This is a genomic window from Micromonospora sp. CPCC 206060 (genome assembly GCF_036906895.1).
In the GTDB taxonomy this organism is placed as follows: Bacteria; Actinomycetota; Actinomycetes; order Mycobacteriales; family Micromonosporaceae; genus Micromonospora.
In genome coordinates this window covers 1-57,671 of the sequence record NZ_JBAKHU010000029.1, presented here as the reverse complement: position 1 = coordinate 57,671, position 57,671 = coordinate 1, and the positions used below count along the sequence as shown (strand labels likewise).

The 57,671-nt window shown below is 71.7% G+C and carries 45 protein-coding genes and 1 pseudogene (1 of these 46 running past the window's edge); 13 read left to right on the top strand and 33 right to left on the bottom strand.

The window, feature by feature from the left end; translation table 11 throughout:
• Positions 1–866 carry the 3' portion of a glucose-1-phosphate adenylyltransferase gene (gene glgC / locus V6U90_RS18975; protein ID WP_334438146.1) on the top strand. Its footprint begins 367 nt before the window's first position, so the window shows 866 of its 1,233 coding nt (coding positions 368–1,233); its start codon lies off the left edge, out of view; the stop codon is at positions 864–866.
• 181 nt (positions 867–1,047) lie between these two features.
• Positions 1,048–2,691, top strand: coding sequence for a phosphoglucomutase (alpha-D-glucose-1,6-bisphosphate-dependent) (pgm, locus tag V6U90_RS18970; protein ID WP_334438143.1), 1,644 nt, complete (start codon positions 1,048–1,050; stop codon positions 2,689–2,691).
• Positions 2,692–2,804: 113 nt separating this feature from the next.
• On the opposite strand, the gene V6U90_RS18965 is transcribed toward pgm, so the two are convergent.
• The 16 genes from V6U90_RS18965 to V6U90_RS18890 all read right to left on the bottom strand — a co-directional run bounded on the left by V6U90_RS18965 (position 2,805) and on the right by V6U90_RS18890 (position 23,341).
• Positions 2,805–3,734, bottom strand: coding sequence for an NAD(+)/NADH kinase (locus tag V6U90_RS18965; protein WP_334438140.1), 930 nt, complete (start codon positions 3,732–3,734; stop codon positions 2,805–2,807).
• A gap of 162 nt (positions 3,735–3,896) precedes the next feature.
• Positions 3,897–6,998, bottom strand: a complete 3,102-nt coding sequence (locus tag V6U90_RS18960) for a M14 family metallopeptidase (RefSeq protein WP_334438137.1) — start codon at positions 6,996–6,998, stop codon at positions 3,897–3,899.
• Between the two features lie 24 nt (positions 6,999–7,022).
• On the bottom strand, positions 7,023–7,838 hold the full coding sequence (locus V6U90_RS18955; RefSeq protein ID WP_334438134.1) for a cytochrome c oxidase assembly protein: 816 nt from the start codon (positions 7,836–7,838) through the stop codon (positions 7,023–7,025).
• Positions 7,835–8,359, bottom strand: coding sequence for a DUF2243 domain-containing protein (locus tag V6U90_RS18950; protein ID WP_334438132.1), 525 nt, complete (start codon positions 8,357–8,359; stop codon positions 7,835–7,837). Before V6U90_RS18950 ends, V6U90_RS18955 begins: the two co-directional genes overlap by 4 nt.
• A gap of 65 nt (positions 8,360–8,424) precedes the next feature.
• A complete protein-coding gene (locus V6U90_RS18945; RefSeq protein ID WP_334438129.1) occupies positions 8,425–10,296 on the bottom strand; it encodes a polysaccharide biosynthesis protein in 1,872 nt (623 codons plus the stop codon).
• A 168-nt stretch (positions 10,297–10,464) separates the two neighbouring features.
• On the bottom strand, positions 10,465–11,712 hold the full coding sequence (locus tag V6U90_RS18940; protein ID WP_334438126.1) for a glycosyltransferase family 4 protein: 1,248 nt from the start codon (positions 11,710–11,712) through the stop codon (positions 10,465–10,467).
• Positions 11,713–11,845: 133 nt separating this feature from the next.
• A complete protein-coding gene (locus tag V6U90_RS18935; protein WP_334438123.1) occupies positions 11,846–13,072 on the bottom strand; it encodes a glycosyltransferase family 4 protein in 1,227 nt (408 codons plus the stop codon).
• Positions 13,065–13,991, bottom strand: coding sequence for a D-glucuronyl C5-epimerase family protein (locus V6U90_RS18930; RefSeq protein ID WP_334438120.1), 927 nt, complete (start codon positions 13,989–13,991; stop codon positions 13,065–13,067). Before V6U90_RS18930 ends, V6U90_RS18935 begins: the two co-directional genes overlap by 8 nt.
• Positions 13,988–15,184 (bottom strand): glycosyltransferase family 4 protein, encoded by a 1,197-nt coding sequence (locus V6U90_RS18925; protein WP_334438117.1) that lies wholly within the window; start codon positions 15,182–15,184, stop codon positions 13,988–13,990. Before V6U90_RS18925 ends, V6U90_RS18930 begins: the two co-directional genes overlap by 4 nt.
• Positions 15,181–17,856 carry an O-antigen ligase family protein gene (locus tag V6U90_RS18920; RefSeq protein WP_334438114.1) on the bottom strand — a complete coding sequence of 892 codons (2,676 nt, stop codon included), beginning with the start codon at positions 17,854–17,856 and terminating at the stop codon, positions 15,181–15,183. The genes V6U90_RS18925 and V6U90_RS18920 overlap by 4 nt, the downstream gene beginning before the upstream one ends.
• Positions 17,853–18,500 (bottom strand): acetyltransferase, encoded by a 648-nt coding sequence (locus V6U90_RS18915; protein ID WP_334438111.1) that lies wholly within the window; start codon positions 18,498–18,500, stop codon positions 17,853–17,855. Before V6U90_RS18915 ends, V6U90_RS18920 begins: the two co-directional genes overlap by 4 nt.
• On the bottom strand, positions 18,497–19,225 hold the full coding sequence (locus tag V6U90_RS18910) for a sugar transferase (RefSeq protein ID WP_334438108.1): 729 nt from the start codon (positions 19,223–19,225) through the stop codon (positions 18,497–18,499). The genes V6U90_RS18915 and V6U90_RS18910 overlap by 4 nt, the downstream gene beginning before the upstream one ends.
• A 134-nt stretch (positions 19,226–19,359) precedes the next feature.
• Positions 19,360–20,001 (bottom strand): GNAT family N-acetyltransferase, encoded by a 642-nt coding sequence (locus V6U90_RS18905; protein ID WP_334438106.1) that lies wholly within the window; start codon positions 19,999–20,001, stop codon positions 19,360–19,362.
• A gap of 15 nt (positions 20,002–20,016) precedes the next feature.
• Positions 20,017–21,135, bottom strand: a complete 1,119-nt coding sequence (locus V6U90_RS18900; protein WP_334438104.1) for a hypothetical protein — start codon at positions 21,133–21,135, stop codon at positions 20,017–20,019.
• Positions 21,136–21,164: 29 nt separating this feature from the next.
• Positions 21,165–22,214, bottom strand: coding sequence for a lipid II:glycine glycyltransferase FemX (locus V6U90_RS18895; RefSeq protein ID WP_334438103.1), 1,050 nt, complete (start codon positions 22,212–22,214; stop codon positions 21,165–21,167).
• A complete protein-coding gene (locus tag V6U90_RS18890) occupies positions 22,211–23,341 on the bottom strand; it encodes an aminotransferase class I/II-fold pyridoxal phosphate-dependent enzyme (RefSeq protein WP_334438101.1) in 1,131 nt (376 codons plus the stop codon). The genes V6U90_RS18895 and V6U90_RS18890 overlap by 4 nt, the downstream gene beginning before the upstream one ends.
• A gap of 333 nt (positions 23,342–23,674) precedes the next feature.
• On the opposite strand from V6U90_RS18890, the gene V6U90_RS18885 reads away from it, so the two are divergent.
• The gene (locus tag V6U90_RS18885) at positions 23,675–24,628 is read left to right on the top strand and encodes a DUF389 domain-containing protein (protein WP_334438099.1); all 954 of its coding nucleotides are present in this window, start codon (positions 23,675–23,677) and stop codon (positions 24,626–24,628) included.
• Between the two features lie 73 nt (positions 24,629–24,701).
• Here the strand turns inward: V6U90_RS18885 and V6U90_RS18880 are convergent, their stop codons facing one another.
• Together V6U90_RS18880 and V6U90_RS18875 are read right to left on the bottom strand one after the other, a co-directional pair.
• Positions 24,702–25,082 (bottom strand): hypothetical protein, encoded by a 381-nt coding sequence (locus tag V6U90_RS18880; protein WP_334438189.1) that lies wholly within the window; start codon positions 25,080–25,082, stop codon positions 24,702–24,704.
• A gap of 316 nt (positions 25,083–25,398) precedes the next feature.
• Positions 25,399–27,816 carry a Tex family protein gene (locus tag V6U90_RS18875; protein ID WP_334438097.1) on the bottom strand — a complete coding sequence of 806 codons (2,418 nt, stop codon included), beginning with the start codon at positions 27,814–27,816 and terminating at the stop codon, positions 25,399–25,401.
• Positions 27,817–28,016: 200 nt separating this feature from the next.
• Here V6U90_RS18875 and V6U90_RS18870 point away from each other — a divergent pair, with 200 nt between their 5' ends.
• The 3 genes from V6U90_RS18870 to V6U90_RS18860 all read left to right on the top strand — a co-directional run bounded on the left by V6U90_RS18870 (position 28,017) and on the right by V6U90_RS18860 (position 31,330).
• The gene (locus tag V6U90_RS18870) at positions 28,017–29,528 is read left to right on the top strand and encodes a deoxyguanosinetriphosphate triphosphohydrolase family protein (protein WP_334438095.1); all 1,512 of its coding nucleotides are present in this window, start codon (positions 28,017–28,019) and stop codon (positions 29,526–29,528) included.
• A gap of 201 nt (positions 29,529–29,729) precedes the next feature.
• Positions 29,730–30,656 carry a methionyl-tRNA formyltransferase gene (locus V6U90_RS18865; RefSeq protein ID WP_334438092.1) on the top strand — a complete coding sequence of 309 codons (927 nt, stop codon included), beginning with the start codon at positions 29,730–29,732 and terminating at the stop codon, positions 30,654–30,656.
• On the top strand, positions 30,653–31,330 hold the full coding sequence (locus V6U90_RS18860; RefSeq protein ID WP_334438089.1) for a PIG-L deacetylase family protein: 678 nt from the start codon (positions 30,653–30,655) through the stop codon (positions 31,328–31,330). Before V6U90_RS18865 ends, V6U90_RS18860 begins: the two co-directional genes overlap by 4 nt.
• A 32-nt stretch (positions 31,331–31,362) precedes the next feature.
• On the opposite strand, the gene V6U90_RS18855 is transcribed toward V6U90_RS18860, so the two are convergent.
• From V6U90_RS18855 to V6U90_RS18835, 5 genes are all read right to left on the bottom strand, one after another.
• Positions 31,363–32,502 (bottom strand): MBL fold metallo-hydrolase, encoded by a 1,140-nt coding sequence (locus tag V6U90_RS18855; protein ID WP_334438088.1) that lies wholly within the window; start codon positions 32,500–32,502, stop codon positions 31,363–31,365.
• 129 nt (positions 32,503–32,631) lie between these two features.
• A complete protein-coding gene (locus V6U90_RS18850) occupies positions 32,632–33,558 on the bottom strand; it encodes a serine hydrolase (RefSeq protein WP_334438086.1) in 927 nt (308 codons plus the stop codon).
• 31 nt (positions 33,559–33,589) lie between these two features.
• Positions 33,590–34,774: a zinc-dependent alcohol dehydrogenase gene (locus tag V6U90_RS18845; protein ID WP_334438083.1), complete on the bottom strand. Its 1,185-nt coding sequence runs from the start codon at positions 34,772–34,774 to the stop codon at positions 33,590–33,592.
• Between the two features lie 76 nt (positions 34,775–34,850).
• On the bottom strand, positions 34,851–36,029 hold the full coding sequence (locus V6U90_RS18840; protein WP_334438080.1) for a sensor histidine kinase: 1,179 nt from the start codon (positions 36,027–36,029) through the stop codon (positions 34,851–34,853).
• Between the two features lie 22 nt (positions 36,030–36,051).
• Positions 36,052–36,708, bottom strand: coding sequence for a response regulator transcription factor (locus V6U90_RS18835; RefSeq protein ID WP_334438078.1), 657 nt, complete (start codon positions 36,706–36,708; stop codon positions 36,052–36,054).
• Between the two features lie 137 nt (positions 36,709–36,845).
• Here V6U90_RS18835 and V6U90_RS18830 point away from each other — a divergent pair, with 137 nt between their 5' ends.
• The 4 genes from V6U90_RS18830 to V6U90_RS18815 are packed head-to-tail and all read left to right on the top strand — an operon-like array spanning position 36,846 to position 40,483.
• Positions 36,846–37,388, top strand: coding sequence for a hypothetical protein (locus tag V6U90_RS18830; RefSeq protein WP_334438075.1), 543 nt, complete (start codon positions 36,846–36,848; stop codon positions 37,386–37,388).
• A complete protein-coding gene (locus V6U90_RS18825; protein WP_334438072.1) occupies positions 37,385–38,539 on the top strand; it encodes a peptidoglycan-binding protein in 1,155 nt (384 codons plus the stop codon). The genes V6U90_RS18830 and V6U90_RS18825 overlap by 4 nt, the downstream gene beginning before the upstream one ends.
• Positions 38,532–39,248 (top strand): ABC transporter ATP-binding protein, encoded by a 717-nt coding sequence (locus tag V6U90_RS18820; RefSeq protein ID WP_334438069.1) that lies wholly within the window; start codon positions 38,532–38,534, stop codon positions 39,246–39,248. The genes V6U90_RS18825 and V6U90_RS18820 overlap by 8 nt, the downstream gene beginning before the upstream one ends.
• A gap of 59 nt (positions 39,249–39,307) precedes the next feature.
• Entirely contained in the window at positions 39,308–40,483 is a 1,176-nt protein-coding gene (locus tag V6U90_RS18815) for an ABC transporter permease (RefSeq protein WP_334438187.1), read from the top strand.
• A gap of 92 nt (positions 40,484–40,575) precedes the next feature.
• Here the strand turns inward: V6U90_RS18815 and V6U90_RS18810 are convergent, their stop codons facing one another.
• The 4 genes from V6U90_RS18810 to V6U90_RS18795 form a co-directional block, all read right to left on the bottom strand.
• Positions 40,576–42,333 (bottom strand): hypothetical protein, encoded by a 1,758-nt coding sequence (locus V6U90_RS18810; protein WP_334438066.1) that lies wholly within the window; start codon positions 42,331–42,333, stop codon positions 40,576–40,578.
• A 425-nt stretch (positions 42,334–42,758) separates the two neighbouring features.
• Positions 42,759–43,520: a succinate dehydrogenase/fumarate reductase iron-sulfur subunit gene (locus V6U90_RS18805; RefSeq protein WP_334438063.1), complete on the bottom strand. Its 762-nt coding sequence runs from the start codon at positions 43,518–43,520 to the stop codon at positions 42,759–42,761.
• Positions 43,517–45,454 (bottom strand): fumarate reductase/succinate dehydrogenase flavoprotein subunit, encoded by a 1,938-nt coding sequence (locus V6U90_RS18800; RefSeq protein ID WP_334438060.1) that lies wholly within the window; start codon positions 45,452–45,454, stop codon positions 43,517–43,519. The genes V6U90_RS18805 and V6U90_RS18800 overlap by 4 nt, the downstream gene beginning before the upstream one ends.
• A gap of 2 nt (positions 45,455–45,456) precedes the next feature.
• Positions 45,457–46,143 carry a succinate dehydrogenase cytochrome b subunit gene (locus tag V6U90_RS18795; RefSeq protein WP_334438058.1) on the bottom strand — a complete coding sequence of 229 codons (687 nt, stop codon included), beginning with the start codon at positions 46,141–46,143 and terminating at the stop codon, positions 45,457–45,459.
• Between the two features lie 77 nt (positions 46,144–46,220).
• Here V6U90_RS18795 and V6U90_RS18790 point away from each other — a divergent pair, with 77 nt between their 5' ends.
• The gene (locus tag V6U90_RS18790; RefSeq protein WP_334438056.1) at positions 46,221–47,150 is read left to right on the top strand and encodes a LysR family transcriptional regulator; all 930 of its coding nucleotides are present in this window, start codon (positions 46,221–46,223) and stop codon (positions 47,148–47,150) included.
• Positions 47,151–47,477: 327 nt separating this feature from the next.
• On the opposite strand, the gene hrpA is transcribed toward V6U90_RS18790, so the two are convergent.
• Complete coding sequence (gene hrpA / locus V6U90_RS18785) at positions 47,478–51,551, bottom strand: ATP-dependent RNA helicase HrpA (RefSeq protein WP_334438053.1); 4,074 nt, start codon at positions 51,549–51,551, stop codon at positions 47,478–47,480.
• A gap of 207 nt (positions 51,552–51,758) precedes the next feature.
• On the opposite strand from hrpA, the gene V6U90_RS18780 reads away from it, so the two are divergent.
• Together V6U90_RS18780 and V6U90_RS18775 are read left to right on the top strand one after the other, a co-directional pair.
• Positions 51,759–52,142: a cytidine deaminase gene (locus tag V6U90_RS18780; protein WP_334438051.1), complete on the top strand. Its 384-nt coding sequence runs from the start codon at positions 51,759–51,761 to the stop codon at positions 52,140–52,142.
• Positions 52,139–52,375: pseudogene (locus tag V6U90_RS18775) on the top strand (prolyl aminopeptidase); the annotation flags it as partial. The gene V6U90_RS18780 and the pseudogene V6U90_RS18775, both read left to right, overlap by 4 nt.
• Positions 52,376–52,377: 2 nt before the next feature.
• On the opposite strand, the gene V6U90_RS18770 reads toward V6U90_RS18775, so the two are convergent.
• The 5 genes from V6U90_RS18770 to V6U90_RS18750 all read right to left on the bottom strand — a co-directional run bounded on the left by V6U90_RS18770 (position 52,378) and on the right by V6U90_RS18750 (position 57,559).
• Positions 52,378–52,737 carry a YciI family protein gene (locus tag V6U90_RS18770; protein WP_334438049.1) on the bottom strand — a complete coding sequence of 120 codons (360 nt, stop codon included), beginning with the start codon at positions 52,735–52,737 and terminating at the stop codon, positions 52,378–52,380.
• A gap of 156 nt (positions 52,738–52,893) precedes the next feature.
• Positions 52,894–53,799, bottom strand: a complete 906-nt coding sequence (locus V6U90_RS18765; protein ID WP_334438046.1) for an endonuclease domain-containing protein — start codon at positions 53,797–53,799, stop codon at positions 52,894–52,896.
• 217 nt (positions 53,800–54,016) lie between these two features.
• Positions 54,017–54,202 (bottom strand): hypothetical protein, encoded by a 186-nt coding sequence (locus tag V6U90_RS18760; RefSeq protein ID WP_334438043.1) that lies wholly within the window; start codon positions 54,200–54,202, stop codon positions 54,017–54,019.
• Between the two features lie 68 nt (positions 54,203–54,270).
• A complete protein-coding gene (locus V6U90_RS18755; protein ID WP_334438040.1) occupies positions 54,271–54,915 on the bottom strand; it encodes a hypothetical protein in 645 nt (214 codons plus the stop codon).
• A gap of 142 nt (positions 54,916–55,057) precedes the next feature.
• A complete protein-coding gene (locus tag V6U90_RS18750; RefSeq protein ID WP_334438037.1) occupies positions 55,058–57,559 on the bottom strand; it encodes a DEAD/DEAH box helicase in 2,502 nt (833 codons plus the stop codon).
• Positions 57,560–57,671 lie beyond the last annotated feature (112 nt).

Genomic DNA, 57,671 nt, shown 5'->3' with positions numbered 1-57,671 from the left:
GGGCCGACCACATCTACCGGATGGATCCCCGGCAGATGGTGCAGGACCACATCGACTCCGGGGCCGGGGTGACCGTGGCCGGCATCCGGCAGCCGCTCTCCTCCGCCGACCAGTTCGGCGTGATCGAGGTGGCCGAGGACGGCCGGCGGATCCGGGCGTTCCGCGAGAAGCCCACCGACGCGGTCGGGCTGCCGGACGCCCCGGACCAGGTCTACGCCTCGATGGGCAACTACGTCTTCACCACCAAGCTGCTCTGCGAGGCGGTGGAGCGGGACGCGGCCGACAAGACCAGCAAGCACGACATGGGCGGCAGCATCATCCCGATGCTGGTCGAGCGGGGCGAGGCGAACGTCTACGACTTCCGCGACAACGACGTGCCGGGCAGCACCGACCGGGACCGGGGCTACTGGCGGGACGTGGGGACGCTCGACTCGTTCTACGACGCGCACATGGACCTGATCGCCATCCACCCGGTCTTCAACCTCTACAACTTCGAGTGGCCCATCTACACCGACCAGCCGCCCTGGCCGCCGGCCAAGTTCGTGCACGGCTGGCAGGAGCGGGTCGGGCGGGCGGTGGGCTCGCTGGTCTCACCCGGCTCGGTGATCTCCGGATCGTTGGTGGAGAACTCGGTGGTCGCGCCGAAGGTCAAGGTGCACTCCTGGGCGCACGTCGAGGGCTCGGTGCTGATGGAGGGGGTGGACATCGGCCGGCATGCGGTGATCCGCAACGCCATCCTGGACAAGAACGTGCTCGTGCCGGAGGGGGCGGAGATCGGTGTGGACCTGGAGAAGGACCGGCAGCGGTACCACGTCTCCGACAACGGCATTGTGGTGATCGGCAAGGGCCAGCGGATCGAGCTGTAGCCCACCGTCGGGCATGTCCCGGTCCCCGCCGGGAAGAACGCTCGGTCACTGTTGGGAAGAACGCTCGGTCACTGTTGGGAAGAATGCTCGGTCACTGTCGGGAAGAATGCTCCCCGTCCCCGCCGGGAAGAACAGCCCCACGCTTTGTCACACCGTGTCCTGGTCCCGAGGAGGTCCCGACGTGTCGCACACCCGTGCCGGTCAGCCCGCCGAGCCCGCCGATCTGGTCGACGTGCCCGCACTGGTCACCGCGTACTACACCGGACACCCCGATCCTGACGACCCGGCGCAGCAGGTCTCCTTCGGCACCTCCGGGCACCGGGGATCCAGCCTGCGGACCGCGTTCAATGAGGATCACATCGTCGCGGTGACCCAGGCGCTGGTCGACTACCGGCAGGCCAACGGCGTCGACGGGCCGCTCTTCCTGGCCCGGGACACCCACGCGCTCAGCGCCCCGGCCACCGCCAGCGCGTTGGAGGTCCTCGCCGCCAACGACGTGACCGTCCTGCTCGACAGCCGGGACGGCTACACCCCGACCCCGGCGCTGTCGCACGCGATCGGCACCCACAACCGGGGGCGGACCGGCGGGCTGGCCGACGGCATCGTCATCACCCCGTCGCACAACCCGCCGGACGACGGCGGCTTCAAGTACAACCCCATTAACGGCGGGCCGGCGGACACCGACGTGACCCGGTGGATCCAGGACCGGGCCAACGAACTGCTGCGGGACGGGCTCAAGGGGGTCCGCCGGATCCCGTACGCCCGGGCGCAGGCCGCCGACACCACCGGCCGGTACGACTTCCTCGGCGGGTACGTCGACGACCTGCCGGCCGCGATCGACATAGCCGCGATCCGGGATGCCGGGGTACGCATCGGCGCCGACCCGCTCGGCGGGGCCAGCGTCGCCTACTGGGGCGAGATCGCCGAGCGGCACCGGCTCGACCTGACCGTGGTCAACCCGACCGTGGACCCGACCTGGCGGTTCATGACCCTGGACACCGACGGGAAGATCCGGATGGACTGCTCGTCGCCGAACGCGATGGCCTCGCTGATCGCCGCCCGGGACCGGTTCCAGGTCTCCACCGGCAACGACGCCGACGCCGACCGGCACGGCATCGTCACCCCGGACGCCGGCCTGCTCAACCCCAACCACTACCTGGCGGTGGCCATCGCCCACCTGTTCCGTACCCGGTCGCAGTGGGGGCCGGCCGCGGCGGTCGGTAAGACCCTGGTCAGCTCGTCGATGATCGACCGGGTCGCCGCCGACCTGGGCCGTCCGCTGCTGGAGGTGCCGGTCGGGTTCAAGTGGTTCGTACCCGGCCTGCTCGACGGGACGGTCGGCTTCGGCGGTGAGGAGAGCGCGGGCGCGTCCTTCCTGCGCCTCGACGGCACCACCTGGACCACCGACAAGGACGGCATCCTGCTCTGCCTGCTCGCCGCCGAGATCATCGCGACCACCGGCCGGAGCCCGAGCGAGCACTACGCCGAGCTGACCGACCGGTTCGGTGCCCCCGCGTACGCCCGGATCGACGCCCCGGCCAGCCGGGAGGAGAAGGCGGTGCTCGGCCGGCTCTCCCCGGAGCAGGTCACCGCGACCGAGCTGGCTGGGGAGCCGATCACCGCGACGCTGACCGCCGCGCCGGGTAACGGCGCCGCGATCGGCGGGCTGAAGGTCTGCACGGCCTCCGGCTGGTTCGCTGCCCGCCCCTCCGGTACCGAGGACGTCTACAAGATCTACGCCGAGTCGTTCCAGGGGCCCGAGCACCTCGCCCGGATCCAGACCGAGGCGCGGGCGCTGGTCTCGGAGGTGCTCAGCCGCTCCTGACCTGACCCACGCGTCGATCATGGAGTTGTGGTGGGGAAAATCAGGGGGTGCGCCCCTTTTGTGGGGCACCACAACTCCATGATCGACGAGAGCGGGGCGGGTGGTGCCCGGAGTCAGCGGGGCGGCGGCAGCTCACGCCGGTTGAGCTGCTCCCGGAGTTGCTCGGGCAGCAACTCCCGGAGCTGTTCGGGCAGCAGCGGCAGGTCGAGGAGACTCAGCTTGAGCTGGTTACGTTCCCGGTGCCGGCGCGGGTCGAGCCGGACCACGAAGCCGGCGTCGCGGCGGTACCGCACGCCGATGGCCTCGTCGGCACCGAGGTATCTGATCACCCGGCCGTCCACCTCGACCGCGACGTGCGCCGAGCCGGGCCGCAGCTCCAACCGGATCGACTCGTCGGGGGAGAGCACCACGGTGCGGGAGATCCCGGCCATCGGCGCGGACGGGGTCACCACGACCGCCTGGGCGGCGGGGGAGACCAGGGGCCCGCCGGCCGCGTAGCTGTAGGCGGTCGACCCGGTCGGGGTGCTCACCACCAGCGCGTCGCAGCGGTAGTACCCGTACCGCTGCCCGTCGATGGCCAGGATCGCGCTGACGAAGCCGGTACCGGGCTGGCGGGCCAGCGCCACGTCGTTGAACGCCACCGACTCCGTACCGCAGACGTCCAGCACCAGACAGCTGTGCGGTTCCAGCGTCACGTCCCGCGCGGCGAGCCGGTCCAGCGCGGCCGGCAGGTCCGGCGGCTCGACCTCGACCAGGAAGCCGAGCCGACCGAGGTGCACCCCGAGCACCGGCTTCGGGTCGTCCACGGTCAGCCGCAGCGCGCCGAGCATGGTGCCGTCACCGCCGATGCTGACGAAGGCGTCGCAGCAGGCAGGGAGTTCGGCGGCGGGCAGTGCCGTCACGGTGGGGGGTACCCGTTGCCGGTCGGTGTCGCGGACGTACAACCCGGCATCCCGGCCGGCCGCCCAGTCGACGATGGCCCCGACCACCCCGGCCACCTCCCGGCTGGGGTGGAGCACCAGCCCGAGCCGGATGCGGTTCATGGCTCACAGCTCATCACAGGTTGCCGGGCCGGTCCGCCGGATCGCGCCAAGCGGCGCCGCTGCCGGGGCCACCCGGGACGGGCAGCGCCGGTCCCGGCCGCTGGTCGGAACCGGCGGGGATAGCCCCGACCGCTGGTCGGCACCACCCCCGCCGTGCTTCGGTCAGCTACCCAACAGGTGGGCCAGCGACCGGGCGACCAGGTCGTCGCGGGCCGCCGGGGCCAGCCCCTCCAGCCCGAACCCGAGGTAGACCGTGTCCGGGGTGGTCACTACCGAACCCTCCTCGAACGCCTGCTGACTGCGCGTCCAGGTGTTCGCCCCGGCCGGCGAGCCGGCCGGCGGCCCGGCGACCGTCCAGCCACCGAGGTCGGCGGACTCGAAGGAGGTCTCCGCCACCGTCGCCCCGTCAGCGATGATCCGCGCGTCGTCCAGGAAGACGCCGAGGCCCTGGGTCGACCAGTCGGAGGCCGACGAGATGGCGATCTCCACCTTCTTGCCGGCGTACGCCGACAGGTCGATCCGCCACTCCTGCCAGCCACCCGACGCGCCGGTGGCCGCGTGCCAGGCACCGGTGCTGCCGGTGGGGGAACAGTCCGCCCCCATGTAGTGCCCGAGGAACGGGTGCAGCTCCTCGACCCATCCGCCGGCACAGCTCTCCCCGGTGACCCTCCCGGTGTGCCCGTTGGCGTCCGGCAGGGTCGTCCAGTTGTCGCTGCCCACCTCGTGCGCCTCGACGAAGAGGAAGTCCCAGTTCTCCTCCACGTCGTACGAGGTGAAGAAGCGCAGCTCGGCGCTGCTGGCCGAGGTCAGGTCGATGGTCCGGGTCAACCGCTTGTACGCCTCGTCGGCCCGGTTGCTGTAGAGGTACCAGTCGCCGGTACGCGGGTCGAACGGCGCCGCACCCGGCCGCCCCCAGTCCACCGGGGCGGAGCTGGTGAACTGCGGGTACCCGGCCGGCGGCAGGAAGCTCGACGTGGTCAGGAAGGACGCCGTGTGGTCCTGGTTGCCGGCCGAGCCGGGTGCGTTGAGGGTGCCGGTGAAGCCACTGAACGGGCCGGCCGCGCCCTGCACCGGGTACGGCGTGCCGTCCGGGTCGGTGCCCCCGTCGCTGACGTAGGTGTACGCCCCCAGGTAGTACTGCTGGAAGTCGTTGAGCAGTGGCAGGCAGCGCGGGTCGGCGGCATCGGTGCACTCCGCCGGTGCGTCCGGCCGGTAGCCGTACGACCCGTTCGCCGACTGGGCGAACAGCGCGTACTTGCCGCTCACCAGGACCTTGCCGCCCTCGTTGAGGTAGTCCCGGACGGCCAGCTCGGTCTCCGCCGCCGCCCGCGCCACGGTACCCGGCACCTGCCCCGGCGAGCGGGTGATGACGTCGTCGCCGGTCTCCCAGACCACCGCCCGGTAGTGCGACAGCACGCCGAGCGGGTGCGGTGCGTGCCGGCCCATCGCGTCGAAGTCGTAGACGTCGCTGCTGCGCCCGGCGGCGGTCAGCGAGGCTGCCACCTCGTCGGCGTACTTGGCGCTGGTCACGCCCTGCGCCGGGCTCAGCCCGGTGACGTCCTCCATGGCCAGTACCAGCACGTCGCCGCCGATGTCGGTGTGCACCCGGTAGGTGAAGTGCTCACTGGCCACCGGGCCCGCACCCGGTTTGCTGCCGGTGAACCACACCTCGACCCGGTCACCCGGCCGGGCGCCGGTCACCGTGCCACGCAGTTCGGCGTAGTAGTCGTTGTGGGTGTCGCCGTACCGCTCGCCACCCTTCCACTCCCGGACCGCGACGGTCCTCGGCCGGCCGCCGTTGACCGTGTAGTGCATCCGCACGTTCTTCAACGCCCGCCGGACGGTCGCGGCGACCTGCTGGGTGCGGCCGTAGGAGGTGTCGAAGGCGTCCACCACGAAGTCCGGGGTGCTGCGGCCGACCACCGAGACCGGGTCGTCCGGGTCGGCCGCCGACTTCGCCACGGCCAGCGCGAACGGCAGGTTCTTGGCCACCTCGGCGGCGATCAGCTTCTCGTCGTCCGGGAAGATGAAGCCGCTGATGCAGTCCTCGGGCCGCCACTGGTCGTCCGGGTCGGAGGCCGCCGCCGACTCGCAGGTGGACATCTCCGGGGTGAACCCCAGGGTGCCGTACCTGACCGTGGCATGGCTGTCGGTGTCGCCGTTGGTGGGGTACAGCTCGGCCGACAGGTCCGGGTCGTAGCCCGGCACGGCGGGGTGGTCGTCGTCGCCGACCATCGCCTTGTAGATCTCGTCGTCCGGAGTGTGCGTGGCCACCTGCCAGCCCACCCCGTAGAGCAGTAGCTGCGCCGCCGAGTGGTAGTTGACGAAGAACTCGAAGCCGACCCGACGGAACAGCCGGTCCAGCGCCTGGGTCTCCGGCTCGGAGTTGGCCGACGGGCCCCGGTAGGTGTCGTTCTCCGCATCGGGCGAGGAGCCCTCGTTGTCGTACCCCCACTTGTAGCCGAAGTTGCGGTTCAGGTCGACGCCGTCGGCGTTGGTGATCTGACCGTCCCCGTCGTTGTCCCGCAGGTTCTTGCGCCACAGCCGGTTGTCCGGGGTGAACGTGTGGTCGTAGCCGTCCGGGTTGGCCACCGGGAGGAACCACAGTTCGGTGGTGTCCACCAGCCGGGTGATCTCGGCGTCGCGGCCGTAGTTGTCCAGTACGTGGTGCAGCAGCCGGCGGGTCATCTCCGGCGTGATCCACTCCCGGGCGTGCTGTGCGCTGCCGTAGAGCACCGCCGGGCGCCGGCCGTCCGGCACGGTGCGCGCGTTCTTGGTGACCTTGACGGCCAGGATCGGCTTGCCCTGCACCGAGCGGCCGATGGTCTCCAGCTTGGCCAGCTTCGGGAAGCGGGCGGAGGTGGAGACGATCTCGTCCCGAAGGCCACCCGGTTCGCTGTACGACCGGAACGCCGACCAGCCGGCGGCGGCCTGCTCGCGCAACGCGCGGGACGCCTCCTTGCCACGTACCTTCTTCACGGTCAGCGGTACGCCCCGGCTGGTGAGCCGCGCGGCCTGCCGGGTGCTGAGCACCGCCTCCACCGTGGTGTTGCCGACCTGGTCGGCCGAGACATGGCTGTGGCCCAGGTCGACACCGACCGCGCGCAACTCGTCGAGCTGCTTCGGCGTGACGGTACCGACGTACACCTCCAGCCGGTCCCGCGTGTCCGGTGTGGACGGCGGCTGTGCGGTCACCGGTGCGGTCAGCGCCATCGCGCCGACCAGAGTGAACACGCTGGCGATCGCCAGCCGTGTTTTCCTCATCGCGCCCCCTCGGTTGCAGGATCCCTAGGCGCGAGCCTTCCTCGTCCCCACGACGGGTGTCAATGCTTCGATCGGCCGGTGGGCGCTGTCCCGGTCGGGGCGCCAGGTGACCAGCAGGGACAGGGCGAGCAGGATCTCGGCGAGGTCGCCGCCGTAGTACATGACGGCCGCACCGGCGCGTAGCTGACCGGGGGAGGCCGGGATGTCGACGAGCAGACCGGCGTGGATGAGCTGGGCCAGTACCGCGTGCGCGACCACGGCCACCCCGAGCACCACCAGCCGGGCCGGTACCCGGGGACGGTGCGGGCCGGGATCGGGCCCGGCGACCGACCAGGCGAACAGGTAGCCGCTGAGCAGGAAGTGCAGGTGGACGAGTTCGTGCAGGGCCGGGCTGGTCAGGGTGGCCCGGTACAGCGGGGTCAGGTAGAGCAGCCACAGCCCACCGGCGGTGAGCAGCAGCCCGGTCACCGGATGCCCGAGCCAGTGGGCCGGTCGGCTGCGCAGCAGGCGGACCAGCCGACGGCCGGTAGCGGCCGGCACCGACCGCAGCAGCAGGGTCACCGGGGCGCCGAGGACCAGCCCGAGCGGGGCGAGCATGCCGATCAGCAGGTGCTGGAGCATGTGGCCGGGAAAGTTCCCCGGCGTGGCCGGCAGCGCGACCGCCGCCGCGAGCAGCAGTACGCCGCCGCCGAAGGCGGCACTGCGCCACCGGCTCCACCCCCGTGGCTCGTGCCGCTGCCGCCACAACCCGGCCAGGTAGAGCAGGGCGAGTAGCACCGGTACGACCAGCGCGGGGGTGGCCCAGTCCGGACCGTGACCGCCGGCGTGGGCCAGGGTCACCGCCGCTGTCCGGCGCAGAGGTCGACGGTTCCGGCTGTCCGTTGCAGCAGCCAGCCGCCGCCGACGAACAGTGCCCCCAGGGCCAGGAAGCCCAGGTCCCACCAGGTCTGATGGGGGCCACCTCGGACGTGGTGGATGCCGAGCAGGTGGTGGTCGACGATCCCTTCGACCAGGTTGAACAGTCCCCAGCCGACCAGCGCCCACCCCCAGAGTGCCGGCGACCGCCAGAGCCGGCCCCGGGAGCGGGTCACCCGGGCGTAGAGCAGCGCCAGGCCGGCGAACACGGCGACCCAGGTGACCACGTGGAACAACCCGTCCCACAGGGTGTTCATCTCCAGGCCGGGGACGGTGTCCACCGGGTACGACCGGATCCCGGCCCGGTCGGTGTCGGTGCTGCTCAGCATGTGGTGCCACTGGAGGACCTGGTGCAGCACGACGCCGTCGACGAATCCGCCCAGTCCGATACCGAGGATGGTGGCGGGCAGCCGGATTTGGGTCAGGTCGGGAGTCTGTACGGCCATGGCGGTTCCTCCGGAGAGAGAAGCGTCGGTACTCCCGTGCCCGGGACCGGCGGCCGGAAACGTCGTCACCGTGCGGTGGGTACCCGCATCGGCGCGTCCGGTACCGGAACCGCCGGGTGGGCGCAGAGCCAGGCGAGCCGCTCGACCAGCTTGTCCGGGTCGTCGAACGGGTCCAGGGCGGTCACCTCCATCGGGTCCAGCGCGGGGACCGGCACGTGCGAGATGAGCGGGTGCAGGGGCCGGACGTCCGCCTCGCCCTGCCCGAGCAGGTCCTCGTGCAGCTTCTCGCCGGGCCGTAGTCCGGTGTAGACGATCCGCGCCGGGCCGGGGGCCTGCGCGGCGAGTTGGCGGGCGATGTCGTCGATGCGTACCGGTTCGCCCATGTCGAGCACGAGGGCCTCGCCGTCCCGGCCGATCGACGCCGCCTGGAGTACCAGGTGCACCGCCTCCTGGACGGTCATCAGGTACCGGGTGACCTCCGGGTGGGTGACGGTGATCGGCAGGCCCGCGTCGATCTGCGCCCGGAACGCGGTGACCACCGATCCCCGGCTGCTCAGCACGTTGCCGAACCGCACGCTGAGGAAGGTGCCCGGGTACGTTTCGGCGGCGTGTGCGGTGAGGCGTTCGGTGATCCGCTTGGAGTAGCCGAGCACGCTCACCGGGTCGGCTGCCTTGTCGGTCGAGATGTTGACGAACTTCGCCACGTCGCGGCAGGCGTCCAGCACCGCGAGGGTGCCCCAGATGTTGGTCTTGACCGCCTCACCCGGGTGCCGCTGGAGCAGGGTGAGGTGCTTCAGCGCGGCGGCGTGGAAGATGATCTCCGGCTGGCGCTCCTGGATGATCCGCCGGATGCCCTCGTCGTCGCGCAGGTCGGCGAGGATCAGCTCCGGACCGTCCAGCATGGCCCGCCCGGAGAGCGAGAGCTGGAGGCTGTGCAGGGCGGACTCGTCCCGGTCGAGCATCATCAGCTCGCCGGGGTCGGCGCGCATGATCTGCCGGCACAGCTCCGAGCCGATCGAGCCACCGGCGCCGGTGACCAGGATCCGGCGGCCCCGCAGCCCGGTGTCGCTGCCGGCCAGGTCGGCCACCACCGGCCGTCGGCCGAGCAGGTCGGAGACATCCGGGCTGCGTACGTCGGTCACGCTGATCCGGTGGTCCACCAGCTCGCGTACCGGCGGGAGCACCTTGAACGTCGCCCCGGCGCGCAGGGTCGCTTCCCGTACGTCGCGGATCAGTTCGCTGTCGGCATCCGCCACGGACAGGATCAGGGTCGTCGCCCCGGTCCGGCGGATCGCCGTGCCGATCTCGGCCCGGTCGCCGTACATCCGCACCCCGCCCAGGCGCAGGCCACGCTTGTCCGGGTCGTCGTCGAGCAGCCCCACTGGCAGGTACCGGCCGCGTGGGTCGCTGAGCATGGCCCGCAGGAGTGCCTGACCGGCCTCGCCGAGGCCGAACAGCAGTACGGGCACCGCCGAGCGGGCATCCGGTCGCAGGGACCGGTCGTGGCGGTGCCGGTAGGCGACCCGTACCGACAACATCAGCAGCAGGGCCAGGGCGGCCCCGACCGGTGCGGTGCTGGCCGGCGCCGGCCGCTCGGTGAGGGCGAGCAGCGTGAACAGGACCAGGGTGGCGGTGCCCGCGACGGTACCGGCCAGGCCCCGGACCTCCTGGAGGCTGCCGAGCGGGTGCCGCCCGGACCAGACCCGACGCAGCGCCGCCACGGCCACGTGCAGGGCGGCGGTGAGCAGGGCGAGACCGGCGATCCGGAGCACCTGCGCCCCGGTGACCTGGAACTCGTGCCGGGTCCAGGCCGCAGCGAGGAAGCCGGTCACCCAGGCTCCGACGTCCACAGCGAGGAAACCGACGGTACGGCGGCGGACCCGACTGCGGCGCTGTTCGGTGGTCAGGTGGTGGGCGGTCTGTGCGTCGAGCGGCATGTAGGGCTCCCTAGATGTTGCTGGGCCATCCGCGGTGGCGGTGATGTTGCGCTCCCATGTATCTATAGGGTTTTGTGTCCGTATGTGGGCTTTTCAGGTTATTCAGGTGATTCTTTAGCTCCGGCTAACCCCGGGCTGCTGCCTCGTTCAGGTGCTCGGGTGCCTCGTTCAGGCGCCCGGGGTCGTAGCCGGGGTCCGGCGCCGGTCCGCCCGGCTGGATCCGGGTACGACCACCGCGTCCAGTAGCCGCTGCAACCGGGCGGCCATCACGGTCCGGGACCGGTGCTCCTCGATGTACCGCCGACCGCGCCCGCCCATCGCCCGCAACGTCGCGGTGTCCTCGCCGAGGAGCTTGCGCAGCCCGGCGACGAGTTCGTTCGGCCCGACCGCGATGCCGGCGCCCGCCGAGAGCACGATGTCCTGGGGCTCGTCGGGGCAGTTGGTCACGACCGGTAGGCCGGCGGCCAGGTAGTCGTAGAGCTTGTTGGGACTGGCGCCCAGCTGGAAGATCTCGGCGTTGGCCAGTACGTGCACCCCGACATCCGCGTCGCCGATGATCCCGGCCAGCTCGCGCTTCGGGATGGTGTCGAGGAAGTGCACGTTGCCTAGCTGCTCGGCGTGGGCCCGCTCGACCAGGTGGGCCTTCTCCAGTCCGTCCCCGATCAGGACGAAGGTGTGCTCGGGCAGTTCCGCCGCTGCGTCGAGGAGCAGGTCGAGGCCGTTGAGCGGTCCGTGTGCGCCGGCGTAGACCACCAGCCGGCCGGTGACCGGTACCCGGCTGCGCAACGAGCGGTACTCGGGCCGTAGCGTGAAGTCGGCCGGCTCGGCGCCGTTGCTCACCCACTCGATCCGGGACTCGTCCACCCCCTGGGCAACCAGGTAGGACCGCCAGCCCTCGGCCACGACGACGATCGCGTCGGCCCGCCGGTAGAGCCAGCGTTCCAGGGCCCGCAACAGCCGGTGGGTGATCGAGCCCGAGCGTAGATAGCCCATGCTGACCAGCGTCTCCGGCCAGAGGTCGCGGATCTCCAGGACGAACCGGCTGCGTCGGATCCGGGCCGCCAGCCAACCCGCGACCGGGGTCAGGATGTGGGGCGAGGAGGCGTAGACCACGTCCGGACGGGGGCGTTGCCGCAGGGCCGCGCGTAACGCCCCCAGGCTGTAACTGATCCAGTTGGCCACCCGCTGGTGGTCGTTGCCGCGGTAGCTCGGCACCCGGACCCGGACGAAGTGCGGATCGGTCGTCTGGAATCGCTGCCGGGTGTAGTTGTCGAGGTCGCCGACCACGATGGTGTGTCGCCAGCCGGAGAGGCGACCGAACAGTTCGACGTGCCGCGTACCACCCGGCTCGTGCAGTGGCTTCGCGTACTGGTTGAGCACCAGCACCTGACGTTGGACGGAAGCGCTGGAGGTCATGGTGCTTCCTTTCATAAACCCATATACGATGATTTTTCAGGCGGGAGGCGGCCGGGTGGAGGTACCGCTGACCAGTACTGGATGGTCGACCGGGTCGGTCAGCCCGACCCGCAACGCAGCCGGCGGACCGGTCTCACCGGTGGGGAACGTTCGGCCCTTCCCCGGTACCGACCAGAGCGCCGTACCACTGCCGCATCGTGGCCACCTGCCGTGACCAGGATTCGGTCTGCTCGATGAAGGCCCGGTTGCGCCGCTGCTCGGCGTCACCCAGCCTCCCGGCGGCGACCAGCCGTGCCGCCAGGCCCGTGTCGATCGGCTCCGGCACCAGTTCCGCCACCAGCCCGTCGGCGAGGAGTTCCCGGTAGGGCGGCAGGTCGGCCAGGAACAGCCGGCAGCCGGCCAGCGCGGCTTCCAGGACCGTGGTGCTGCGCTGGTCCCAGCGGGGCACCGAGACGGCCACCTCGCTGGCACACATCAGCGCGAAGACCTGCGCCGGTTGCAGCGTCCGGTCGACCACGGTCACCCGGCCCGGCAGCGCCGCCGCCAGCACCTGGATCCGGGCCAGACACTCCTGCTGGGACCGCAGTGCCGAGGCTTCGGCCGGCCGGAGACCGGACAGCACGACCAGATGCAGATCCGCGCGCTCGCGGGCGGCCGACGCGAACGCGGCGAGGATCTCGTCCACCCGGTACACCGTCGTCGCGCTGCGTACCGACAGGACCACCGTGGCCTGTTCCGGTATGCCGAACTCCCGTCGTACCGCCGAGGGCCGGACCTGATCCCGGCTCCCGATCAACGCGTCGTCGACCCCCCAGGACAGGGTGGCCGTCCGGGCGGCCGGGACCCGGTACCGTCCGGTGACCTCCTCGGTCACCGACGCGGAGGTCGGCACCACCAGGTTCGCCCCGCGCAGCACGCGGCGGGCCACCCACCTGCGCAGCCGCGACCGGGCCGCGGTACGCAACTCGCTGCCCCAGGGTGTGACCACCCGGACGGTGCCGGACGGGAGCACGAGCGACAACAGGCCGGCCGTACCGACCGAGTGGACGTGGACCACGTCCGGCCGGACCTGCCGCAACTGGCGACGCAACCACCAACCGGTGGTGAGCAGGCCCCACACCGCCCGGCCCCGGCTGGCGCGTACCCGACCGGCGCCATCGGCCACCCGCAGGTCGACACCGGGGATGGGATCGGCGCTCACCCAACTGGCCACCACCACCCGGTGTCCCTGCTCCGCCAGCGTGGTGGCCCAGCGTCGGGTGTGGATCGAGTTGGCGGCACCGAGCAACAGCACCACCGGTTGCCGACCGGCAGCCTCATGGTTCTCGTCCAGCGGTGCCGGCGCGGACTGATCAGACATGACGGTGCCTCCACACCTGGGCTGCCTTCACCGTCCGGGCCCGCAACACCCAGATCGGATTGGTGAGTTGCCGCCGCCAGCGCACCGCCGTCGCCTGGAACACCGGTTGACCGGTCAACTTCGCCAGGGCGGTCAGCAGGGAGACGTGCAGGGAGTGGTAGTTGGCGGTGGCCGGCCAGGCGAACTCACGGTCGTACCGGGACCAGTAGCCGAGATCGTAGTGACCGAGTTCGTCGGCGAGCCGTTGCTGAGCCGGCACGTGCGCGGTGCCACCACGGCGGTGCTGATGTTCGATCAGCCCGAACAGCGCGAAGATCGCGCCGTTGAGGACGTGGTTGGCGGGAGTCTTGGCGCACTCCTCGAGAAAGGGACGGCCGGTGACGTCGTAGTCCGCGCAGCCGCCCTGGTCCACCGACCGCAGCAGCAGCTCGATCGCCCCGTCGGCGCTGTCGGCGAAGGACTTCTCGTCGGTGAGGTCGTAGGCCCGCAACAGGGTGGACACCGCCAGCCCCTGTGCCATGCCCGAATACCAGCCGGCCGGTACCCGGTAGCGCGGGATGGGCACCGGGTAACGCCAGCCACCGTCCGGGTCCTGGTGTTCCCGCAGCCACCGGGCCTGGGTCAGCAGCGGCGCGAGGCGGTCCTGCCGGGTGGCCGGGTCCGCCGGTGCGTCGTGGTGTACCCGGCTGTGCCAGCTCAGCGCGTACAGGCACATCGAGACGGGGTTCGGGTAGCTGCCGTTCTCCGGGTGGTCGACCACCACCACGCCGTCCGAATCCAGCCGGGTCTGCCGGGGCAGACCGTGCCAGATCAGCGGGTAGGGGCCCCGGCCGTCCGGCCGTGGCGCGGGCTCCACCGGAAAACGGCGGACCCGCAGATCGTGTACGCCGTTGGCGATGATCCGCCGGATCGCGGTCACGGGCGCGTTCCCTGGCGGCTGGCCAACGCGCGGTGGTAGACCGCCTCGACGTCGGCCACGGTACGGGCAGCGTCGTACCGGGCGAGGCAGCGGCTGCGTCCCAACTGTCCCATCGCCCGCCTGCGCTCAGGGTCGTGCAGCAGGTCGGCGACGGCGTCGGCCAGGGCGACCGGGTCGGCCGGCGGCACGAGCAGCCCGGTCTCGTCATGTTGGACGGTGTCCGGTAGCCCGCCGACATTGCTGGCCACCACGGGCTTTCCCATCAGCAGGGCCTGCACGCTCGCCCCGGAAGCGGACTCATCGAGCGACGGGCTGACCAGTACGTCGAATCCGGCCATGAGTTCCGGGATGTCGTACCGCCGACCCGTGAAGTGGATGCGGCCGGCGCCCACGCGAGCGGCCCGCTCGTGCAGGGCACGACGGTAGCTGCCGTCCCCGGAGAGCTCGTCCCCGACGATGAAGATCCGCGCGTCGGGCACCCGGGCCAGCAGCCGGGGCACCGCGTCGATCAGTGTCTCGTGACCCTTGATGCCGACCTTCCGGAAGTCGCGTATCCGGCTGGGGTACATGTACGCGACCATCCCGACGACCGGGGTGCCCGGCTCGATCCCGAATTCCGATCGGAACTGCTCCGGGGAGGTCGCCGGGTCGAAGCGGTGCACGTCGAAGCCGTAGTGACTGGTCGCCACCGAGCGTGCGCCCAGGCCGCGATAGCGCTCCGCGAACGCGTGGCAGGAGGCGATGACGACGTCGGCCCGGGACAGGGTGGCCAGGTCCAGCCGGCGCATGAACGGGTTGCGCAGATGTGCCGCGCCGGGTAGCTGGTCGACCTGTAGGGCGTGCCCGCCGACCAGGCTGGCCAACCGGCAGGCGACGCTGGCCTTGAGCAGATGGGCGTGCACCACGTCCGGCCGGAGCCGACGGATCAGCCGCATCAGGTGGAATTCGGCCGCAGCCACCCGGGGCAGTTGGTGGGGACGCCATCCGGCGAGCCGCACGATCTCGGTGGGAATCCCTGCGGCCCGGATCCGCTCGGTCAGCGGGCCTTCGCCGGGGAGGACCGCGGTCACGTCGTGCCCTCGGCGGGCCAGCCCGGTGACCTGGCAGTAGAACCACTCACCGCCCAACGGTGTGCTCGTCACCTGCAGGATCCGCAGCGGCGGGCCGGTGCGGGGTTCGCTGGTCGTGGTCAAGTCGGTCTCCTCGTGACGGTGCTCAGGGCGAGAACGATCGGGACGAGAACCGGCAGGGTCAGCACCGGTTCCCCGAAGAACGAGCAGACGGCGGTCCCGGCCAGGGCGAGGAGCAGGTTCTCCGCCAGCCAGTCCGAATTGGCGCGGAGCCGGCCGAGGGCCTGTCGTACCGGGCCGACCAGCAACCCGCCGACCAGCAGGACCCCGACCAGTCCCAGCTCGACCAGCACCGCCAGGTAGGTGTTGTGCGGATGGACGAGCAGCGGCAGGTCCACGTCGGGGCCGATTCCGGTGACGCTGGGTACGAAGTACTCCGGCAGCCGGTCGTGGAAACTCAGGTAACCGACGCCGAAGAGCGGATGGTCGCCGGCCATCCGGAGCGCGCTGAGCCAGAGGTCCAGCCGGACCGTGGAGGAACCGTCCAGTCCGTCAGCGCCCGCGGTTCCTGCCACCCGGTCCGAGATGCTCTCCGGCACCACCGACACGCGGGCGATCCAGAGGACGCCGACCACGAGCAACGCGGTGGTCAGGAACGCCCAGAGCCGACGCCGGAGCGCGAAGCAGACCACGACCGCGAGCGTGCCGAGATAGGACGACCGGCTGTAGGAGAAGCCGATGCCGGCAACCAGCACCGCGATCCCGATCGCGTACAGGGCGCGGGACCGCAGGCCGACCGCCACGCCGGCCCGGGCCAGCAGGACGGCCACCGCCAGCACCAGCATCGGGCCCCAGGCGTTGTGGTTCAGTCTGCTGAACGTCTCGGAGAGGTCGGGGTCCTCGTAGACCAGGTTGTGTACCCCGATCATCCCGAGCACCGCGTGGACGCCACCGACCGCAACGGCGGCGCAGGCGAAGAGCAGCAGGGTCCGTTGGGCCGCCGGACCCGGGCCACTGACCAGCGGCAGGCTGACCAGCATGATGCCCAGGACGACGACCGACCAGATCGGCCCGCCCGACTTGCCGGCCACCACCGGGCCGTACGCCAGCAGGATGATCAACGCGCCGACCGCGAGGACGGCGTACCGGCTGCGGGTGACCAACCTGCGGCGTAGCACCGTGCCGACCAGGCAGCAGAGGACGAGCAGGAGCAGGGGCATCACCTCGGGCGCCCACTCCGTCGGCAGTTGCGTGGCCGGTACGGCCACGGCCAGGCAGTACAGGCCGAAGGTGGGTGCGATGACCGCGCCGACCAGGATGATGGCCGCCGCGACCAACGCCAACGTCGTACCGGTCCGCGTGGACAGCAGGCCCGTGACCGTCCCGACGACACCGACGATCGTGACCACCAGCACGGACCGGGTACCGGCCGTCGGCGGTCGCCAGGCCCGGCGCGGGCGACGGCGTCGCCCCCGTGACCGCTGGTGCCGGACGGGTCGCCGGGGCCGGGCGGCGAGAAACGCCTGGCCGACCACTGTGCTGTAGACCAGGTAGGCGATGGAGACCGCCAGACCCGCACCGACGGCGTCGAAGCGGGGGATCAGCACCAGCATGGCCAGCAGTCCGCCAGCGGTGGCGGCCACCGCGGCCAGCGTGGTCGGGGCCGGTCGGTCGATCGCGGTCAGGTAGCTCTGCGCGGTCCGCCCGACGGCCAGTATCGCCAGGCCGGGCAGCAGCGCCCAGAGCACGGGTACCGCCCCGGAGAACTCGGTGCCGAAGAGCAGCGGGAAGACGATCGGTGCCCCGGCAGCGAGTGCCACCGCAGCCGCAGCGGTGGCCAGCACGGTCCGGCTGACCAGCCGTGCGACGGTCGTCCAGTCGGCGCTGCCGTTGGCGACCGCGGGCACCAGGATCAGGCTGAGCGCTACCGGCAGGATCAGCAGGATCTCCGCGAACGGTACGGCGACCGAGTAGATGCCGACGGCCCCGGCACCCGCCAGCAACTGGATGGTCGGGATCTGACTGCGACCCATCGCGAACTGGGCCAGATTGGGCAGGTAGGCGCGCCGGGCAAACGACCGGTACGCGCTGCCCGCGCCCGGCTCGGTGGGCAGCGGTCCGATCGGTCGGGCCCGGACGAGCAGCGCGGTGAGAGCAGCGAGTTGGCCCCCGAGGTAGGCGCCGACGACGGTGGCCGGGGAGGCCCGGTCCAGGACCGCCACCGCACCGAGCAGAGCGCTGTAGACGAGCAGCCCGCCGATCATCGTCGCGTTGTAGGTCATGGCCCGACTGCGGCCTATCTCCGCCGAACCGAGCAGCGCGGAGAGCAGTACCACCGGGCCGAGTGCGAGGGTCAGACCGAAGGACATCCCGTCCAGCCCGAACCGGGCCACCGGACCGAGCAGGGCACCGGCCAGTCCCCATGCGGCGGCCATGCCGAGCCCTGCCGTCGCGACGTACCACAGGCTGCGCCAGACTGCCTGCTGGTGGTCGGCTGGAGACCGTCCGGCGAAGCGGAGGTTGGCCGTCTCCAGGCCGGCGGCCCCGAGCGCGGCGTAGACCGAGGCGCCGGCGAGCACGACGGCGACGGTGCCGCGGTCGTGCGGACCGAGCAGCCGTGCGGTGATCACCCCGGTGACCAGGCTGGTCACCAGCACCGCGATCCGGGTACCCACGGTGCCGGCTGCCGCATGCAGCAGGGCACGGGGGATGCCCGGTCGCCGGGCCGGTGGCGGGGTGTGCGGCGCGGGCCGGTCGATCACCGTGGTGGTGGCCCGGCCATGGTCGGGGGTCACCGAGCCGGCACTCCCTTGACCACCGTCTCGGCGGGCACGTCCCGCACCACACACGCGCCGGCTCCGACGGTGGCTTCGGCACCGATGTGCAGACCCTGCAACACGGTTGCGTTGGTGCCGACGAGGACCCCGTTGTCGAGCCGGCAGTCCCCGGAGACGGCGGCCAACGGGTTGACCGAGACGTAGTCGGCCAGTACGCAGTCGTGCCCGATGGTGATGTTCTGGTTCAGGTGGACGTGGCGGCCGAGCACCACGTTGGTGGTCACCCGGGCGCCGGCGAAGACCAGCAGCCCCTCTCCGGAGACGGTGTCCTCGCCGACCTCCGCAGAGGGATGGACGAGGGTCGCCGCGGGAAGTCCGTAGCGGGCGATCCGCTCGCCGACCAGTCGGCGGCTGCGCGGGTGGCCGATGCTGAGCACCGTGTGGACCGTCGGCGGCCGACCGTCGAGCCAACTGGTCGGTCCGAGGTACGCCACGTCCAGGCGCTGCACCCGTTTCAGGTTCGCCTCGGACGGCTGGTCGTCGACGAAACCGAGTACCCGCCAGCGGGGCCCGGTGGTCGAGAACCGGTTGATCGCCCGGATGATCCCGAGGGTCTCCCGACCATGCCCGCCACATCCGACGATGACGATGTCGGCGCTCACGCACGCACCTCGCCGGAGCCGCCGGTCCCGGTGGCGCCGACCGTGGCCAGTTCGTCGCGGGTACCCGGACCGGTGGTCAGGGTGGCCAGGCCCACGAAGTCCGGTCCGGTCGGGCCGAGACTGGCCGCGACCACGTCCCGGCGGACCAGGATCCCGGCGGTCCCGAGCAGGATACGCAGGTCGAGGCCGAGGCTGCGTTCGTCGACGTACCGCAGGTCGTAGGCGAACTTCTGGTGCCAGTCGAGCCCGGCCCGGCCCCGGATCTGCGCGAGCCCCGTCATGCCGGGCCGGACATCGTGGCGGCGGAACTGTTCCGGGGTGTACCGGTCGAGGTACATCATCCGCAGCGGGCGTGGACCGACCAGGCTCATCTCCCCGCGCAGCACGTTCCACAGGTTGGGCAGTTCGTCCAGGCTGGTGGCCCGCAGCCAGCGGCCCAGCCGGGTGAGCCGGAGACCGTCGCTCGCGGTTGCCTCGCCGGGACGTTCGGCCGGGGTGCTACCGGTGACGGGGTCCGCCGTCAGCATCGTCCGGAACTTGAGCATGACGAAGGGCCGGCCGTGCAGACCGGGGCGCGTCTGTCGGAACAGGACGGGGCGTCCCATGGTCGCTGCGACCGCGAGGGCCACCGCCACCATGACCGGCGCCGCGAGCAGCAGAATGATCATGGACAGTACGAGATCCAGCAGCCGTTTGGTCCGGTCGTACGGATGTCGGGCGTTCATTACAGTGCCTCCAGGAACTGCGCGATCGAGGCGTGAGGGCGTACTCCGATCGGGATGGTGGGACGGGGCTTCGACGAGTACCGGGCGCGCGGCGCGACTGGCACAGGGACAAACGACTCGAAGCCGGCGAAGTTCTACAAAATGGGTGAGCGGTGCCCGTTGGGTGCGGTTCGGGCCTCCGGCACTCCTGGAACGACGGCGGGCAGAGCCGCACCGCAGACCCTCTCGACGTACTCGGGAGCGTCCGGCAGGGCGTCGAAGTCGGATCGCAGCGCGGCCACCTTGACCAGGTCGTGCCATTCGCCCCTGCGGAAAACCGCCCTGCGCTCGCGCCCCTCGACCTGCCAGCCGCTGCGCCGGACGTACGCGCCCAGGCTGGCTGCGTTGAAGTCCAGGATGGTGCTGTGCAACCGCTGTAGCCCCACCTCGTAGAAGCTCCACGCCATGACCAGCTTGATGGCGTCACTGCCGGAGCCGGGCTCCGTCGCACCGGGCATCAGCTTGATCGCGGTGAGCGCGGACCGGTTGTGCCAGTCGATCTCCCAGAGGCCGGTCAGGCCGACCGGCGCGCCGGTGGTCAGATCGGCCACCGCCAGCCGGTGACTGTGCGGATCGCGGACCGCCCGGTCGTACCAGTCCCGCTGCGCGTCGCGGGCGGCGGGCCAACCCCAGCCCACCACGTAGTGACGCACCCCGGGCGCGTTCGCCAGGTCGGCGAGAAACCCCAGGTCGTCGAGCTCGATCGGGCGAAGTCCGACCAGCCGGCCGTTGAGCATGACACTCCTTACGGATCAGTTGGGCTGAACAGGGATCGGCAGGTGCTCCGGTGTCGTGGTCGCCGCAGGGGCGACGGCACCGCAGCGGGGTGGGTTGATGACCGGGGTGGGCTCGCCGCAGGACCTGCGGACCAGGGCGGCCACGCGGGCCAGGTCCGGCCCGTCCGACCGGAAATCGCTGTGCAGGAAGAGCATCCGGCGAGAGAAGTCGAGGGCCGTCGGGGACGCTTCGTCGAGCGGCTGGGGCCAGAGCACCGCGGGATAGACATCCGCGCCGATCAGGTCGGCCCGAACCTGCTCGCGGTGCTCGGGCGAGTCGAATTCGAGCACCACGCCGAGCGGACGGGGATGCACCCGGACGCCGGCCGGCGTGGTGAGCAGAGCGGCCAGCCTGGCCACGTTGTCGATGCGGCGCTGTCGTAGTTCCGCCGTGGGCAGCACCGTCAGGGCCTGCTCCGAGTAGGCGGAGATGCCGCTGACCGGGCCGGACCCGAGGCCCTGCTCGGCGGTGCGGTAGAGGGCAAGATAGTGCTCCTTGGCCACGGGCGAGCCAGCCAGGTACGCGGCCTTGAGGCACATGGCCGAGAGCATCGTGCCGACCACCGCGAGGTGCGTGGGGGTCGGCGGCGTGACCGGTGGCAGCGGGTGCCTCCGGTACGTCCAGAGGGCGCCTCCGTCGGGCAGCGGCAGGGTCTTGCGCAGCGAGGCGAAGACGTAGTCGGCGTCGAGGTCGGGCAGCCAGGGAGCGTGCGGGTCGTGGGTGGCGTCCACGATCCGGATGCTGCCGGGCGGTGGCAGGACGGGCGGTGCCCCGAAGTAGGAGACCGAGACCACCGCCTCGCTCGGCCCGCCCGGTGGGGGGACGGTCGCCGGGCCGGTCGGATCGGCCGGGTAGTACCGCACCGGCAGCAGCCCGGTGACCGCCTCGGCCGCCTCCCGGCAGTAGTAGTCCGGCAGGTGCAGTACGGTCCAGCCGTGCTCACGTCGACCGAGCTGGACCAGCGCACGCAGGGCGTGCCGTCCGGATCCGAACAGCCGTAACCGGCTCGGGCGGCTCGTCCAACCACCGCCGTCCGGCAGAGCCAACGGAAACCAGGAGCCCACCTCCTGGCGACCGGCGGGTCGGGGTGTCACCGCGACACCATCGGGAACGACCCGCATCGTCAGCCCCTCCCGAACCGGTAGGCGGGGAAGTACCCGACGGCTGCCAGGTCGTCCACGGGCCGGCCGAGTTCCCGGGCCCGCGCGGCGACCAGTGACCTGTACCGGTCCGGATCGATCACCACCGCCCCGCTCCACCACTCGGACCGGCGGCCACCGAAGGACTCCTTGAAGCGGAAGAGGCCGTCGTCGGCGCGTACCCCCCCACCGAGGTGCACCACCACGCATCCGCTCTCGGCGGCCCATTCGAGGATGGTCCAGACCAGGAGGTTGTTGGCGCCGTCCCGGGCGGCCTGCGGATCCGACCCGGCGAGGTGATAGTGGGCGCGGTCCCGGTGCCGCATCACCAGGGACGCCGCGACGACCATGCCGGTGGGGTCGCGTACCTCGGCCATCAGCAGGTCCTTGCCCAGCCCGGTGGCCAACTGCCGGTAGTAGGCGTCGGGGAAGAAGTAGAACGGCGAGCTGTCCAACCGGGACATGGTCTGCTCGTACAGCCGCCGGAACGGTGCCCCGGGGACCAGGTCCGATGGCCCGACCGGCCGGACCGTCGCGGTCAGTCCGGTGTTGCGGGCCTTACGTACCGCTGTGCGCGACCGGCCCGCCATCGCGTCCCACACCGCAGCCGGACCCTGGTCCAGCCCGACGGCGATGGTGTCCGACAGCCGGGACAACCGGACCGTGTCCAGCCCACGCACCGCCCGTACGGAGTCCGGATCCAGTGGCGAGAAGCGCACGAAGAGGCTGACCAGTCCCTGCGCCCGCCAGTGCGGCACCACCGCCGCCCAGAACCGGTCCAGATCGGTCGGTGAACAGTCGGGATGCACGTACACGCCGCTGTAGCCGTACGGGCTGATCGCGTCCACTGCCTGCCCGTCGACGTCCCGCTGGACGTACGGGAGCATGATCAGGTCTGTCCGGTCCACCCGGTGCCAGACGCCGCCCTGCGCCGCCGCCGTCGCCCGACCGTAGCCGGCGGTGAAGTAGACGTCCGGACACTCGGCGTCGAGCGGGTCGTCATCGCAGCCGACGACGGTGAAGTCGTCGTTCACCGGCGGCCCAGGAACTTCTCGATCGCCTGGCACACCCGTTCGGTCTGTGCGGCGTTCAGGGCGGATCCGCTGGGCAGAGTCAGACCGTTCTCGAACAGGTGCTCCGCCGTACCGGTCAGCAGGGCATCGGCCGTCCGGTACACCGGTTGCAGGTGCATCGGCTTCCACACCGGGCGGGCCTCGATGTCCTGGGCGTTGAGGTGGGCGCCGAGCTGGGCGGCCGTCCAACCGGTCCGGCCCGGGTCGACGACGATCGTGGTCAGCCAGCAGTTCCCGGTCGGGTCACCGTCGCCGAGCAACCGGACGCCGGGTACCGCCGCGAAGAACTTCGCGTACCGCTCCCGCAGCGCCCGGCGACGGGCCAGCATGCTGTCCAGGCGGTGTAGCTGGGCCCGACCGAGGGCGGCGAGCAGGTTGCTCAGCCGGTAGTTGTAGCCGATGTCGGTGTGCTCGTAGTGGATCACCGGCTGGCGGGCCTGGGTGGCCAGATAGCGACAACGGGCGACGAGTTCGCCGTCGTCGGACAGGAGCATCCCGCCACCGGAGGTGGTCATCACCTTGTTGCCGTTGAACGACAACACCCCGGCCCGACCGAACGCGCCGGCCGCCCGGTCCCGGCGGGTCGCGCCGAGCGCCTCGGCGGCGTCCTCGACCACCGGTACGCCGGCCGCCGCGCAGACCGGCAGCAGAGCGTCGTAGTCGGCGCAGACGCCGAACATGTCCACCGGCACCACCGCGGCCACCCGCCGGCCGCTGTCGCGCAGCCGGTCCAGCAGATCGGCCAGCAGCGCCACGTCGATGTTGCCGGTGGCCGGTTCACAGTCGACGAAGACCGGCTCCGCTCCGGTGTAGACCACCGCGTTCGCGGTGGCGGCGAAGGTGAGCGTCGGTACCACGACCACCGTGCCGGGGCCGGCGCCGACGGCCAGCAGGGCCAGATGCAGCGCGGCCGTGCCGGAGCTGGTGGCGAGGGCGTACCGGGTGCCGACCCGGCGGGACATCTCCGCCTCGAAGGCGTCGACCTCCGGGCCCAGTGGCGCGACCCAGCCCGACCGGATGGCGGCCATGACGTACGACTCCTCTAGCGGACCGACGTCCGGTGGGGAGAGGTAGATCCGCCCGGTCACCGGGGGAGAACCGGCATCGGCAGGTACCACCGGCGGGGGCAGGCCCGCTCAAGCCGACAGACATTCATAATACGGACCTCCGGTTGGAAAGAGGTATGAATCGCTCAACCGGTTCTATCAAACACTCCGCAGGTCAGAGTGGCTTTTGCGGAATCCGACCGGACCAGAACCGACTGGGCGCGGGCGTGGTCCTGCCCGCACTGGCTGGGCGCGGGCGTGGTCCTGCCCGCACTGGCTGGGCGCGGGCGTGGTCCCGGTCGGGCACGTCGCCCCGGAGTTGGCCCGGGGCAGTAGAGTGCTCTGGCCGCGCCCCACCCCTACCTGCTGCGGTCGATGGAGGAACCGGTGCTGCACCTGCGGATCATCGCCCCGACCGGGCAGTCGACCGCCGTCGTGGAACTGCTGACCGCCAACCCCGGGGTCACCCACCTTGCGGTGCTGCCGGGCGCCGGTCGGCAGCCGGCCGGTGACCTGATCCTCTGCGACGTGGTGCGGGAGAGCGCCGACGAGGTGCTCGGCGCGCTGGAGGAAACGGGGGTGCAGTCCGTCGGCGGCATCGCCGCGGACGACGTCGAGCTGACCATGTCGGCGGCAGCCGACCGGGCTGCCCGGGAGGCACCCGGCTCCGGTGCGGACGCCGTCGTCTGGGACGAGATCGCGGCGAAGACCGGCGAACAGACCGAACTCTCCGCCACCTACCTCGTACTCATCATGGTCGCCACCATGATCGCCGGCATCGGTGTCCTGCTCGACCAGCCCATCCTGATCGTCGGGGCCATGGTGGTCGGCCCCGAGTTCGGGCCGCTCGCGGCGCTCTGCGTGGCCCTGCTGCGGGTCCGCCCGGCGGTCATCGGGCGCTCGGTCACCGCCCTGGTGGTCGGCTTCGTCGCGGCCATGCTGATCACCGTGCTGAGTACCTGGGCGTTGACCGCCGCCGGTCTGGCCAGCCGGGACATGCTGCTCGCCGAACGACCGTTGACCGACTTCATCTGGCGCCCGGACGCGCTCTCCTGGGTGGTGGGCCTGCTCGCCGGGGTCGCCGGCATGCTCTCGCTCACCTCGAAGAAGTCCGGCTCCCTGGTCGGCGTGCTGATCTCGGTGACCACCGTGCCGGCGGCGGCGAACGTCGCCGTCGCGGCGGCGTACGGGGTGTGGCCCGAGGCGGCCGGTTCGGCGCTGCAACTGGTGATCAACGTTTGCGCCATCGTGCTCGCCGGTGTGCTCACCCTCGCGGTGCAGCAGTTCTGGTGGTCCCGGGCTGTCGGCAGCCGCGCCCGCCGTGGCTGAGTGGCGTGCCCGCCGGTTCGCCCACCCCGCCGCCGCCCGCCCGGGTCAGGGCCAGACGGCTGGCCTGCCCGGGTCAGGGCCAGTCGTCACCGGCCGCCAGACGGCTGGCCAGCGCCGCGCGCAGGGGCACCGACTGTCCGTCCCGACCACCCGCGCCGATGACCAGGGGCGCCGGACTCGGGGCCAGCACGGCGCCCAGCAGCCGGGCCCGCAGTCCGGCCGGTACGCCGAGCAGGTAGAACCGCCCGTCCGGAGTGACCGCCCGGGAACAGGCCCGATCCACGTACCACCCGGAGAGGTTGGTGCGGTACCGGGTACGACCGTTGTACGCCAGCGCGGTCAACCGGCTCGGCCGTAGGCCACGCCGGGCCGCCTCGACGACGAACTCCGCCACCAACTCGGCCGCCTCCGCCTGCTCGGCCGCCCGACGCCGATCCTCGGCCGCCGCGTGCATCTCGGCGGCCTGCCGCTGCCGCTCCCGCCACTCCTGCAAGGAAGGGCCCCTTCTTATCGCTTTCGGTAGAGGAAGGGCCCCTTTTTAACACTTGGATGAGGGCCTGCGCTGCTGCCGTTCGGTGACGAGCAACCCTGTCGAGTGGCTCGGGCCGCCTCCGTGCGGCTGGGACGGCGGCGGTTGGCACGACGACGCGTTCGTCTTCGACCGCCCGATTACTGAGCAGGGGCCCGTTGCGCGCCCGGCCACGACGACAGGTGTTAAGAAGGGCCCCTTCCTCTACCGAAAGCGATAAGAAGGGGCCCTTCCTTACACCTCAGGCGAGGCCGGCGCGGCGCAGCGCGTCAGCCAGGGCGCCCTGGGGCGCCGGCTGCTGACCACCGCGACCACCGCTGCGACCCTGTCGCGGCTGCTGGCCGTCCCGGCCACCACCGGCACCGCCCCGGCCACGCTGGCCATCACCAGCCTGGCCATCCCGGGCGCGCTGACCGCCGTCACCACCCCGCCGGCCGCCGTCAGCGGGGCCGCCGCGCCGTGCAGCCGGCTCGGTCTCGTCCTCGAGGCGCAGGGTGAGCGAGATGCGCTTGCGCGGTACGTCCACGTCGAGCACCTTGACCCGGACCACGTCCCCGGACCTGACCACGTCCCGGGGGTCCTTGACGAAGGTCCGCGACATCGCCGACACGTGTACCAGTCCGTCCTGGTGCACGCCGATGTCGACGAACGCGCCGAACGCGGCGACGTTGGTCACCACGCCCTCCAGCACCATTCCGGGCGCCAGGTCGCCGATCTTCTCGACCCCCTCCGCGAAGGTGGCGGTCCGGAACGCCGGCCGGGGGTCGCGGCCCGGCTTTTCCAGTTCGGCGAGGATGTCGGTGACGGTGGGCAGGCCGAACGTGTCGTCGACGAAGTCGGTGGCCCGCAGCCCGCGCAGGATCGCGCTCTGCCCGATCAGCGACCGCAGGTCACCACCGGTGTGCGTGAGGATCCGCCGGACCACCGGGTACGCCTCGGGGTGCACGCTGGAGGAGTCCAGCGGGTCGTGACCGTCGCGGATGCGCAGGAAGCCGGCGCACTGCTCGTACGCCTTCGGGCCCAGCCGGGCCACCTTCTTCAACTCTGACCGGGAGCGGAACGGTCCGTTCGCGTCCCGGTGCAGCACGATGTTCTCCGCCAGCCCGGCCCCGATGCCGGAGACCCGGGTCAGCAGCGGCGCCGACGCGGTGTTCACGTCCACCCCGACCGCGTTGACGCAGTCCTCCACCACCGCGTCCAGCGACCGGGAGAGCTTCACCTCGGAGAGGTCGTGCTGGTACTGCCCCACCCCGATCGAGCGTGGATCGATCTTCACCAGCTCGGCGAGCGGGTCCTGCAACCGGCGGGCGATGGAGACCGCGCCGCGCAGCGAGACGTCCAGACCGGGCAGCTCCTGCGAGGCGTACGCCGAGGCGGAGTAGACCGACGCACCCGCCTCGGAGACCACGATCTTGGTCAGTCCCAGCTCCGGGTGCCGCTTCATCAGGTCACCGGCGAGCTTGTCGGTCTCCCGGGAGGCGGTGCCGTTGCCGATCGCGACCAGCTCCACGCTGTGTGCCTTGGCCAGCCGGGCCAGCGTGTCGATCGAGGCGTCCCACTGCCGGCGGGGCTCGTGCGGGTAGATCGTGTCGGTGGCGACCACCTTGCCGGTCGCGTCGACCACCGCGACCTTCACCCCGGTCCGCAGCCCCGGGTCGAGACCCATCGTCACCCGGGTGCCGGCCGGCGCGGCGAGCAGCAGGTCCCGCAGGTTGGTGGCGAAGACCCGGACCGCCTCCTCCTCGGCCGCCTGCCACAACCGCATCCGCAGGTCCGCGCCGAGATGGACCAGGATCCGGGTACGCCAGGCCCAGCGCACCGTGTCCGCCAGCCACCGGTCGGCCGGGCGGCCCCGGTCGGTGACCCCGAACCGCGTGGCGATCTCCGCCTCGTACCGGCTCGGACCGGTCGGGATGTCGTCGACGTCGCCCTCCGGCTCGGGGTCCATGGTCAGGTCGAGGACGCCTTCCTTCTCGCCCCGGAACATCGCCAGCACCCGGTGCGAGGGGAGCTTCGGGTACGGCTCGGCGAAGTCGAAGTAGTCGGCGAACTTGGCGCCGGCCTCGGCCTGCCCCTCGCGTACCCGGGAGACCAGCCGGCCCCGCGACCACATCTGCTCGCGCAACGAGCCGATCAGGTCGGCGTCCTCGGCGAACCGCTCGATCAGGATGGCCCGCGCGCCGTCCAGCGCGGCGGCGGCGTCGGCCACCCCCCGCTCGGCGTCCACGTAGCCGGCGGCGACCGCCTTCGGGTCCTGACCCGGGTCGGTGAGCAGCGCGTCGGCCAGCGGCTCCAGCCCGGCCTCCCGGGCGATCTGCGCCCGGGTCCGCCGCTTCGGCTTGTACGGCAGGTAGATGTCCTCCAGCCGGGCCTTCGAATCAGCCGCCATGATCTGGGCTTCCAGGGCCTCGTCGAGCTTGCCCTGGTTCCGGATCGACTCCAGCACCGCGCTGCGGCGTTCCTCCAGCTCACGCAGGTAACGCAGCCGCTCCTCCAGGGTGCGTAGCTGCGCGTCGTCGAGTGAGCCGGTGGCCTCCTTCCGGTACCGAGCGATGAACGGCACGGTCGACCCGCCGTCGAGCAGCTCGACAGCGGCCCTTACCTGGCCCTCGCGAACGCCGAGCTCCTCGGCGATCCGCTGGTGTACAGAGGTCGTCACGATCTGATCCGCCTTCTGGTGGTGGTTGCGCCTGTCGCATTCTGCCGGGCCGTCCGGGCGTTGTCGCATTGTGCCGGGGTGGTTCGGGTGTTGTCGCCGCACCGGGCCGGGGGTGTTAAGAAGGGGCCCTTGCTCTACCGGAAACGTTAAGCGGGGGCCCTTCCTTACCGGCGGGGCCGGTCCTGGGCTAACGTCCGATCATGGAACGACCTGCCGACCCCCGGGCCCGCCGGCTCTTCGGTGGCAGTGCCCGCGCGCTGGGTGACCTGGCCGCCAACCCGTTCCGGGCCGACCGGGACCGGATCGTCAGCTCCCCGTTCTTCGCCCGGCTGGCCGGGGTCACCCAGGTGATCAGCCCCAGTGGGTCGGGACTGCTGGTGCACAACCGGCTCACGCACAGCCTCAAGGTCGCCCAGGTGGCCCGGGCCATCGCCGAACGGCTCACCGCCGACGAACGCCACCGCGACCTGCTCGACGCCCTCGGCGGCTGCGACCCGGATGTGGTGGAGGCGGCGGCGCTCGCCCACGACCTGGGTCACCCGCCCTTCGGGCATCTCGGCGAGCAGGTGCTGGACCGGCTGGCCCGACAGCGCCTCGGCCTGCCCGACGGGTTCGAGGGCAACGCCCAGTCGTACCGGATCGTGACCAGCACCGAGATCCGGGGTGCCGCGACCACCGGGCTCGACCTGACCGCCGCGGTCCGCGCGGCGATGCTCAAGTACCCGTGGACCCGGCTGGACCATCCGGACCCGCACCCGAGGCACCTCGTCCCGCCGCCCCGGGGCGCGGCTGCTCCGGCGGACGACCCGGCGAGCGGGTCGGTCAAGTTCGGCGCGTACCGCACCGAGCTGGCGGACCTGCGGCAGGCCCGGGAGCCGTTCGCCGGGCGGATCGCCGACTGGCAGCAGACCGTGGAGGCGTCGGTGATGGACACCGCCGACGACATCGCGTACGCCATCCACGACGTGGAGGACTTCTACCGGGTCGGGGTGCTCCAGCAGGGCGCGGTCTCCGCCGAGCTGATGGCCTGGCAGCGGGAGAGCGGGCAGTTCCGCGCGATGACCGACGCGGCGCTCGGCGGCACCGCCCGTCGGCCCGGTGCCGCGATCGAGCGCCTGCGCCGGCAGTTGCGCCGCAAGGACGGCTGGATCAGCGACGACGAGGCGTTCGCCGCCGCCGTCGAGCACGTCCGGGCCGAGCTGGTGGACGGGCTGCTGGCCGCCCCGTTCGACGGCTCGGTGGAGGCCGAGCAGTACGTCGCCCGGTTCTCTGCCCGGTGGACGGCCCGACTGGTGGACGCGATCACCGTCGTGGCCGGGCCGTCGGTCCGCTCCGGCCACGTGCTGCTCGCCGGGGCGCAGTGGCACGAGGTGCAGGTGCTCAAGTTCGTCCACCACCGTTTCGTGCTGGCCCGTCCCGATCTCGCCCTGCACCAGCGGGGTCAGGCCCGACTGCTGGCCACCCTGGTGGAGGCCCTGCTGAGCTGGATCCTCGACCCGGCCGAGGAGGCCCGGCTACCCCGCCGGCTGCACGACCTGGTCGAGCTGGCCGAGGCCGAGCTGCATCCCCGTACCCCGCAGCGCGACGCGAAGGCCCGGGGCCGGGCGATCATCGACTTCGTCGCCTCGCTCACCGACGGCCAGGCGGTGGCGCTACTCGACGCGCTCTCCGGCCGTTCGGGCGCGCTCTGGACCGACGCCTTCGTGCTCTGACCGACGCTGACCGGAGGCGTCCGCGCTCCCGCTGCCCGGCGCGGTGCCGACACGGGCGCAGGGCACCGGAAGCGCTGTCACGCTCAGGCGGCGACTGCTCACCCGGCGTGGTTCGCCGGGTTTGGCGAGTCGAATCCCTACCATGCCCGTTATGGCACGCCGTGTGCCTGGTTCAGGGTATATCGGGAAGGAGTAGCCGGGGTGAAGCGAATTGTCTGGATCAGCTTTGAGACCACCGGGAAGGCGTGCCTGGAGGCCGCGGCGCAGGCCGGTGCGGAGGTGGCCGGCATCGTCACGTTGCCCGGGCCGGTCCGTCCCGAGGTCTCCGGCATGTGCGGCTTCGAGGACGTGGCGCAGCGGCTCGGCGCGCCGCTGATCCACGCCCGCAACGTCAACGACCCGGAGTGCGTCGCGGCCGTCCGGCAACTCGCCCCGGACGCCCTCTGGGTGATCGGCTGGTCGCAGCTGCTCCGCGACGAGATCCTCGCCGTCCCGCCTGGCGGGACGTTCGGCATGCACCCCACCCTGCTGCCCCGGCACCGGGGACGGGCACCGATACCCTGGGCGATCATCACCGGCCTGGCCCGTACCGGGGTCACCCTCTTCGAGATCCCCGATGCGACCGCCGACTCCGGCCCGATCGTCGGCCAGAGCGTCATCGACATCGCGCCCGACGAGACGGCCACCACCCTCTACTCCAAGATCCACGAGAGCAGTATCGACCTCGTCCGCACCTGCTTCCCGCAGATCGCCGCCGGCACCGCCCCGCGCATCCCGCAGGACCCGCGCCGGGCCAGTCACTGGGCCAAGCGCACCCCGCTGGACGGGCTGATCGACTGGGAGACCAGAGCCAGCCAGCTAGACGCCTGGGTGCGGGCCCAGACCCATCCCTACCCGGGAGCGTTCACCTGGCTCGGCGACGAGCGGCTGACCATCTGGCGGGCCAGGCCGGAGACCAACGACCACCGTTCGCCCGCCGGCATGGTGCTCGAACACCGCCCCGACGGGGTGCTCGTCGCCTGTGGCGCGGACGCTCTGCTGGTACGCGAGGTGTCGTACGCCGATCGCCCGGCGGTCCGCGACACCGACCTGCACGGACTGCTCGACAAGGGGATGGTGCTGGGATGAGTGACCGGCGGGTACTGATCTTCGCGGCCCACCCGGACGACGAGATCCTCGGGATGGGCGGCACCATCGCCCGGCACGCAGACCGTGGTGACGCGGTACGCATCTGCTGCGTGACCGACGGGTCCTCCACCCAGTACGCCAACGACACCGACATCCTGCTCCAGAAGCAGGCCGAGGCGCGCAAGGCGGCGGCGACCCTCGGCGTCACCGACTACGTCCACCTCGACCTGCCGGACATGCGGCTGGACACCCTGCCGCACGTGGAGGTCAACCGGGTCGTCGAACGGCAGGTCGCCGAGTTCCAGCCGGACACCGTCTACTGCGTCCAGGCCGACGTCAACCTTGACCACCGGACGGTCTTCTCCTCGGTGGCGGTGGCCACCCGACCCCGCCCGGAACAGCCGGTCCGGCGGGTACTCACCTACGCGCCGACGTCCAGCACGGAGTGGACCCCCGCGCCCGAGACCTGGTGGGTGCCGAACTGGTTCGTCGACATCTCGGCGACCCTGGAACGCAAGTTGGAGGCGTTCCGGCACTACCGGTCGGAGTGGCGGGAGTGGCCGCACCCCCGTAACGACCGGGCTCTGCGGGTGCACGCCGAGCATTGGGGCACGGTCGTGGGCTGCCCGGCGGCCGAGCCGTTCGTGCTGGTCCGGGGCATCGCCCTGCCCTGACCGGCACCGGCCCGCCGGCCCCTGCCGTCAGCTCAGGCGACCGTCTGCCACCAGGCGTCGACCGGCGGTGGCTGGTCCACCACCACCCGCTCACCGGGACGGGGCACCGCCAGCCGGACCCCGCGCGCCTTGGCCTCCCGCCAGAGCCGGTCGACCGGCTCGGCCCAGGAGTGCAGGGCCAGGTTGAACGTCGCCCAGTGCACCGGGACGAGCAGGTCACCCCGCAGGTCCAGGTGGGCCGCGACCGCCTCCTCCGGGAACATGTGGATGTGCGGCCAGGCGGCGTCGTACGCGCCGATCTGCATCAGCGTCACGTCGAACGGGCCGTGCGCGGCGCCGATCGCCGCGTACCCGTCGAAGTAGCCCGAGTCACCGGTGTAGAAGACCCGCCGGTGCGCGCCGGCCACCACCCAGGAGGCCCAGAGGGTGCCGTCGCGGTGCAGTCCCCGACCGGAGAAGTGCTGTGCGGCGGTGGCGGTGATCTCCAGCCCGCCGATCCGGTGCCGCTCGTCCCAGTCCAGCTCGACGATCCGCTCCGCCGGTACGCCCCAGCGTTCCAGGTGCGCCCCAACGCCGAGCGGGACCAGGAACGGTGCCGACTGGGTCCGGGTGAGCCCACGTACCGAGGCGACGTCCAGGTGGTCGTAGTGGTCGTGGGAGATCAGGATGGCGTCCAGCCGGGGCAGTTCGTCCAGCGGTACCGGCGGGGCGTGCAGCCGGCGCGGACCGACCAGCGCCGACGGTGAGCAGCGTTCGCTCCAGACCGGATCGGTCAGCACCCGGTGCCCCTCGATCTCGATCAGCGTCGAGGCGTGGCCGTGCCAGACGATGCCCAGCTCGCGTGCGGTCGGACCGGCCGGCGGGTCGGCCGGGCGCAGTACCGGCACCGGCAGCGCGGGACGGCGGCGTTGCGGGCCGAAGAGCAGCTCCCGGAGCAGGTTCCGGCCGGGCTCGGTGACCATGGGGGTGCTGACCGGGTTGCGGAACACCCCGTCGCGGTACTGCGGGGAGCCGGCCACCCGCTGCGCCCGGTCCCCCCGGATCCGCCCGCCGAGCGCTGCCGGGATGTCCCGCAGGGCCCATGCGGCAGCGGCCACCGCGACCCCCACCGCGCCCGCCGCGACCGCCCGCCGCCGTTGCCGCCGCTGGTCCGGTTCCGTTGAAGCTGCCATCCGGATGTCCTCCCTCGCCGTCCGGGCTCCCACGTTAGCCAGCCGCGCACCCGCCGGCCCACCGCCCGTCGGGCGGGCGGTGGGCCGGACCGGGTCAGCGGGGCGTGCGGCGGCACGGTGGTGGTACCGTCAGCCGCCGTTGCCCGGCCGGTGGGCGGTGGCCGGTCGGGTCGTCCCGGCGCCCGCGAGCGCGTCGACCGTGTCGAGAAACCGGCGGCCCATCACCGCGCGGGCCTGCACCGCCGGGTGGGTGGCGCCGACATTGTCCGGGTCGGTTTGGCCGGCGGCGAACATCGCGTACGTCAGCACCGGGCTGCCCGCCGTGTCGAAGATCACCCCTGCCTCGTTGCGGGCGTCGCCGTACCAGCCCGCCTTGGTGGCCACCCGGGCCCGCTCCTGCGACGACATGGTGCGCCGGAAGCCGTCGGTGTACGCGACGGGGGAGCGCAGCAGCCCGAGCAGGAACGACGTCGATCCGGGGGAGAGCAGCCGGCCGCCGACCAGTGCCCGGAGCAGGTCGTGCGTCTCCCGGGGGGTGGCGGTACCGAGGAAGAACCGGTCGGGGCTCGCGGCCGGTCGCACCCGGGTCTGCGGGAAGCCCTTCGTCACCAGGATCCGGTTGAGTTCGGCCGCCGGGCAGACCAGCCCGCACAGCCGGACGGCGGTGTCGTCGGAGACGGTGAGCAGGTTCGCCAGGACGTGCCCGAGGGTGACCGCGCTGGGGTACGCCCCGTCCAGGCTGAAGATGCCGTCGCCGCCCGGCACCACGATCGCCGCGGTCACCTCCACCTGCTGGGTGAGGCTGAGCAGACCCCGGTCGACCTTGTCCAGCACCGCCGTGGCCACCGCGATCTTGTTGACGCTGTACGCCTCGACCACGTCGTCCGCCCCCTCCGCAACGGCGGTGACCGGCGGTCCGGCCGGGTCGGCGACACTGACGTACGCGTGCCAGGTCCCGCCGGCCCTCCGCTTCTGTCGGGTATAGATGGCACCGATCCGGCCGGCGGCGGCTGGTGGGGTGGTCGGGGTGTCCCCGCCCGGGGCCCGTCGGCTCACCGCCGCCACCGTCCGGGGCGCCGCCGGTCACTCACGGAGCGAGGACCACCTTGACACATCCGTCGGCCTTCTCCTGGAACATCCGGTACGCCTGCGGCGCCTCGCCCAGCGGCACGCGGTGGGTGCGCAGGTCCTGCACGCCGAGCGGGTCGCCGTCGGCGGTGAGCAGCGGCAGGATCTCGTCGGTCCACCGGCGCACGTGGCACTGCCCCATCCGTAGCTGGACACCCCGGTCGAACAGCTCCATCATCGGCATCGGGTCCTGCTCGCCGCCGTACACCCCGGAGACCGAGACGGTGCCGCCCCGCCGGACCGCCTTCACCGCCGCGTGCAGCACGCTGAGCCGGTCCACCCCGGCCCGGTCGATCAGCAACCGGGCCAGCCGGTCCGGGAGCAGCCCGGCCGCGGCCTGGGCCAGCTTCCCGGCCGGGGAGCCGTGGGCCTCCATACCGACCGCGTCGATCACCGCGTCCGGTCCGCGCCCGCCGACCAGGTCGACCAGGGTTCCGGGTACGTCGTCCAGCTCGGTGACGTCGAGCACCTCGACACCGTGCCGGCGGGCCATCTCCAGCCGCTCCGGCACCAGGTCGAGCCCGATCACCCGGTCGGCACCGAGGTGCCGGCCGATCCGGGTGCAGAACTGCCCGACCGGCCCGAGCCCGAACACCGCGAGCGTGCCGCCCGCAGGGACGTCCGCGTACCGCACCGCCTGCCAGGCGGTGGGCAGGATGTCGGACAGGTACAGGTAGCGTTCGTCCGGCCCGTCCTCCGGGACCTTGATCGGCCCGAACTGTGCCTGCGGCACCCGCAGGTACTCGGCCTGACCGCCGGGCACCGACCCGTAGAGCGAGGTGTAGCCGAACAGCGCGGCACCCTTGCCCTCGGCCCGGACCTGGGTGGTCTCGCACTGGGCGTAGAGCTGCCGGTCGCACATCCAGCACGAGCCGCAGGCGATGGTGAACGGGACCACCACCCGGTCACCCGGCCGCAACCGGGTCACCCCGGACCCGACCTCCACGACCACCCCCATCGGCTCGTGGCCGAGGATGTCACCGGGCTTCAGGTACGGCCCGAGCACTTCGTACAGGTGCAGGTCGGAACCGCAGATCGCGGTCGAGGTGATCCGTACGATCGCGTCGGTCGGCTCCTCGATCGTCGGGTCGGGCACCGTCTCCACCCGGACGTCCCGCTTCCCGTGCCAGGTCAGTGCCCTCATGCCGGTCCCTCCGCCCTGTCGGTTCGTCCTGCGTAGGGACTGCTACCCGGGAAGCAGCCGGTGAACCTTCCGGTGCTCACCCCGTCCCGGGAGTGGGCAACGAGACGGTGACGATCAGACCGCCGCCGGGCCGGGGCAGGGCGTGCACGGTGCCTCCGTGCGCCCGGGCCACCGCCCGGACGATGGACAGGCCCAGCCCGAAGCCCCGGTTGCCGGCCGCCCGTTCCCGGTTGAGCCGCCGGAACGGCAGGAACATCGACTCGACCTCGTACCCGGGCACCACCGGACCGCTGTTGGTGACGGTCAGGACGGCCCGACCGCCGACCGTCGTGGTGGCGACCGTCATCCACCCGCCCTCGCCGACGTTGTGCCGTACCGCGTTGTCCAGCAGGTTCTGGGCCAGCCGTTCCAGCAGGACCGGATCACCGACCGTGCGGGCCGGGTTCAGGTCGACCGAGACCGCCAGCGTCGTCCGGCCGGCGGTCTGGTCGCTCAGGTGGCCGGCCACCTCGGCGAGATCCACCTCGGTGTGTTCGCTGAGCTCGTTCTCCGAGTCGGCCAGGGTGAGCAGCCCGTCGATCAGCCGTTCGTGCCGTTCGTTCACCGCGAGCAGCGTCTCCCCGAGCTGGCGCAGCTCCGCCGGGGCGTCCGGCCGGGTGATGGCCAACTCGACCAGGGACCGGTTGATCGCCAGCGGGGTACGCAACTCGTGCGAGGCGTTGGCGACGAACCGCCGCTGCCCGTCGAAGGACCGGTCGAGCCGTTCGAGCATCAGGTCGAAGGTGTCGGCCAACTCCTTCACCTCGTCGGCCGGAGCGTCCAGGGCGATCCGTTCGTGCAGGCCCCGGCCGGCGCTGTCCGCACCGGCGATCCGGCGGGCGGTCCCGGTGATCTGGTTCAGCGGCTGCAACGCCCGGCCGGCCAACAACCAGCCGAACGCGACGGCGGCGACCGTCACCACGGCCAGCGCCACCCCACCCTGGGTGAGCAGCGAGTCCAGGGCGTCCTGCCGGGCGTCCTCCTGTACCTGCCGGACCAGGCCGCGCAACGTCTCCGCCTGTTCGGCGGTGATCGGTGTGCCGGACTGCGGCAGCGGCACGCTGCGGGACCCCGATCCGCGCAGGTTGAACCCGAGACCATGGGTGAGGCGCTGGTCCACCAGCACGTACGTCACGGCGAGCAGTACCGTGCCGGCGAGCAGGAACAGCCCGCCGTAGATCAGCGTCAGCCGGGCGCGGATGGTCAGCTTCTTCACCGGATCCGGTATCCCGTCCCCGTCACCGGATCTGGTATCCCACGCCGGGCACCGTCTCGATGACGGGCGGCTCGCCGAGCTTGCGGCGCAGCTTCATCACGGTGACCCGCAGCACGTTGGTCAGCGGGTCGATGTGCTCGTCCCAGGCCCGTTCGAGGAGTTCCTCGGCGGAGACCACCGCCCCGTCGGCGCGCAGCAGCTCGGCCAGCACCCCGAACTCCTTGCGGGACAACGGCACGTGCCGCCCGTCCCGGGTTACCTCCAGCCGGGCCGGGTCCAGCACGATGCCGGCCCGGGCGAGCCTGGGGGGCGCGGCCGGCCGGGTACGCCGGGTCAGGGCGTGCACCCGGGCGCTCAGCTCGATGAACGCGAACGGCTTGGTCAGGTAGTCGTCGGCGCCGATGGCCAGCCCGGCGACGCGTTCCCGGACCGCGGCGGCGGCGGTCAGCATCAGCACCCGGGTGTCCCGGTCGGACTCGACCACGGCCCGGCACACGTCGTCGCCGTGCACCACCGGCAGGTCCCGGTCAAGCACCACCACGTCGTACCCGTTGATCCCGAGCCGTTCCAGCGCGGCATCGCCGTCGTACGCGACATCCACCGCGAACGCCTCCCGGCGCAGCCATTCGGCAATCGCGTCCGCCAGCAGCTTCTCGTCCTCGACCACCAGTACCCGCACCCTTGCATCCTCCTCCACGCCGGCATAACCACGCCGTTAACGGCACCCCCGACGTTTACGTCGTGGCTACGGCCCGTGACGTTGACTTGTCGGAGGATGCCGGTTTCCAGCCGGCCTGGGAAAAGGAGTGCACGACGATGCGGGGACGGCTGACGGGCGTACTGCTCGCCCTGCCCCTCGTGGCGGCCATCGGTCTGGCCGGCTGCGGTGGGGACGACCGGGAGGACGGCGGGGTGGCCACGGCCGGTGGCGGCGGCGCGCAGCCGTCGCTCACCGCCGTCGCGTTGAGCGACGAGGAGCGCCGGATCAAGTTCACCAGCTGCCTGCGGGAGCAGGGGCTGGACGTGCCGGACCCGGAGCCGGGGCAGAACGGTCCACGGTTCAACTTCGGGTCCGACGTGGACCCGGCCAAGGTGGAGATGGCCCTCCAGGCGTGCCGGGAGTTCGCCCCGAACGGCGGGCAGCCCCGGCAGCTCAACGCCGACCAGATCGAACAGGTCCGCAAGCTCGCCCGCTGTATGCGGGAGAACGGCGTGCCGGACTTCCCGGACCCGGACGCCGACGGTCGGATCCAGCCGGGTAAGGCCGGTATCGACCGGAAGGACCCGGCGGTCCGGGCGGCGTTCGACAAGTGCCGGGAAGCGATGCCCAACCTCGGCGACCGCCGGGGGACGTCGTGAGCGCGCCGCTCGGCACCGACGCCGGGACCGCCCCGGTGACCGGTGGCGACGGTACGGCGGACCCGCCGGCCCGTCGGCGGCGGTGGCGACCGGGTACCGTGCTGGCCGCCGGGGCGGTCGTCGTGCTGGCCGGTGGGGGAGTCGCCGTCGGGGTGGCCGCCGACGGCAGCGCCGGGGAGTCGGCCGGGGCCGCCCCGCCACCGCCGGCCACCACCACCGTCACCCGGCAGACGCTCGTCGACCGGGAGACCAAGACCGGCGAGCTGGGGTACGGCACACCGCGTGCCCTGGACAGCCGGGACAACGGCACCCTGACCTGGTCGGCCGCCACCGGCACCACGGTCACCCGGGGTAGGGCCCTCTACCGGGTCGACGACACCCCGGTGGTGCTGCTGTACGGCAGCCTGCCGGCGTACCGGCCGCTGCGCTCCGGGGTCAGCGGCCGGGACGTCGAGCAGTTCGAACGGAACCTGACCGAGCTGGGCTACACCGGCTTCACCGTCGACCAGGACTACACCTCGGCCACCGCCGACGCGGTCCGCAAGTGGCAGGAGGACCTCGGGGTGGCCGAGACCGGCCAGGTCGAGCCGGGCCGGATCGTCTACGCCACCGGTACGGTCCGGGTGGCGAGCCAGGGTGCCGAGGTGGGGGACGCCGTCGGCCCGGGCCGGGCGGTGCTCTCCATCACCGGCACCGCCCGGCTGGTCACCTGCACCCTGGACGTCGACGACCAGCGGCTGGTCCGCAAGGGCGCGGAGGTGACCATCACCCTGCCCGACGGGAAGCGGACCACCGGCCGGGTCGGCACCGTCGAGACGGTCATCCAGACCTCGGCCGGGGCGGCCGGACAGGACCCGGTCACCGAGACGAAGATCGAGGTCTCGGTGACCGGGGACGACCCGGCCGCCCTCACCGGCTTCGAGCAGGCGGCGGTCGACGTCGGGTTCGTCGCCGCGGAACGGGCCGCCGTGCTGACCGTGCCGGTCGCCGCGCTGCTCGCCCTCGCCGAGGGCGGATACGGGCTCCAGGTGGTCGACGACGCGGGTACCCGGATCGTCGCGGTGAAGACCGGCCTCTTCGCCGCCGGCCGGGTCGAGGTCTCCGGCGATGCGGTCGTCGAGGGGCTGACGGTGGGGATGCCCGGTGACTGACCGGAGCCCCGCCGCCGACCACGTCGTGGAACTGCGGGACGTGACCAGGCGGTACGGCGACACCGTCGCCGCCCTCGACGGGGTCGGCCTGACCATCGGCCGGGGTGAACTGGTCGCCATCGTCGGCCCCTCCGGGTCCGGCAAGTCCACGATGCTCAACGTCATCGGTACCCTGGACCGGCCCACTTCGGGCACCGTGCTCATCGACGGCTACGACACCTCGCGGCTGACCGACCGGGAACTGTCCGCGTTGCGGGCCAGCCGGATCGGTTTCGTGTTCCAGCAGTTCCACCTGGCTGTGGGCGTACCCCTGGTGGAGAACGTCGCCGACGGCCTGCTCTATGCGGGCGTACCCCGGCGGGAGCGGCACCGGCGTGCGGAGGCCGCGCTGCGGCGGGTCGGGCTGGGGCACCGCCTGGACCACCGCCCGCACCAGCTCTCCGGCGGCGAGCGGCAGCGGGCGGCGATCGCCCGGGCGGTGGTCGGTGAACCGCCGCTGCTGCTGGCCGACGAGCCCACCGGCAACCTGGATTCGACCTCCGGGGCCGGGGTCATGGCGCTGCTGCACGAACTGCACACCGGCGGCACCACGGTCGTGGTGATCACCCACGACCGGGAGATCGCGGCGAGCCTGCCCCGCCAGGTGCAGATGCGCGACGGGCGGATCGTGGCCGACGAGGTCCCGCTGGTCCGGGGGGTGCTCCGGTGACCGCGACGACGACCCGGCCGGCGGACACCGACCGCCCGGTACGGCTGCGGCCGGCCCGGATGCACCCGCGTGACGTGCTGCGCGTCGGTGGGGTGGGCCTGCGTACCCGACCGCTGCGGGCCTTTCTCTCCGCGCTGGGTATCGCCATCGGCATCGCGGCGATGATCGCCGTCGTCGGGATCTCCTCGTCGTCCCGGGCCGATTTGGACCGGACGCTGGCGGCCCTCGGCACCAACCTGCTCACCGTCGCGCCGGGCAGCACCCTGTTCGGTGCCGACGCCCAGCTACCGACCGAGTCGGTGGCGATGATCTCCCGGATCGGGCCGGTGCAGCAGGTCGCCGCAGTCGCCCAGCTCGCCGACACGCCGGTCTACCGGTCGGACCGGATCCCGTCGGCGCAGACCGGTGGCCTGGGTACCCAGGCGGTCACCCTGGACGTCCTGGACACCGTCGGCGGTGCGGTGGCCCACGGCACCTGGCTCAACGAGGCCACCGCGCAGTACCCGGCCACCGTGCTCGGGGCGGTCGCCGCCGAACGGCTCGGGCTCGGCGCGGCCGGGCCGGACATCCAGGTCTACATCGACGGCCGGTGGTTCACCGTGATCGGGATTCTCCGGCCGGTTCTGCTCGCCCCGGAACTCGACTCGGCGGCGCTGGTCGGCTGGCCGGCCGCCACCACCTACCTCGGGCTGGACGGGCACCCCACCCGGATCTACACCCGCTCCGCGGAGCAGCACGTCGAGGCGGTACGCGGGGTGCTGGCGGCGACCGCCAACCCGGAGCAGGCCAACGAGATCCAGGTGTCCCGCCCCTCGGACGCGCTCGCCGCCCGGCAGGCCACCGATGAGGCGTTCACCGGCCTGCTGCTGGGCCTGGGGGCGGTGGCGCTGCTGGTGGGGGGTGTCGGGGTGGCGAACACGATGGTCATCTCGGTGCTGGAACGGCGGGCCGAGATCGGGCTGCGCCGGGCGCTGGGGGCCACCCGGGGACAGGTCCGGACCCAGTTCCTCGCCGAGTCGCTGCTGCTGTCGGCCCTGGGTGGGCTGGGCGGGGTGCTGCTGGGGATCGTCGTCACGGCCGGCTACGCCCTCTCCCAGGGCTGGCCGACGGTGGTGCCGCCGTGGGTGATGGCGGGTGGTATCGGGGCGACCGTGGTCATCGGCGCGGTGGCCGGGCTCTACCCGGCGATCCGGGCCAGCCGGCTGTCGCCCACCGAGGCGCTGGCCACGCCCTGACGGTATGCCCGCCCACGGTGGCGGGGAAACGGGTGCGGCGCCCGGCGACCGGTACGGATACCGGGCGCCGGGCGCCGCCGTCGTGGTGGGGGTCAGTGCCGGGTCAGCTTGAGCAGTTCCCAACCGCCCCGGGGCCCGGCCGGATCGGTGCGCAGGTTCATCGGGTTGGCCATGCCGAGGTAGACGGTGGACCCGTCCGCCACCATGGTCCGTACGCCCTGGTTGAGCGGGTTGCCGAAGCCGGTCTTGTCGACCGCGCGGGCCGGTTGCCCCGGTGCGTCGAACGACCACAGGTCGGAGCCGAAGGTGGGCGGGTCGACCGCCGTCGATCCGGTCTCCGGTTCGGGCATCTCGCCACCCAGGGCGATGTAGGCGAAGTCCATGGTGCCGATGTAGAGCCGCCCGCCGGCCACCAGCATCTTCCAGGCGTACAGGTTGTAGGGGTCGTTGAAACCGGACCCGCCGTACATCGGCGTCACCCCGGTCGGGCTGGTCCGCCAGGCACCCACCCCGCCGTTCGCGGCCGGGTCGAAGGCCGGTAGCTGGGACTCACCGTAGAGCGTCTCGACCTTCTCGTCGGCACCGCCGAAGTCCCGGCCCCGGAAGACGACGAACGCCCGCTGGGTGTTCTGCATGGTGGCCGCCAACTGCGCCTGGTTCTTCGGCGGGTACACCGCGATGTGCAGCGCGGTGGCCTGGAGCGGGACGTGCATGGTGCCCCAGTAGAGGTGACCGCCGTAGGAGGCGAGACCGCCCAGCGCGTACGCCCGCCGGACCACCGGGTCCGGTTCGTACTCGGCGGCCGACCAGACCTGCGTCCAGCTACCGGCCTCCCCGGGGGTCAGGCCCGGTTCCCCGGCCGCCAGCGGCGGGCTCATCCAGATGCTGGCCAGATCGGTGGTGGTGTCGGCGGCGCCGGTACCCACCCCGGTGGCGGCGGTGCCCGCCCCGCTGCCGTCGGCGCCGGTCACGGCGCCCTCCACGACGGCCTTCGGCCAGGTGGACACGTAGAGCCGTCCCTGGTGCGCGGTGATGTCGGCGGCCTGGGTCGGCAGCTCACCGACCACGGTGAAGGCGAACGGGTCGGTCCGGTCGCCCGTCCAGCGCAGGACCCGTCCCGACTCACCGCCGTTGGTGCCCATCCCGACACCCGCGTAGAGCACCCCGTCGGCGACCGCGAAGTGCCGGATGTTCTCGTAGGCGCCCAGGTTCGTCGAGCCGAGGTACCGGCCGGTGAAGGTGTCGAAGGCGAACAGGTTGATCCCGGCGACGAGGCTGGGGCCGCCCAGCAGTACCACGCCCTGGTGGGCGGTACCGCTGCGGAGCCCGGCCGTCGAGCGCAGCAGTGCCGCGTCGGCGGCCGACGCCCCGGTGATGTCCGCGGTCCGTTCGGTGAGGCGTTCGGACGCCAGGTCGTAGGTGTAGACCTCCGGCAGCCGGTGGTCGCCGAGGTTGGCCGGCAGGGAGGGGTTCTGTCGGGCCGGCTGGCTGTTGGCGAACTCGCAGGCGTAGTCGTCGTTCAGGATCGGCTCCCGGACGTTGTAGCCCTCCGGCTTGAGGCACAGGACGTTCGCCCCGGTGCCGAACCAGAGTTGGCGTCCGGCCTTGGCCAGGCCCCACACGTACGACTGGTTGACCTTCTCCCGGCCCACCGCGCAGGGCGGCCCGGGCGGGTAGTCGACGCCGATCCCGGCGAAGCACTCGTCGGCGGCGGCCTTGGCCAGCAGCCGTACGGTGTCCGGGTGGTGCTCGGCCTCGACCTCGGCTGCGGCGGGGGCGGCCGATGTGGTGAGGAGACCCAGGACGACGAGGACGGGCAGTAGTCGCCCTGGTAGGTGGAGCCGACGCATCTGTCTTCCTTCCGGCACCGTTCGGGGCGGCGCGGGACCCGGACACGGGTCGCCGGATCGCCGCCAGGGTGGAGGGGTTTGCACGGAGCCGTGCGGGAGAGACGCTAACACTTTCATGAATGGCTTTCGCCTCGTTCTTTCCATTAAATAATTTGGAACCGTGCGGTCGCTGGGGATCGGCACGTCGGGCGGTCCGGAATGGGTGGCGAGTCGGGCGTACCATTCTCGACCAGTCGCAAATGGCGGCCAATGGCGCTTCGCATCTTTCCGGACTGCGTGAAATAGCCGTTGTTTACCCGGCATAAGCGTGCGATATGAACTTCCTCGGAGTTCACCAGAAGTTCTCAATTTTCACAGGAAACGCCGGGGGGCGCCCCGCAGGTCCACCACCGGACCGTCGCGGGACACCCTCCCGGGTCGGGACTTCAGGTGCCGGGGGTGTCGCCCCGCTTCGACGCCGCCCGGAGGTAGTCCCGGTTCAGCCGGCCGATGGTGCTCAGCGGGATGCCCTTCGGGCAGACCGCGGTGCACTCACCGGCGTTGGTGCAACCACCGAAGCCGGCCTCGTCGTGGGCGTCGACCATGCCGACGACCCGGGTGTACCGCTCGGGCTGGCCCTGCGGCAGCAGGCCGAGCTGGGTGACCTTCGCGGCGGTGAAGAGCATTCCCGAGCCGTTCGGGCAGGCCGCCACGCAGGCCCCGCAGCCGATGCAGGCCGCCGACTCGAAGGCCGCGTCGGCGTTCGCCTTCGCCACCGGCGTGGCGTGCGCCTCCGGTGCGCTGCCGGTGGGCGCGGTGATGTAACCGCCGGCCGCGATGATCCGGTCGAACGCGTTCCGGTTCACCACCAGGTCCCTGACCACCGGGAAGGCCCGGGCCCGCCACGGCTCGATGTCGATCGTCTCGCCGTCGGTGAAGTGCCGCATGTGTAGCTGGCAGGCGGTGGTACCGCGCTGTGGGCCGTGCGCGTTGCCGTTGATGACCATGCCGCAGGCGCCGCAGATCCCCTCGCGGCAGTCGTGGTCGAAGGCGACCGGCTCCTCGCCGGCCAGCGTGAGCCGCTCGTTGAGCACGTCGAGCATTTCCAGGAACGACATGTCCGGGGAAATGTCCTCGACCGGGTAGGTGACCATCCGACCCCTGTCCTCCGGGCCGGACTGCCGCCAGATGCGCAGGGTGAGATTCACTTGTAGCTCCGCTGCGAGGGGTGGACGTATTCGAACTGCAGGTCTTCCTTGTGCAGCACCGTTGGCCGGTCGCTGCCGGTGAACTCCCAGGCCGCGACGTAGGCGAACCGGTCGTCGTCGCGCTGCGCCTCACCGTCGGGCGTCTGGTGCTCGGCCCGGAAGTGGCCGCCGCAGGACTCCTCCCGGTGCAGGGCGTCGATGCACATCAGCTCGGCCAACTCGAAGAAGTCGGCCACCCGGCCGGCCTTCTCCAGGGCCTGGTTCAGCCCCTCACCGGCACCGGGTACCTTGACCCGCTGCCAGAACTGCTCGCGCAGCGCCCGGATCTCGCCGATCGCCTTGCGCAGGCCGACCGCACTGCGCTCCATGCCGCAGTGCTCCCACATGATCTGGCCCAGTTCCCGGTGGAACGAGTCGACCGTCCGGTCACCGTCGACCGCGAGCAGCCGGGCCAGCCGGTCCTCGACGTCCGTCCGGGCCGCCACCGCCTCCGGGTGGCTGACGTCGACGGCCTCGAACGGGCCGGCGGCCAGGTAGTCGGCGATGGTGTTCGGCAGCACGAAGTACCCGTCGGCCAGCCCCTGCATCAGCGCCGAGGCGCCGAGCCGGTTCGCCCCGTGGTCGGAGAAGTTCGCCTCACCGATGACGAACAGGCCCGGGATGGTCGACTGGAGGTCGTAGTCGACCCAGAGTCCACCCATCGTGTAGTGCACCGCCGGGTAGATCCGCATCGGCACCTCGTACGGGTCCTCACCGGTGATCCGCTCGTACATCTCGAAGAGGTTGCCGTACCTGGCCTCGATGGCCCTGCGGCCGAGCCGGCCGATCGCGTCGGCGAAGTCCAGGTAGACCCCGAGACCGGTGGAGCCGACGCCCCTTCCCTCGTCGCACACGTTCTTCGCGGCCCGGGAGGCGATGTCCCGGGGGACCAAGTTGCCGAAGGACGGGTAGATCCGCTCCAGGTAGTAGTCCCGCTCGTCCTCCGGGATGTCCCTGGGCGGGCGGGTGTCCCCCTTGTTCTTCGGCACCCAGACCCGACCGTCGTTGCGCAGCGACTCGCTCATCAGGGTCAGCTTCGACTGGTACCCGCCGGAGACCGGGATGCAGGTCGGGTGGATCTGCGTGTAGCAGGGGTTGGCGAAGTAGGCGCCCCTGCGGTGCGCCCGCCAGGTGGCGGTGACGTTGCAGCCCTTGGCGTTGGTGGACAGGTAGAAGACGTTGCCGTACCCGCCGGAGGCGAGCACCACCGCGTCCGCGAACTCCGTGCTGATCTCGCCGGTCACCAGGTCCCGGACCACGATGCCCCGGGCCCGGCCGTCCACCACGATCAGCTCCAGCATCTCGTGCCGGGAGTTCATCTCCACGGTCCCGGCCGCGACCTGCCGCTCCAACGCCTGGTACGCGCCGAGCAGCAACTGCTGGCCCGTCTGGCCCCGGGCGTAGAAGGTGCGCTGCACCTGCGCGCCGCCGAAGGACCGGGTGTCCAGCAGCCCGCCGTACTCGCGGGCGAACGGCACACCCTGCGCCACGCACTGGTCGATGATCTCGACGGAGACCTGGGCCAGCCGGTGCACGTTCGACTCGCGGGAGCGGAAGTCGCCGCCCTTGACGGTGTCGTAGAACAGCCGGTGGATCGAGTCGCCGTCGTTGCGGTAGTTCTTCGCCGCGTTGATGCCACCCTGCGCCGCGATCGAGTGCGCCCGGCGCGGGCTGTCCTGGTAGCAGTACGACCTGACCCGGTAGCCCAGCTCACCGAGGGTGGCCGCGGCCGACCCGCCGGCCAGGCCGGTACCGACCACGATCACCGTGAGCTTGCGGCGGTTGGCCGGGTTGACCAGCCTGGCGGCGAAGCGGCGGCGGTCCCAGCGGGTCTCGACCGGGCCGTCCGGTGCCTTGGTGTCGGCGATGGGGTCACCTTCGTGCCAGAGATCCATGATCAGTCCACCCATCCGGTGAGTACGGCGAACGGGACCGCGAGGTAGCCGGCGCAGAGCGCCACCGCGAAGACCAGCGCGACGGCACGGGCCCGGCGCTCGCCGCGCGGGGTCTGCTGGCCGAGGCTGCGCAGCGCGCTGAACACGCCGTGCCGCAGGTGGAAGCCGACGGCGACGATCGCCAGGGTGTAGAAGAGGGTCACGTACCAGCGTTCGGGCGCGAAGTCGGCGACCACGTTGGCGTACGGCCGGCTCGGGTCACCGACCGGGTTGAGCGTCCCGGTGGTCAGGTCCAGCAGGTGGTAGATCACGAAGAGTCCGATGAGCACGCCGCCCCAGCGCATCGTCCGGGCCGCGTAGCTGCCCTGGACCGGCCGGCGGTGGGCGTACCGCACCGGGCGGGCGGCGCGGGCCCGCAGCGCGAGCGTGGTGGCGGCCCAGATGTGCGCCAGCACGGCGACCACCAGCCCGGTGCGCTGGATCCAGAGGAACCAGACCCCGGGCAGCACGGGGGTGCCGATCTCCCGCAGCCAGTGTGCGTAGTCGTCGAACGACGTCTCGCCGGTGAAGATCTTGAGGTTGCCGAGCATGTGCGCGATCAGGAACAGCACCAGGATGATGCCCGTCACCGCCATGACGGCCTTGAGGCCGACGCTGGAGCGGATGGGCGACCGAGTCGTGATTGCCACCCGATCGACGCTAGGAGAGCTGCAATCAGTCGTCCAATGCATCGAAACCGCAGTTCCGATAGCTTTAAGCTATGTAGATGCAGCTCCATCAGCTGAAGTACTTCGTGGCGGTGGCGGAAGCCCGACATTTCACCCAGGCGGCGGATCTGGTCGGCATCACCCAACCCTCGTTGAGTAAGCAAATTCACGCCCTGGAGGCCAGCCTCGGTGCGCCCCTGTTCGAGCGGATCCGGGGCAACATCACCCTCACCGCCGCAGGTGAGGTGCTGCTGCCGCTGGCCCGTCGGATCCTCGCCGACATCGACACCGCCCAGCGCGAGGTGCAGGAACTGGTCGGTCTGCGCCGGGGGCGGGTACGCCTCGGCGCCACCCCCAGTCTGGTCACCTCACTCGCCCCGCCGGTGCTGCGCCGGTTCCGGGACGCCCACCCCAACGTCGACCTGCGGGTGGAGGAGAGCGGCTCCCAGGACCTGGTCCGCGACCTGCTCCGGGGTGAGCTGGACCTGGCCCTGATCATCCTGCCGGCCCAGGGCACCGACCCGGGGCTGCGGGTCGAGCCGATCCTGCGGGAGAGCCTGGTGGTCGCCTCGGTCGACCCGCTGCCGGCCACCACCGACGCCGGTGAGCTGCGCATCACCGACCTGCGCGACCATCCGCTGCTGATGTTCCGCGCCGGCTACGACCTGCGCGACGCCACCCTGACCGCCTGCCGGGCGGCCGGGTTCGAGCCCTCCTTCGCGGTCGACGGCGGCGAGATGGACGCCGTGCTCAGCTTCGTCGAGGCCGGCCTCGGCGTGGCCCTGGTACCCGGCATCGTGGTGGCCCGGCGGCCCGGCATCCGGGTCACCCCGCTGGCCCCGCCCGGGGTGCGGCGCACCATCGCGCTGGCCCGCCGACGGGAGGCCGTACCCACCCACGCCGGGCGGGAACTGCGCCGGATCCTGCTCGACTACGTACGCGCCGCCACCGTCTCGGACGGCCTGCCGCCGGGCGTCGAACCGCTCTGAAGCCCGGGTCGTGCCGGTGGTGGGATCCGGTGAGTGCACAGACGGAGCAGCTCGACAGGAGTCGACCACCGGGGTGTCGATGACCGACGCAGCGAACCGACCGGGTGCGGACGCCCGGTGCCGACGTCGGGTGCGGGCGGGGCAGCGCAGTACCGTCGGCTGCGGTATTCTCCGTGCTCCCTGAACCGCTGCAGCGGGGGGAATCGCGACGCCGGAGAGCGGCAACTCCCGGCGTGCCGGCCAGCGGCGCGGGCGGCGGTACCACCGCCCGCGCCGCCCGGCCAGTTCCGCGCCGTCGGCGCGCGTCCGCTGCGACGCCGCTCCGGGTCAGCGCCCCTCGGCGACGTCCATCGCCCGGTAGATCCGCTGTTCCGAGACCGGGTACGGAGTGCCGAGCGCCTGCGCGAAGACGTTCACCCGCAACTCCTCGATCATCCAGCGGATCTGCCGGACCGCGTCGTCACCCCGGCGGGCCGGCGGCAACGCCGCCACCATGTCCCGGTACTCCTGGGCCACCCGCTCGATGCGGGACTGCTGCTCCCGGTCCCGTTGCGGATTCTGCGGCAGCCGGTCCAGCCGCCGCTCGATCGCGGTCAGATAGCGCACCACGTCGGGTAGGCGGGCGTATCCGGTCTCGGTGATGAACCCCCGGTGGATCAGCCCGGCGAGCTGACCCCGGATGTCGGTCAGCGCGGCCACCAGGGTCAGGTTGCTGGTCCGGCCGAGCCGCTGCTCCACCGCGTACGCGGTGGCCAGCACCCGGCGTACCCGGTCCACCACCTCGACCACGGTGTCCACCAGGTCGGCCCGGACCCGCTCGCGCAGCGCGGCAAACCCCTCGGCCTCCCAGGCCGGCCCGCCCGCGTCGGCCATCAACCTGTCCACCGCCGCACCGGCCGCGTCGTCGAGCAGATCCAGCACGCTGGTGTGCGGGTTACGGCTCAACGCCAGCTTCGCCTCGTTCGACAGTCGCCCCTGGAGGAACTTCGCCGGGGACGGCACCGTCAACCGCAGCAGGCGACGGGTCCCCGCCCACATGGCCCGTTCCTGCTCACCCGGGCTGTCGAAGACCCGCACGCCCACCGTCTCGCCCTCGTCGACCAGCGCCGGGTACGCGGTGACCACGAATCCGGCCCGGTTCTGCTCGATGGTGCGGGGCAGGGTACCGATGCTCCACTCCCGCAGACCGCTGCGCGCCACGTCCGGTGCGGCGGCGGCCACCAGTTGGCGTACCTCCGCCTTGAGCTGACGTTGCAGGGCCGGCAGGTCCTTGCCCTCGGCGACCGGCCGGTTCTCCTCGTCGATTACCCGGAAGCTGACCCGCAGGTGGGCCGGGAGCTTGTCGGTGTCCCATGCGTCGTACGGCACGGTCACCCCGGTCATCCGGCGCAACTGCCGGGTCAGCGCGTCGAGCAGCGGCTCCTCGCCGGGCCTGATCGCGGCCAGCGCCGCGCGGGCGTAGTCCGGTACCGGGACGAAGTTGCGCCGGATCGCCTTCGGCAGCGACCGGATCAGCGCGATCACCAGTTCCTCGCGCAGCCCCGGTACCTGCCAGTCGAAGGTCTCCGTCGGTACCTGGTTGAGCATCGGCAGCGGGATGTCCACCGTCACCCCGTCGGTCGGGGTACCCGGCTCGAACCGGTAGGTCAGCGGCAGGGTCACCCCGTCGGAGTGCCAGGCATCCGGGTAGTCCGTCTCGTCCACCCCGCCCCGCCCGGGGTTGATCAGCATTTCCCGGGTGAAGGTCAGCAGTTCCGGCTGCTCCCGCCGGGTTTTCTTCCACCAGGCGTCGAAGTGCCGGCCGGAGACCACGTCGGTTGGTATGCGCTGGTCGTAGAAGTCGAACAGGGTCTCGTCGTCGACCAGGATGTCCCGGCGACGGGCCCGGTTCTCCAGCTCCGCCACCTGCTCGATCAGCTCCCGGTTGGCGGTGAAGAACCCGTGGTGGGTCTGCCAGTCACCCTCCACCAGGGCGTGCCGGATGAACAGTTCGCGGCTCAGCGCCGGGTCGATCCGACCGAAGTTGACCTTCCGGGAGGTGACCAGCGGGATGCCGTAGAGGGTCACCTTCTCGTACGCCATCACCGCCGCCTGCTTCTTCTCCCAGTGCGGCTCGCTGTAGCTGCGTTTCACCAGGTGCTGGGCGAGCGGCTCGACCCACTCCGGTTCGATCCGGCCGGCGATGCGACCCCACAGCCGGCTGGTCTCCACCAACTCGGCGGCCATCACCCAGCGCGGTGGCTTACGGAACAGCGCCGAGCCGGGGAAGAGGCCGAACTTCGCGCCCCGGGCACCCAGGTACTCGTTCTTCTGGGCGTCCTTGAGCCCGACGTGGGAGAGCAGCCCGGCCAGCACGGACTGGTGTACCCGGTTCATGTCCAGGTTCTCCGGCAGGTCCGCGCCCGGTCCCCGGCGGTCCCGCGCCGGTGCGGCGTCCGCACCGCCGTCCGGGCCGCCACGACCACCCCGGCCCGGACGGCCACCGCGCGGTCCACCCCGCGTGCCGTCCCCCGCGAGTACCTGCCGGAGCTGGCTGAAGATGTCCTGCCACTCGCGGACCCGCAGGTAGTTGAGGTACTCGGCCTTGCACATCCGGCGGAACGCGCTCGACGACAGGGCCTTCTGCTGCTCCCGCAGGTACCGCCAGAGGTTGAGCAGCGCGGCGAAGTCCGACTCCTTGTCGGCGAACCGGGCGTGCGCCTGGTCGGCCTGGGCCTGCTTCTCCGCCGGGCGCTCCCGGGGATCCTGGATGGAGAGCGCCGAGGCGATCACCATCACCTCGGTGGCGCAGCCGTTGGACTCGCCCTCCAGCACCATCCGGGCCAGCCGGGGGTCGACCGGGAGTTGGGCCAGCCGCCGGCCGAGCGGGGTGAGCCGTCGGGTCAGGTCCGTCTCCGCCGGGTCCAGCGCGCCCAGCTCGTGCAGCAGGTTCACGCCGTCGGCGACGGTCCGCCGGTCCGGCGGGTCGATGAACGGGAACGCCGCGATGTCACCCAGCCCGATCGCGGTCATCTGGAGGATGACCGAGGCCAGGTTGGTGCGCAGGATCTCCGGGTCGGTGAACTCGGGGCGGGACAGGAAGTCCTGCTCGTCGTAGAGGCGGATGCAGATGCCGTCCGAGGTGCGACCGCAGCGGCCCTTGCGCTGGTTGGCCGACGCCTGGGAGACCGGTTCGATCGGTAGCCGCTGCACCTTGAGCCGCTGGCTGTACCGGGAGATCCGGGCGAAACCCGGGTCGACCACGTACTTGATGCCGGGCACGGTCAGCGACGTCTCCGCGACGTTGGTGGCCAGCACGACCCGGCGCCCGCCGTGCGGGGCGAACACCCGGTGCTGCTCGGCGGTGGAGAGCCGGGCGTACAGCGGCAGGATCTCGGTGTGCCGCAGCAGGGGCTTCTTTTCCACCAGCTTGCCCAGCGCGTCGGCGGTGTCCCGGATCTCCCGTTCACCGCTGAGGAAGACCAGGATGTCGCCGGGCCCCTCGGCGGCGAGCTCCTCGACCGCGTCGCCGATCGCCTGGATCTGGTCGCGGACGTTGTCGGTGTCCTCGCCCTCCTCGTCGTCCCCGGTCTCCTCGACCGCCTCGATCAGCGGCCGGTACCGCACCTCGACCGGGTACGTCCGCCCGGAGACCTCCACCACGGGCGCCGGCACGGACTCGCCGAAGTGCCGGGCGAAGCGCTCCGGGTCGATGGTCGCCGAGGTGATGACCACCTTCAGGTCGGGCCGGCGGGGGAGTAGCTGCCTGAGGTAGCCGAGGATGAAGTCGATGTTGAGGCTGCGTTCGTGCGCCTCGTCAATGATGAGGGTGTCGTACTGCCGGAGCATCCGGTCGGTCTGCAACTCGGCCAGCAGGATGCCGTCGGTCATCAGCTTGACCAGGCTGCGGTCGCCGACCTGGTCGGTGAAGCGGACCTTGTAGCCGACCACGTCACCCAGCTCGGTGCCGAGTTCGCTGGCGATCCGGTCGGCGACGGTACGGGCGGCCAGCCGGCGTGGCTGGGTGTGCCCGATCAGCCCCTGGACCCCCCGGCCCAGCTCCAGGCAGATCTTCGGTAGCTGAGTGGTCTTGCCCGAGCCGGTCTCCCCGGCGACGATCACCACCTGGTGGTCCCGGATCGCGGCGGCGATGTCCTCGGCGCGTTCGCTGACCGGCAGACCGACCGGATAGGTGATCTTCGGCACGGCGGCCCGGCGCGCGGCAACCCGCTGCTCGGCGGCGGTCACCTCGGCGGCGATCTCCGCCAGCACCGCGTCCCGCCTGGCGGCGTCGGTGACCGAGCGGACGCCGTCGAGCCGGCGCTGGATCCGCCGCTGGTCGCGGAAGATCAGGTCGGACAGGCGGCTGCGCAGCTCGCGGAGGGTGGCGGGCGCGGCGGGAGCGGGCGACGGTGTGTGCATATCGTCGCCAAGGATAGGCACCCCGCCCCGGCACCGCTCCTGGGTTACCGGCCACGACTGTCGTGGATCTTGGTGGCAAACGAACCCTCCAGGGGCCGTACGCCACCAAGATCTGGTTGGTTCGGCCGGCCTTAGAGTGGATCCCCACCCCGCTGGCTCGTCCGTCGGTGCGGGGACGCGACGACGTCGACAGAATCGGGGACGCCGATGCAGGACACCGACCGCGCGCTGGTCCAGGCCGCCAGCGCGGTGGCCCGACTCCGGTGCCGTACTGCCCAACACGCCGTGGCGGCCGCTGCCCTCACCCGCGACGGCCGGGTCGTCACCGGCGTGAACGTCCGGCACGACGCCGGTGAGGTCTGTGCCGAACTGGTGGTCATGGGCACCGCGGCCACCCAGGGCGCCGGTGAACTGGCCACCATCGTGACGGTGACCGATCGTGGCCGGAGCATCCCCCCGCCGTGTACCGGGTGCCGTCGGGTGCTGCTCGACGCCTTCCCGGCCATCCGGGTCATCGTCGCCACCGAGGGCGAGCCGACCGTGCTCCCGCTGGCCGACCTGCCCGCCGGGGCGGAGCACGTCGGACCATGACCGGTCGGTACCCGCCGATCGAGCCGTACGCCCGGGGGATGCTCGACGTCGGCGACGGGCAGCGGCTGTACTGGGAAACCTGCGGCAATCCGGCCGGCAGGCCGGCGGTGGTGTTGCACGGCGGCGTGCACACCACCGCACACCTGCTGGCCGATCTGGAACTGCTGCGGGCGCACCTCGACGTCGACCGGTGGCTGCTGTTCGGTGGCTCCTGGGGCGCGGTGCTCGGGCTGGCTCAGTCGCCGGCCGCGACCTCCAGCATGGACCTCGGCACCGGCACGTCCTCGAACCGGAGGTTGCCCTCCGGCACCATCCAGGTCATCACCTGCACCGCCAGCCGACCGGCGCGTACCGCCGGATCGTTGTGGTAAAGCTCCCGGGCCATCGTCGGGTCCACCGACAGGACGACGAAGCCGCGTAACCGCTCGTCGTCGGCACCGAGGAACGGGCCGGCGGCGATGACGTGCCCCTGCTCGACCAGCCCCGCCTGGTGGGCCAGGTGGGCGTCCTGGAGCCGGGCCGTCGCCTCCTCGGGCAGCTCCGGCGCGTCCGGCGGGCGGACCAGGAGCACCACGGTGTGGTGGTCGAAGCGCATGTGCCCAGCCTATGGGTCGGTCCGTCCGGCCAGGCCAAGATCCACGCAACTCCCGGGAAGTTGTCGCCCGCCCCGCAGTCGAGTCCGCAACTTCCCCGAAATTGTCGGCCGGGCTACACGTCGAGTCTGCAACGTCGGGGAAGTTGTCGGGTCAGCTCACCCGGCCCGGCGGACCTGCCGCGAGCGCAACGCCGCCCGCACCTCGGCCAGTACGCCGGCGAAATCCTCCCGCAGCCGTTTTCCGGTCACGTGCAGGACCAACCATCCCTCGCCCAGGAGCCGGTTGAGTCGGCGTCGGTCGCGGTGGAACTGCTCGGTGTCGGCGTGCCACGTTCCGTCGTACTCGACGGCGACCTTGAGTTCCGGCCAGGCCAGGTCCACCCGGGCGACGAACCGTCCGTCGGACTCCACGACGTACTGGGTGACCGGCCGGGGCACCCCGGCGAGGATGAGTCGGACCCGCAACCGGGACTCCGGTGGTGACTCCGCCCCGGCGTCGGCCAGTTCTACCGTTCGCCGCAACCGTTGCCAGCCGCGCTGCCCTGCCCGGGCCGCCGCGTAGTCCCGCAGCGAGGCGGCAGTGACCACCCGTCGGGCGAGGAGCGCGTCGATGACGACCACTGCATCCACGGTGTCGAGCCACTGGGCCACATCCCAGGCGGTCCGCGCCGGGGAGGTGACCGTGAGATCTCCGTGCCGGACCAGGTCCCCATCGCTCAGCCTCGCGCAGTGCACCCGCAGACCGCTGACCGGACCGAACCGGGTGCCGGTGGGTACGAGCACGTCGATCGGCTCGTCCGTCCGTACCGCCCCGGCGCCGAAGAGCGCGGCGGCGCTCCGCCCGGCGATCGCGGCCTCCGCCGGTAACAGCAGTCGGGCCACCGTCGCGCAGCGGACCGGGTGGGTGATGATGATCCTGGCGTCGGCGTAGATGTCCCGGAAGAGCGGGCGCCAGGCCCGGCTGCGTAGCTCGCCCCGGGTCAGGATGCCACTGGCGACGGCGTGTGAACCGCGGAAGACGCGCCTCCGTAGGCGGGGTGGGCGTCGGGGTGGAATCGGCATGACCGTCAATCTGGTCGGTCGATTTGCCGGGCGGCAGTCCCTGTGGACAACGGGCTGACGCCGGACGTCGACCACTGTGGACAACGCGCCTGCCGGTCAACTTCTGTGATATTGCGGTCTGGCCGGCGGTGCAGGCAGCAACATCCGGGAAGTTGCCGGCTGGGCTTCGCGGCCGGCGCCGGGTCGGTGCGGGCTCGGCGCCCGGACCGGCGCGACATTACGGATATTGCTGACCGGACAACTCGGGCGGCAGGCTGCCCTCGACGGTCAGGTCGGCCCCGGCGTGGGGATCCGGGGTTGCCGTCGGCGGCGGATCTGGATCGGGCGGCGGCATGTCGTCGGAAAGCCGACCGGCCCGGCCACCCGGGGCGGGTGGCCGGGCCGGTCGGAACGGATCAGCCACCGTCAGGCGGTGGTGTCGGCAGAGGTCAGACGCTGATGGCGAAACAGGTCGGGCGGTGGTCGGAGCGGTCAGGCGGCGGTTGCCCAGATGGCCCGGAAGGCGGCGGCCTCCCCGGCCAGCCAGCTTTCGACCTGGTCGGGCTTCACGCTGTCCGGGGTACGGTGTGCCTCGCCCCGTCGGACGTCGACCAGCACCGGCTGGGCGTGCGGCAGGATGTGGTCCATGTTGGCGGCCATCAGGTGCAGCGTGGCCAGCCGGGCCTCCTCACTTGGCGGCGCCTCGTCGAAGTACAGTCGGACCGCGTCGACCCGCCCGTCCGCGTACCGGACACCGAAGTGCGGGTTGATCTTGACCGGCAGGTCACCGAGCATGGCCAATGCGTCCCGGGTGCGGACCAGGTCGACGCCGGCCGGGTCGCCCAGGGAGTTCAGGTACGCCGTCGCACCCGGCACCAGTGCCTGGTAGAGCGGGCGCCAGCGGGGCTTGACCAGGTCGGCCACCCCGTCGAGGTGGCTTCCACCGGCGTGGAACGCGATGTCGGCCTTGAGCGCCTTGACGAACTGACCGTGCGGGTTGAAGCCGGAGCGGGATGTCCGCTGCTTGCGCAGCCCACCGACGAAGCTGGCCTTGGTGGGGCCGGTGCGGTCGACGTAGCGGGTGAAACCGAGCAGTGTGGCGTACGGCGTTGGCGCGGTTGAGGTGGGCGTGGACACTGGCGTCCTCCCAGGTCAAGAACCGGATTAGTACATACATTCTAATCGACGGAGGCCGCTTCGCCCAGGGAAAGTGGCCCGCTGTGGACAGCAAAAAACGAGGGCGCGGACCGACCGGTCCACGCCCCCTTCGTCGTACCAGCTAGAGTTGCCCCACCGCGGTGATCCGGACGACCGCCTCGCCGGCCGCGTCGGACCCGGCCAGGTCGATCTCGGCGCTGATCCCCCAGTCGTGGTCGCCCTCCGGATCGTCCAGGATCTGCCGGACCGTCCAGCGTTCCCGGCCCTGGTCGATCATCAGCAGCGCCGGCCCCCGGGCGTCCGGACCGGTGCCGATCACGTCGTACAGCTCGAAGTACGGCTGGAGCGCGTCGGCCCAGGCATCCGCGTCCCAACCGGCGGCGGCATCCAGTTCGCCCAGCTCGGACCAGCGGCGCAGGGCGGCCAGCTCCACCCGGCGGAACAGCGCGTTGCGCACCAGCACGCGGAACGCCCGCACGTTGCGGGTGACCGCCGGCGGACGCTCGTCGACCACGGTCGGCGTCGCTTCGGCGGTCGGGTTGCGCAGCCGCTCCCACTCGTCGATCAGGCTGGAGTCGACCTGGCGGACCAGTTCGCCCAGCCACTCGATCAGGTCGACCAGTTCCTCGGTCTTGGCGTCCTCGGGCACCGTCTGCCGCAGCGTCTTGTACGCGTCCGCGAGGTAGCGCAGCACCAGGCCCTCGGACCGGGACAGCCCGTAGAACTGCACGTAATCGGTGAAGGTCATCGCGCGCTCGTACATGTCGCGGACCACGGACTTGGGGGAAAGCTCGTGGTCGGCGACCCACGGGTGCCCCTGCCGGTACATCTCGTACGCCGCGTCCAGCAGCTCCGCGAGGGGCTTCGGCCAGGTCACCTCGTCGAGCAGTTCGAGGCGGGCCTCGTACTCGATGCCCTCGGCCTTCATCGCGGCGACCGCCTCGCCCCGGGCCTTGAACTGCTGGGCGGAGAGGATCTGCCGGGGGTTGTCGAGGATCGACTCGATCACCGACAGCACGTCCAGGGCGTACGACGGGGACTCCACGTCGAGCAGTTCGATCGCGGCCAGCGCGAGCGGGGAGAGCGGCTGGTTGAGTGCGAAGTCGAACTGGAGGTCGACGGTGAGGCGTACCCGCCGCCCGCTCTCGTCCGGCTCGTCGAGCTGCTCCACCACACCCCCGGCGCGCAGCGCCCGGTAGATCGCGATGGCCCGGCGGATGTGCCGGCGCTGGGCGGGCCGGTCCTCGTGGTTGTCGGTGAGCAGGTGCCGCATCGCGGCGAACGCATCGCCCGGCCGGCCGATCACGTTGAGCAGCATGGCGTGGCTGACCTGGAAGCTGGAGGTCAGCGGCTCCGGCTCGGCCTCCACGAGGCGGTCGAAGGTCGGCTTCCCCCAGCCGATCGAGCCCTCCGGCGGCTTCTTGCGTACCACCTTGCGCCGCTTCTTGGGGTCGTCACCCGCTTTGGCCAGCGCCTTCTCGTTGTCGATCACGTGCTCGGGGGCCTGCACCACCACCCGGCCGAGGGTGTCGAAACCGGCGCGGCCGGCCCGTCCGGCGATCTGGTGGAACTCGCGGGCCTTGAGCAGCCGGGTGCGGACCCCGTCGTACTTGGACAGCCCGGTGAACAGCACGGTGCGGATCGGCACGTTGATCCCGACGCCGAGGGTGTCGGTGCCGCAGATGACCTTGAGTAGCCCGGCCTGGGCCAGGGTCTCCACCAGGCGGCGGTACTTCGGCAGCAGGCCGGCGTGGTGTACGCCGATGCCGTGCCGGACCAGCCGGGACAGGGTCTTGCCGAAGCCCGAGGTGAACCGGAAGTTGCCGATCGCCTCGGCGATCATGTCCTTCTCGGCGCGGGTGCAGACGTTGACGCTCATCAGCGCCTGGGCCCGCTCCAGGGCCGCCGCCTGGGTGAAGTGCACCACGTAGACCGGGGCCTGCTTGGTGCTGAGCAGTTCCTCCAGCGTCTCGTGCAGCGGCGTCATCGCGTACGAGAAGAGCAGCGGGACCGGCCGCTCGGCCGAGCGGACCACGGCGGTCGACCGGACGGTACGCCGGCTCAGGTCGTCGACGAAGCGGGTGGTGTCGCCGAGCGTCGCGGACATCAGGATGAACTGCGCCTGCGGCAGCTCGATCAGCGGTACCTGCCAGGCCCAGCCCCGGTCCGGTTCGGCGTAGAAGTGGAACTCGTCCATCACCACCTGGCCGACGTCCGCCCGGTCACCCTCGCGCAGCGCGATGTTGGCCAGGATCTCGGCGGTGCAGCAGATGATCGGCGCGTCCTCGTTGACGCTCGCGTCCCCGGTCAGCATGCCCACGTTCGACGCGCCGAAGATCTCGCAGAGCGCGAAGAACTTCTCCGAGACCAGCGCCTTGATCGGCGCGGTGTAGAAGGTGGTCCGGTCGTCGGCGAGCGCGGCGAAGTGGGCGGCGGTGGCGACCAGGCTCTTCCCCGAACCGGTCGGCGTATTCATGATCACGTTGGCGCCCGAGACGATCTCGATCAGCGCCTCGTCCTGGTGGGGGTAGAGGGTCAGGCCGCGCTCGGTCGCCCAACCGGTGAACGCGTCGTACAGGGCATCGGGGTCGGCGCTGCCCGGCAGCGCGGCGGTGAGCGTCATAGCCGGTCCATCGTGCCTGGGGCGCGGTGCGGGACGCCAGCCGGGGTGTTACAGATCTTGAATGGCCAGGTTCGTCCGATGTGGTCTGGTGTGACGGGTGTGGGCTGGGGTA

Excerpts from the sequence above, each read along its gene's own strand:
- V6U90_RS18845 (WP_334438083.1), bottom strand. The coding sequence starts at position 34,774 with ATGAGGGCACTGACCTGGCACGGGAAGCGGGACGTCCGGGTGGAGACG.
- V6U90_RS18810 (WP_334438066.1), bottom strand. The coding sequence starts at position 42,333 with ATGCGTCGGCTCCACCTACCAGGGCGACTACTGCCCGTCCTCGTCGTC.
- V6U90_RS18965 (WP_334438140.1), bottom strand. The coding sequence starts at position 3,734 with ATGAACCGCATCCGGCTCGGGCTGGTGCTCCACCCCAGCCGGGAGGTG.
- V6U90_RS18780 (WP_334438051.1), top strand. The coding sequence starts at position 51,759 with ATGCAGGACACCGACCGCGCGCTGGTCCAGGCCGCCAGCGCGGTGGCC.
- V6U90_RS18940 (WP_334438126.1), bottom strand. The coding sequence starts at position 11,712 with ATGACCTCCAGCGCTTCCGTCCAACGTCAGGTGCTGGTGCTCAACCAG.
- V6U90_RS18790 (WP_334438056.1), top strand. The coding sequence starts at position 46,221 with ATGCAGCTCCATCAGCTGAAGTACTTCGTGGCGGTGGCGGAAGCCCGA.
- V6U90_RS18765 (WP_334438046.1), bottom strand. The coding sequence starts at position 53,799 with ATGCCGATTCCACCCCGACGCCCACCCCGCCTACGGAGGCGCGTCTTC.
- V6U90_RS18905 (WP_334438106.1), bottom strand. The coding sequence starts at position 20,001 with ATGCTCAACGGCCGGCTGGTCGGACTTCGCCCGATCGAGCTCGACGAC.
- V6U90_RS18960 (WP_334438137.1), bottom strand. The coding sequence starts at position 6,998 with ATGAGGAAAACACGGCTGGCGATCGCCAGCGTGTTCACTCTGGTCGGC.
- V6U90_RS18950 (WP_334438132.1), bottom strand. The coding sequence starts at position 8,359 with ATGGCCGTACAGACTCCCGACCTGACCCAAATCCGGCTGCCCGCCACC.
- hrpA (WP_334438053.1), bottom strand. The coding sequence starts at position 51,551 with ATGCACACACCGTCGCCCGCTCCCGCCGCGCCCGCCACCCTCCGCGAG.
- V6U90_RS18860 (WP_334438089.1), top strand. The coding sequence starts at position 30,653 with ATGAGTGACCGGCGGGTACTGATCTTCGCGGCCCACCCGGACGACGAG.
- V6U90_RS18885 (WP_334438099.1), top strand. The coding sequence starts at position 23,675 with ATGGAGGAACCGGTGCTGCACCTGCGGATCATCGCCCCGACCGGGCAG.
- V6U90_RS18910 (WP_334438108.1), bottom strand. The coding sequence starts at position 19,225 with ATGAACGCCCGACATCCGTACGACCGGACCAAACGGCTGCTGGATCTC.
- V6U90_RS18870 (WP_334438095.1), top strand. The coding sequence starts at position 28,017 with ATGGAACGACCTGCCGACCCCCGGGCCCGCCGGCTCTTCGGTGGCAGT.
- V6U90_RS18800 (WP_334438060.1), bottom strand. The coding sequence starts at position 45,454 with ATGGATCTCTGGCACGAAGGTGACCCCATCGCCGACACCAAGGCACCG.
- V6U90_RS18815 (WP_334438187.1), top strand. The coding sequence starts at position 39,308 with ATGCACCCGCGTGACGTGCTGCGCGTCGGTGGGGTGGGCCTGCGTACC.
- V6U90_RS18880 (WP_334438189.1), bottom strand. The coding sequence starts at position 25,082 with ATGCACGCGGCGGCCGAGGATCGGCGTCGGGCGGCCGAGCAGGCGGAG.
- V6U90_RS18750 (WP_334438037.1), bottom strand. The coding sequence starts at position 57,559 with ATGACGCTCACCGCCGCGCTGCCGGGCAGCGCCGACCCCGATGCCCTG.
- V6U90_RS18945 (WP_334438129.1), bottom strand. The coding sequence starts at position 10,296 with ATGCCGCTCGACGCACAGACCGCCCACCACCTGACCACCGAACAGCGC.
- V6U90_RS18770 (WP_334438049.1), bottom strand. The coding sequence starts at position 52,737 with ATGCGCTTCGACCACCACACCGTGGTGCTCCTGGTCCGCCCGCCGGAC.
- V6U90_RS18935 (WP_334438123.1), bottom strand. The coding sequence starts at position 13,072 with ATGTCTGATCAGTCCGCGCCGGCACCGCTGGACGAGAACCATGAGGCT.
- V6U90_RS18855 (WP_334438088.1), bottom strand. The coding sequence starts at position 32,502 with ATGGCAGCTTCAACGGAACCGGACCAGCGGCGGCAACGGCGGCGGGCG.
- V6U90_RS18830 (WP_334438075.1), top strand. The coding sequence starts at position 36,846 with ATGCGGGGACGGCTGACGGGCGTACTGCTCGCCCTGCCCCTCGTGGCG.